This is a genomic window from Salinicola peritrichatus, assembly GCF_003206715.1.
GTDB classification, from domain to species: domain Bacteria; phylum Pseudomonadota; class Gammaproteobacteria; order Pseudomonadales; family Halomonadaceae; genus Salinicola; species Salinicola peritrichatus.
Window position 1 is genome coordinate 1 of the sequence record NZ_PZJU01000021.1, and the last position, 57,671, is coordinate 57,671.

General features: G+C 65.0%; 44 protein-coding genes and 4 tRNA genes (1 of these 48 running past the window's edge). 30 read left to right on the forward strand and 18 right to left on the reverse strand.

What is annotated here, in order from left to right; translation table 11 throughout:
- Nucleotides 1-168: 168 nt before the first annotated feature.
- The gene (locus tag DOM57_RS08995) at nt 169-1,011 is read right to left on the reverse strand and encodes an EamA family transporter (protein ID WP_110648879.1); all 843 of its coding nucleotides are present in this window, start codon (nt 1,009-1,011) and stop codon (nt 169-171) included.
- A gap of 174 nt (nt 1,012-1,185) precedes the next feature.
- On the opposite strand from DOM57_RS08995, the gene recC reads away from it, so the two are divergent.
- The 4 genes from recC to DOM57_RS09015 all read left to right on the forward strand — a co-directional run bounded on the left by recC (nt 1,186) and on the right by DOM57_RS09015 (nt 11,851).
- Entirely contained in the window at nt 1,186-4,968 is a 3,783-nt protein-coding gene (recC, locus tag DOM57_RS09000; RefSeq protein ID WP_110648880.1) for an exodeoxyribonuclease V subunit gamma, read from the forward strand.
- A complete protein-coding gene (recB, locus tag DOM57_RS09005; RefSeq protein ID WP_110648881.1) occupies nt 4,965-8,933 on the forward strand; it encodes an exodeoxyribonuclease V subunit beta in 3,969 nt (1,322 codons plus the stop codon). The genes recC and recB overlap by 4 nt, the downstream gene beginning before the upstream one ends.
- Nucleotides 8,930-10,954 carry an exodeoxyribonuclease V subunit alpha gene (recD, locus tag DOM57_RS09010; protein ID WP_110648882.1) on the forward strand — a complete coding sequence of 675 codons (2,025 nt, stop codon included), beginning with the start codon at nt 8,930-8,932 and terminating at the stop codon, nt 10,952-10,954. The genes recB and recD overlap by 4 nt, the downstream gene beginning before the upstream one ends.
- A gap of 90 nt (nt 10,955-11,044) precedes the next feature.
- Nucleotides 11,045-11,851, forward strand: coding sequence for a creatininase family protein (locus DOM57_RS09015; protein WP_110648883.1), 807 nt, complete (start codon nt 11,045-11,047; stop codon nt 11,849-11,851).
- A 508-nt stretch (nt 11,852-12,359) separates the two neighbouring features.
- On the opposite strand, the gene ribA is transcribed toward DOM57_RS09015, so the two are convergent.
- Nucleotides 12,360-13,502, reverse strand: a complete 1,143-nt coding sequence (gene ribA / locus DOM57_RS09020; protein ID WP_110648884.1) for a GTP cyclohydrolase II RibA — start codon at nt 13,500-13,502, stop codon at nt 12,360-12,362.
- Nucleotides 13,503-13,641: 139 nt separating this feature from the next.
- Here ribA and DOM57_RS09025 point away from each other — a divergent pair, with 139 nt between their 5' ends.
- A complete protein-coding gene (locus DOM57_RS09025) occupies nt 13,642-14,502 on the forward strand; it encodes a RibD family protein (RefSeq protein WP_110648885.1) in 861 nt (286 codons plus the stop codon).
- 64 nt (nt 14,503-14,566) lie between these two features.
- Here the strand turns inward: DOM57_RS09025 and DOM57_RS22260 are convergent, their stop codons facing one another.
- Genes DOM57_RS22260 through DOM57_RS09045 form a run of 4 tightly spaced genes read right to left on the reverse strand, consistent with a single transcriptional unit; the run spans nt 14,567 to nt 17,910 of the window.
- Entirely contained in the window at nt 14,567-15,457 is an 891-nt protein-coding gene (locus DOM57_RS22260) for a class I SAM-dependent methyltransferase (protein ID WP_110648886.1), read from the reverse strand.
- Nucleotides 15,454-16,500 (reverse strand): glycosyltransferase family 4 protein, encoded by a 1,047-nt coding sequence (locus tag DOM57_RS22265; RefSeq protein WP_110648887.1) that lies wholly within the window; start codon nt 16,498-16,500, stop codon nt 15,454-15,456. The genes DOM57_RS22260 and DOM57_RS22265 overlap by 4 nt, the downstream gene beginning before the upstream one ends.
- Nucleotides 16,497-16,895 carry a 6-pyruvoyl trahydropterin synthase family protein gene (locus DOM57_RS09040; protein ID WP_110648888.1) on the reverse strand — a complete coding sequence of 133 codons (399 nt, stop codon included), beginning with the start codon at nt 16,893-16,895 and terminating at the stop codon, nt 16,497-16,499. The genes DOM57_RS22265 and DOM57_RS09040 overlap by 4 nt, the downstream gene beginning before the upstream one ends.
- Nucleotides 16,896-16,938: 43 nt before the next feature.
- Nucleotides 16,939-17,910, reverse strand: coding sequence for a zinc-dependent alcohol dehydrogenase (locus tag DOM57_RS09045; protein ID WP_204352906.1), 972 nt, complete (start codon nt 17,908-17,910; stop codon nt 16,939-16,941).
- Between the two features lie 201 nt (nt 17,911-18,111).
- On the opposite strand from DOM57_RS09045, the gene DOM57_RS09050 reads away from it, so the two are divergent.
- Together DOM57_RS09050 and DOM57_RS09055 are read left to right on the forward strand one after the other, a co-directional pair.
- Nucleotides 18,112-18,873: a CDP-alcohol phosphatidyltransferase family protein gene (locus tag DOM57_RS09050; protein WP_204352907.1), complete on the forward strand. Its 762-nt coding sequence runs from the start codon at nt 18,112-18,114 to the stop codon at nt 18,871-18,873.
- A 21-nt stretch (nt 18,874-18,894) separates the two neighbouring features.
- Entirely contained in the window at nt 18,895-19,932 is a 1,038-nt protein-coding gene (locus tag DOM57_RS09055) for a succinylglutamate desuccinylase/aspartoacylase family protein (RefSeq protein ID WP_110648889.1), read from the forward strand.
- Here DOM57_RS09055 and dusA read toward each other — a convergent pair.
- Nucleotides 19,929-20,942, reverse strand: coding sequence for a tRNA dihydrouridine(20/20a) synthase DusA (gene dusA, locus DOM57_RS09060; RefSeq protein ID WP_110648890.1), 1,014 nt, complete (start codon nt 20,940-20,942; stop codon nt 19,929-19,931). The two genes, DOM57_RS09055 and dusA, sit on opposite strands and share 4 nt — an antisense overlap.
- A 410-nt stretch (nt 20,943-21,352) precedes the next feature.
- Between dusA and DOM57_RS09065 the strand changes: the two genes are divergently transcribed.
- Nucleotides 21,353-22,594, forward strand: coding sequence for an FAD-dependent oxidoreductase (locus tag DOM57_RS09065; RefSeq protein ID WP_110648891.1), 1,242 nt, complete (start codon nt 21,353-21,355; stop codon nt 22,592-22,594).
- A 71-nt stretch (nt 22,595-22,665) separates the two neighbouring features.
- Here the strand turns inward: DOM57_RS09065 and DOM57_RS09070 are convergent.
- The 6 genes from DOM57_RS09070 to DOM57_RS09095 form a co-directional block, all read right to left on the reverse strand.
- Nucleotides 22,666-22,753 (reverse strand) — tRNA-Leu (locus DOM57_RS09070).
- Nucleotides 22,754-22,811: 58 nt separating this feature from the next.
- Nucleotides 22,812-22,885: transfer RNA gene (locus DOM57_RS09075), tRNA-Cys, on the reverse strand.
- A gap of 161 nt (nt 22,886-23,046) precedes the next feature.
- Nucleotides 23,047-23,121, reverse strand: a tRNA-Gly gene (locus DOM57_RS09080).
- 74 nt (nt 23,122-23,195) lie between these two features.
- Nucleotides 23,196-23,744 (reverse strand): CDP-diacylglycerol--glycerol-3-phosphate 3-phosphatidyltransferase, encoded by a 549-nt coding sequence (pgsA, locus tag DOM57_RS09085; RefSeq protein ID WP_110648892.1) that lies wholly within the window; start codon nt 23,742-23,744, stop codon nt 23,196-23,198.
- Nucleotides 23,745-23,803: 59 nt separating this feature from the next.
- Nucleotides 23,804-25,645 (reverse strand): excinuclease ABC subunit UvrC, encoded by a 1,842-nt coding sequence (gene uvrC / locus DOM57_RS09090; RefSeq protein ID WP_110648893.1) that lies wholly within the window; start codon nt 25,643-25,645, stop codon nt 23,804-23,806.
- A 68-nt stretch (nt 25,646-25,713) separates the two neighbouring features.
- On the reverse strand, nt 25,714-26,361 hold the full coding sequence (locus tag DOM57_RS09095; protein ID WP_110648894.1) for a response regulator: 648 nt from the start codon (nt 26,359-26,361) through the stop codon (nt 25,714-25,716).
- Nucleotides 26,362-26,683: 322 nt separating this feature from the next.
- On the opposite strand from DOM57_RS09095, the gene DOM57_RS09100 reads away from it, so the two are divergent.
- The 6 genes from DOM57_RS09100 to trpC all read left to right on the forward strand — a co-directional run bounded on the left by DOM57_RS09100 (nt 26,684) and on the right by trpC (nt 31,165).
- Nucleotides 26,684-26,759, forward strand: a tRNA-Ala gene (locus tag DOM57_RS09100).
- A gap of 225 nt (nt 26,760-26,984) precedes the next feature.
- Nucleotides 26,985-27,515: a DNA starvation/stationary phase protection protein Dps gene (gene dps / locus DOM57_RS09105; RefSeq protein WP_110648895.1), complete on the forward strand. Its 531-nt coding sequence runs from the start codon at nt 26,985-26,987 to the stop codon at nt 27,513-27,515.
- 321 nt (nt 27,516-27,836) lie between these two features.
- Nucleotides 27,837-28,193 (forward strand): type II toxin-antitoxin system HicB family antitoxin, encoded by a 357-nt coding sequence (locus DOM57_RS09110; protein WP_110648896.1) that lies wholly within the window; start codon nt 27,837-27,839, stop codon nt 28,191-28,193.
- A 276-nt stretch (nt 28,194-28,469) separates the two neighbouring features.
- On the forward strand, nt 28,470-29,054 hold the full coding sequence (locus DOM57_RS09115) for an anthranilate synthase component II (RefSeq protein WP_110648897.1): 585 nt from the start codon (nt 28,470-28,472) through the stop codon (nt 29,052-29,054).
- A gap of 18 nt (nt 29,055-29,072) precedes the next feature.
- On the forward strand, nt 29,073-30,092 hold the full coding sequence (gene trpD, locus DOM57_RS09120; protein WP_110648898.1) for an anthranilate phosphoribosyltransferase: 1,020 nt from the start codon (nt 29,073-29,075) through the stop codon (nt 30,090-30,092).
- A gap of 260 nt (nt 30,093-30,352) precedes the next feature.
- On the forward strand, nt 30,353-31,165 hold the full coding sequence (gene trpC / locus DOM57_RS09125; protein ID WP_110648899.1) for an indole-3-glycerol phosphate synthase TrpC: 813 nt from the start codon (nt 30,353-30,355) through the stop codon (nt 31,163-31,165).
- Nucleotides 31,166-31,223: 58 nt separating this feature from the next.
- On the opposite strand, the gene DOM57_RS09130 is transcribed toward trpC, so the two are convergent.
- The 4 genes from DOM57_RS09130 to DOM57_RS09145 form a co-directional block, all read right to left on the reverse strand.
- Complete coding sequence (locus tag DOM57_RS09130) at nt 31,224-33,023, reverse strand: cation:proton antiporter (RefSeq protein ID WP_110648900.1); 1,800 nt, start codon at nt 33,021-33,023, stop codon at nt 31,224-31,226.
- 89 nt (nt 33,024-33,112) lie between these two features.
- On the reverse strand, nt 33,113-33,556 hold the full coding sequence (gene trxC / locus DOM57_RS09135) for a thioredoxin TrxC (protein ID WP_110648901.1): 444 nt from the start codon (nt 33,554-33,556) through the stop codon (nt 33,113-33,115).
- A gap of 60 nt (nt 33,557-33,616) precedes the next feature.
- Nucleotides 33,617-33,817 (reverse strand): DUF2905 domain-containing protein, encoded by a 201-nt coding sequence (locus tag DOM57_RS09140; protein WP_110648902.1) that lies wholly within the window; start codon nt 33,815-33,817, stop codon nt 33,617-33,619.
- A gap of 45 nt (nt 33,818-33,862) precedes the next feature.
- Nucleotides 33,863-37,066 carry an FAD-binding and (Fe-S)-binding domain-containing protein gene (locus tag DOM57_RS09145; protein ID WP_110648903.1) on the reverse strand — a complete coding sequence of 1,068 codons (3,204 nt, stop codon included), beginning with the start codon at nt 37,064-37,066 and terminating at the stop codon, nt 33,863-33,865.
- A gap of 181 nt (nt 37,067-37,247) precedes the next feature.
- Between DOM57_RS09145 and serS the strand changes: the two genes are divergently transcribed.
- From serS to DOM57_RS09165, 4 genes are all read left to right on the forward strand, one after another.
- Nucleotides 37,248-38,528 carry a serine--tRNA ligase gene (serS, locus tag DOM57_RS09150; protein WP_110648904.1) on the forward strand — a complete coding sequence of 427 codons (1,281 nt, stop codon included), beginning with the start codon at nt 37,248-37,250 and terminating at the stop codon, nt 38,526-38,528.
- A 612-nt stretch (nt 38,529-39,140) separates the two neighbouring features.
- Nucleotides 39,141-39,932, forward strand: coding sequence for a uroporphyrinogen-III C-methyltransferase (gene cobA, locus DOM57_RS09155; protein ID WP_420820222.1), 792 nt, complete (start codon nt 39,141-39,143; stop codon nt 39,930-39,932).
- 311 nt (nt 39,933-40,243) lie between these two features.
- On the forward strand, nt 40,244-42,172 hold the full coding sequence (locus DOM57_RS09160) for a putative nucleotidyltransferase substrate binding domain-containing protein (protein WP_110648905.1): 1,929 nt from the start codon (nt 40,244-40,246) through the stop codon (nt 42,170-42,172).
- A complete protein-coding gene (locus DOM57_RS09165; RefSeq protein WP_110648906.1) occupies nt 42,169-42,891 on the forward strand; it encodes a 3'-5' exonuclease in 723 nt (240 codons plus the stop codon). The genes DOM57_RS09160 and DOM57_RS09165 overlap by 4 nt, the downstream gene beginning before the upstream one ends.
- Nucleotides 42,892-43,180: 289 nt before the next feature.
- Here the strand turns inward: DOM57_RS09165 and DOM57_RS09170 are convergent, their stop codons facing one another.
- The gene (locus DOM57_RS09170) at nt 43,181-44,839 is read right to left on the reverse strand and encodes a BCCT family transporter (RefSeq protein WP_110648907.1); all 1,659 of its coding nucleotides are present in this window, start codon (nt 44,837-44,839) and stop codon (nt 43,181-43,183) included.
- A gap of 313 nt (nt 44,840-45,152) precedes the next feature.
- On the opposite strand from DOM57_RS09170, the gene DOM57_RS09175 reads away from it, so the two are divergent.
- From DOM57_RS09175 to DOM57_RS09230, 12 genes are all read left to right on the forward strand, one after another.
- Nucleotides 45,153-46,943 carry an acyl-CoA dehydrogenase C-terminal domain-containing protein gene (locus tag DOM57_RS09175; protein WP_110648908.1) on the forward strand — a complete coding sequence of 597 codons (1,791 nt, stop codon included), beginning with the start codon at nt 45,153-45,155 and terminating at the stop codon, nt 46,941-46,943.
- A 331-nt stretch (nt 46,944-47,274) separates the two neighbouring features.
- Nucleotides 47,275-48,582, forward strand: a complete 1,308-nt coding sequence (gene urtA / locus DOM57_RS09180) for an urea ABC transporter substrate-binding protein (protein ID WP_110648909.1) — start codon at nt 47,275-47,277, stop codon at nt 48,580-48,582.
- A gap of 96 nt (nt 48,583-48,678) precedes the next feature.
- Complete coding sequence (gene urtB, locus DOM57_RS09185) at nt 48,679-50,313, forward strand: urea ABC transporter permease subunit UrtB (protein WP_110648910.1); 1,635 nt, start codon at nt 48,679-48,681, stop codon at nt 50,311-50,313.
- 179 nt (nt 50,314-50,492) lie between these two features.
- Nucleotides 50,493-51,548, forward strand: a complete 1,056-nt coding sequence (urtC, locus tag DOM57_RS09190; protein WP_110648911.1) for an urea ABC transporter permease subunit UrtC — start codon at nt 50,493-50,495, stop codon at nt 51,546-51,548.
- Nucleotides 51,545-52,402 (forward strand): urea ABC transporter ATP-binding protein UrtD, encoded by an 858-nt coding sequence (urtD, locus tag DOM57_RS09195; protein WP_110648912.1) that lies wholly within the window; start codon nt 51,545-51,547, stop codon nt 52,400-52,402. The genes urtC and urtD overlap by 4 nt, the downstream gene beginning before the upstream one ends.
- On the forward strand, nt 52,402-53,097 hold the full coding sequence (urtE, locus tag DOM57_RS09200; RefSeq protein ID WP_110648913.1) for an urea ABC transporter ATP-binding subunit UrtE: 696 nt from the start codon (nt 52,402-52,404) through the stop codon (nt 53,095-53,097). The genes urtD and urtE overlap by 1 nt, the downstream gene beginning before the upstream one ends.
- Nucleotides 53,094-54,029 (forward strand): urease accessory protein UreD, encoded by a 936-nt coding sequence (locus DOM57_RS09205; protein ID WP_110648914.1) that lies wholly within the window; start codon nt 53,094-53,096, stop codon nt 54,027-54,029. The genes urtE and DOM57_RS09205 overlap by 4 nt, the downstream gene beginning before the upstream one ends.
- 240 nt (nt 54,030-54,269) lie before the next feature.
- Nucleotides 54,270-54,572 (forward strand): urease subunit gamma, encoded by a 303-nt coding sequence (locus DOM57_RS09210; protein ID WP_110648915.1) that lies wholly within the window; start codon nt 54,270-54,272, stop codon nt 54,570-54,572.
- A gap of 9 nt (nt 54,573-54,581) precedes the next feature.
- Nucleotides 54,582-54,920 carry an urease subunit beta gene (locus DOM57_RS09215; RefSeq protein ID WP_110648916.1) on the forward strand — a complete coding sequence of 113 codons (339 nt, stop codon included), beginning with the start codon at nt 54,582-54,584 and terminating at the stop codon, nt 54,918-54,920.
- On the forward strand, nt 54,920-56,626 hold the full coding sequence (gene ureC / locus DOM57_RS09220) for an urease subunit alpha (RefSeq protein ID WP_110648917.1): 1,707 nt from the start codon (nt 54,920-54,922) through the stop codon (nt 56,624-56,626). Before DOM57_RS09215 ends, ureC begins: the two co-directional genes overlap by 1 nt.
- Nucleotides 56,627-56,707: 81 nt before the next feature.
- Entirely contained in the window at nt 56,708-57,241 is a 534-nt protein-coding gene (gene ureE, locus DOM57_RS09225; RefSeq protein WP_110648918.1) for an urease accessory protein UreE, read from the forward strand.
- 3 nt (nt 57,242-57,244) lie between these two features.
- Nucleotides 57,245-57,671: the 5' portion of an urease accessory protein UreF gene (locus DOM57_RS09230; protein ID WP_110648919.1), read on the forward strand. Its footprint extends 260 nt past the window's final position; only the first 427 of its 687 coding nucleotides appear in the window; the start codon lies at nt 57,245-57,247; the stop codon falls past the right edge of the window.

A 57,671-nucleotide genomic window follows, 5' to 3' on the forward strand; every position in this document is an offset into this window, starting at 1 on the left:
CCTGAATAGTTACGTCGGCGATTGGTTTCCGGCCTTCGAATCGATAGTCAAACGACGATGACGGCACCACAATGCCTGTTCGAAGCCTAGGCGCTGTTGATGTCTCCTGCACGGCCGCATCGGGGGGCATGTTTTATGTGGGGCAAGGCGGTGGGGTGTGTCGTTGGGTCATCCCCAATGCGTCAGCATCACGCCGCCGAGAATCAGCCCGCCGGCCAGCAGACGCTCACGCCGCAGTGGCTCCTTGAGCCAGACCACGCCGATGGCGATGGCGAACAGCACACTGGTTTCGCGCAGGGCGGCGACCAGCGCGATCGGGGCCTGGGTCATGGCCCAGATGGTGATACCGTAGGCGCCGAGGGAGAGTGCGCCGCCCATCAGGCCGACCCGCCAGTATAGGCCGAGTTGCGGCAACACCCGCACGCCACGCAGGGCGATCAGCACCAGCAGCATGCCGAAGCCGTCGAGCAGGAACAGCCACACGACGTAACTGGCGACGTCGCCATTGACGCGCGCGCCGCTGCCATCGGCCAGGGTATAGCCGGCGATGAAGGCCGAGGTGGTCAGGGCGTTGATCAGGGACGCCCGTTCGAGGCGATGTCGATGCCCGCCCTGGAATGCCATGCACAAGATGCCGAGCACCAGCAACCCGATGCCCAGATAGCCGAGCCAGGAGGGATGCTCGCTGAGGGCGAAGACACTGATCAAGGTCACCAGCAACGGGGCGCAACCGCGAGCGATCGGGTAGATCTGGCCCAGATCGCCGACCCGATAGGCGCGGGCGAGGAAGACGTTGTAGCCGATGTGCAGCAGCGCCGACCCTGCCAGCCAGGGCCAGGCATCGGTCCGGGGCAGCGGAACGAACGCCACGCCTGCCAGCGCGATGAGCGCGCAGGCTGCCTGAATCAGCGAGATGCCCAGCAGCCGATCGAGGCCGATCTTGACCAGCGCATTCCAGCTTGCATGCATCAAGGCACCGGCCAGCACGGCGAGAAAGACGGGAGTGGTCAATGTATTTCCTTGGCTGCGCCATCGCGAATGCGCCGTTCGGGTCGCGCAACGACTGTCATCGAATTGTCATATCATGCCGAACCAATGATGAAGCGTCGATGGCAGATGATGGGACGTGTCAGGACAGGTAGGATGTGACGCTGATTCGATCATGCTTCGGTCAATGGAGAGACGATGTTCAGCGTCCTACATGCCAATCACCTCGAAGATCTGCGTGACCTGGCGCTGGCGCTGATTCACCGTCACCGACTGCCGCCACTGGTCCCCGAGACCTTCCTGGTGCAATCCAACGGCATGGCGCAGTGGCTCAGGCTGGCACTGGCCGAGGCCGACGGGGTGGCCGCCTCGGTCGATTTTCCGCTGCCTTCGAGCTTCGTCTGGCGTGCCTATCGCGCGGTGCTGGAGCATGCCGTGGTGGAGCGGGAGCGTCAGTCGATCCCGCTACACTCCCCGTTCGACAAGCGGCCGCTGGCATGGCGCATCCTGCGCCTGCTGGAAGGCGAGATCGCCGACGACCCGCGCACCTACGCTCCCCTGGCCCACTACCTCAAAGCCGACGCCGGAGACGCAGTGCAAAGCCGTGTCGCCGGCGCTTCCGGCGCCGATGTCGGTGACATGCCGGATCGGCTGGCGGCCGAGCAGGTCGAGCGCAAGCGCTGGCAGCTGGCGGTGCGCCTGGCCGATCTGTTCGACCAGTACCTCAACTACCGTCCCGACTGGCTGGCGGCATGGGAGGCGGGAGAACAAGCCCCCGCCGACCTGCCGCCGGATCAGCGTTGGCAGCCGGCGCTGTGGCGGGCGCTGATCCGGGACGCCGATCCCGCCGAGCGGGAATTGCACCGTGCCAGCGTGCATGGACGTTTTCTCGCTGCCGCGCGAGAGCTGCGCGAGTGCCCGGAAGGCCTGCCGCCGCGGTTGTTCGTGTTCGGTATCTCGGCGCTACCGGCGCAGACGCTGGAAGCGCTGCATGCGCTCTCCGGGGTGATCGATATCTTTCTGATGATCACCAATCCCTGCCGCCACTACTGGGGCGACATCGTCTCCGATCGCGAGGCGATCAAGCGTGCCGGGCGGCTCTCCAGCGAGGCAATGGCGCGGCAGCAGGCGCGTCACCCGGAGGCGCCCTGGCTGGCGGCGCTGGATGAAGAGGCGTTGCACCTGCAGGCCAATCCGCTACTGGCTGCGTGGGGCGCCCAGGGACGCGACTTCATCGTCGGCCTGTACGAGTTCGAGAGCCAGGATGGCGGTTTCGACGTCGAAACCGACCTGTTTCGCGATCTCGTCGGGGAAGATCCGCGGCAGGCGCCGCTGCTGCACCAGTTGCAGCAGGACATCCTCGATCTCCGCCATCCTCTACATCCCCCGGGTGAACGGGCGCGGGAGGAGGGCGGCCGGCGGATCATCGCCGAGGACGATGCCTCGCTGGCGCTTTACAGCGTGCACTCGCCGCTGCGTGAGGTGGAGGTGTTGCACGATCGCCTGCTGGCGGCATTCGAGGAGGCCAGCCACCGGGGCGAGCCGCTGCGCCCGCGCGACGTGCTGGTGATGGTGCCGGAGATCGATGTCTACGCACCTTATATCGAAGCGGTGTTCGGCCAACTGCCGCCGGACGATCCGCGCCGCATCCCGTACACCATCGCCGACCAGGTCGCCAGCGAGGCCCATCCGCTGATGGCGCTGGTATTGGCGCTGCTGGAGTTGCCCGAACGCCGGTTCGGCGTCAGCGAACTGTTCGATGCGCTCGACGTGCCGGCCTTCCGTGCGCGTTTCACCATCGACGAGTCGGAGCTGCCGAGGTTGCGCCAATGGCTTGCGGAGAGCGGCGTGCGCTGGGGGCTTTCCGGCGAGCATCGGCAATCCCTCGGCTTCCCGTGCTTGCACGAGAACAGCTGGGCGTTCGGGCTCGAGCGCATGTTGCTGGGCTATTCGACCGGCCCGCTGCCGCCGGATTCAACCGGCCCGTGGCCGCCGGACGATACCGGCGACCCGGGGTCGGCGGAGGTGGGCTGGCAATTCGACGGCATCGTGCCTTATGACGAGGTCGGCGGGCTGGAGGCGGATCTCGCCGGCCGCCTGGCCGAGCTGCTGCGGGTGATGAATGAACAGTGCGAGGCGTTGAACGCCTCGGCCACGCCCGGCGACTGGCTGGCGCGGCTGCGCGGGCTGTTGGAGGCGGTCTTCCTGCCCACCGCGCTGGACGAACACGACGTGCTGGCGCGGGTGGACCAGGCGCTGGATCGCTGGCAGCAGAGCTGCGAACTGGCGGCCTTCACGCAACCCGTCGGGCTGGCCGTGGTGCGCGACGCGCTCAAGGCCGAACTGGACGAGGGCGGCCTGGCCCAACGCTTTCTGGCCGGCAAGGTCAACTTCGCCACCCTGATGCCGATGCGTGCCATTCCGTTCCGCCAGGTCTATCTGCTGGGGATGAACGACGGCGCCTACCCGCGTAGCCGTCAGCCCCAGGATTTCGACCTGATGGCGCAACGGCCGCGGCCGGGGGATCGCTCGCGCCGCGACGACGACCGCTATCTGTTGCTGGAGGCGCTGCTCTCGGCCCGCGAACGCCTGACGCTCTCCTGGGTCGGTTTCGACCAGCGGGACAATACTCCGCGGCCGCCGTCGGTGCTGATCGGCGAGCTGCTCGATACGCTCGAACAGGGTTGGCGGCCGGCCAGCGCCGCCACCGACGACCCCGAAAAGGCCCTGGCCGAGCGGTTGATCGAGACGCACCCGCTGCAGCCATTCTCACGGCGCTACTTCCTGGCCGACGATCGACGTTTCACCTTCGATGGCAGTTGGGAGGCGCTGCATCTGTCTTCGACGTCGACGACGGACGAGCCGGCGTCGCCCGAGCGACGCCTGCCGGAACCGCCGGCGGAGCCGCTCGCTCTCGGCGACCTGCAGCGGCTGCTGCGCCGGTCGTGGGAGGTCTATCTCGGCCGCCTGGGGATACGTTTTCAGGACCCCGAAGCGCCCGACGAGGATAGCGAGCCCTTCACCTTCGACGCGCTGGAGGACCACAACCTCAAGCGCGAGCTGCTCGAGGCCGGATGCCGCGACGTGCCGCTGGCCCAGGTGGCGGAGCGTCTGCGACTGGCCGGACGGCTGCCGGCGGCGGGGTTCGGCCTGGCGGCGATCGAGCCATCCTTGAAACGTCTTCAGACCCAGCTCGAAAGCTGGCGCCAGCGCATCGGCGACGGCGAAGCGCTGGCGCCGGCGCTGCTGCGTTACGAAATCGACGGGCGCGGCGAGTGTCCGGCGCTGACACTGGAAGCCCGCGTCGACGGGCTTTACTTAGAGAGCAACAGCCGCGAAAAAAATAGCCGTGAAAAGGATGGCAGTCTGAGCCTGGTCATGCTGGAGACCAGTCACTTCGGGCATTTCCGTCCCGAGGTCGAGGGTCCATGGAAGAAACTGGGCAAGCCGCATCGGCTCTATCCCGGATACCTGCGCTGGCTGCTGGCCAATGCCTGCCTGGAGATGCCGTGCCGCTGGACCGCGATCTTCGAGGATCGCTGGCTCGAATTTCCGGCGCTGGAGCGGGCCGAGGCCCGGCGCCGTCTCGACGATTGGCTGGCGGCCTGGTGGCGGGCCTGGTGCGAGCCGCTGCCGGCCAGTGGCGAACTGGTCAAGACATTGTGGAACCACTGCGACGGCGAAACCCTGGCGGCATTGGCCGCGGGCGAGCCGCTCGATCCGGCGCTGCGTGAGCGGTTGGCCTCCCAGTTCGAGACGGGTGACTACCAGGTGGAGGGATTGATCCGGCGTGAAGGCGGCCTCGGCCAGTTGTGGTCCGGCTTCGACGCCTTCGAGGCGGCCGGCGGCGTGGGCGAAAGTGTCCGCCACTACCAGCCGGTGCTGGAGGCGCTGTTGCGCGCATCCCAGAGCGCGCATGCCGGTCGAGCGCGCGCCGGCGACGCGGATTCTGGTGAAAAGAACGGGAGCCCGGAATCATGAGCGATGCGGTCGTTCCCCTCGAGCTCGAAAGCCTGCCGCTGACCGGCCGCCACCTGATCGAGGCCAGCGCCGGCACCGGCAAGACCTTCACTCTGGCCGCGCTCTACGTGCGGCTGGTGCTGGGTCCGCTGCCGGGCCGCGAAACGGTCGATTTTCCGCGTCCGCTGACGCCGCCGGAGATCCTGGTCGTGACCTTCACCGAGGCCGCCACCGCCGAGCTGCGCGGGCGTATCCGGGCGCGCCTCAAGCAGGCCCGCGACTGGCTGCTGGCGGCCGGCGAGGAGCGCCACGACAAGGTGCTGGCCAAGCTGCTGTCGCCGCTGGCGTCGGCCGGCGAGGAGGCCTGCCGCGCGGGCGCGCGGCGTCTCGACCAGGCCGCGCGGCTGATGGACGAAGCGGCGATCTTCACCATTCACAGCTTCTGCCAGCGCATGTTGACTCGTCACGCCTTCGATGCCGGCGCGCGCTTCTCCGCCGAGCTGCTGCAGGATGGCCGGGCGCTGCTGACCCGGGCGGTGGAGGATTACTGGCGGCGCGAATTCTACCCTCTCGACGAGCGCTGGCAGCGCCAGATCCGCCGTCAGTGGAGCGGCCCCGAAGCGCTTGCCACCGCACTGCGCCCGCTGTTGCGGGACGGCAAGCCGCAACCGCTGTGGGTCGCGGGAAAGCGGGTGGAAGCGCCGGCATCGCTGGATGAACTGTTCGAGACGCTGGCGCGCGAGCTGAGCGAGCGCGAGGCCTGCGAGGCGGCACTGGTGGAAGCCTGGGATCGCGATGCCATCGAGCGCCTGATGCGCGAAGCGCTGGACGCCGGCACGCTGAACAAGCGCAGCTACAAGGCGGAAGAGCTAACGGCCCGATTGGCGGCGTTCGAGACCTGGATCGCCCAGGGGGAATTCGATGCCGCCGAGGAAGTCACCGATAGCAGTGGACGTTTCTGGCTCGGCCAGGAGAAGCTCGCGGGGGCGTTGGTGAAAGCGGCCGCCAACAAGGGCTGCGAGGCGCCGTCGCATCCGTTCTTCGCCTGCCTCGATCGCCTCGCGGCGGGCGGCCGGCCATTCGATGCCATCGCCAAGCAGGTGCTCGCCCATGCCCGGGACCGGGTGGCGGCGGCCTTCGCTGGGGAGAAGCGCCGCCGTGGACTGTGGGAATTCGCCGACCTGCTCAACGATCTCGATGCGGCGCTGTCCCCGGCCAAGGACGAGGATGGCGGCGATGCCGCGCTGCGGCTGGCCGCACGCATCCGCCACGAGCTGCCGGTGGCGCTGATCGACGAGTTCCAGGATACCGATCCGGTCCAGTACCGTATCTTCTCGCGCATCTATCGGGCGCCGCAGTGCGATCCGGCGACCACCGCGCTTCTGATGATCGGCGACCCCAAGCAGGCGATCTATGCCTTCCGTGGCGCCGATATTCACACCTATCTGCATGCCCGGCGGGGAACGCCGAGCCGCTTCACCCTGATGCGCAACTTCCGCTCGACCCCGGCGATGGTGACGGCGGCCAATGCGCTGTTCAAGCGCCACCCCCGGCCCTTCGGCAGCGACGAGATTCCCTTCGTGGCGGTCGAATCCAACCCCAAGACGACCCGGCTGGTGGACCGCCGGGGCCAACCGGTGCCGGCGCTGGGCGTGTGGTGGCCGGGCACGGATCGCCACAGCCAGGGCGACTACCAGGCGCGGATGGCGGCGGCAACGCGGGCCGAGGTGCAGCGGCTGCTGGAAGGCGAGTGGCGCTTCGCGTCGGATGCCTCCGGGGAAGAGCGCGAACGTGCGGTGCAGCCGGCCGATATCGCCATCCTGGTGCGCAATGGCCCCGAGGCGCTCAAGGTGCGCCGGGCGTTGTCCGAGGGCGGCATCCGCAGTGTCTATCTCAGCGAACGCTCCAGCGTGTTCGATACGCCGCTGGCGTTCGAGCTGCTGCAACTGTTCGAGGCGGTGGCACAACCGCGCCAGGACGCCCGGCTCAAGGCCGCGCTGGCGTCGAAACTGCTCAACGACACGCCGCAGGCGCTGGAGCCGCTGCTCGCCGATGAACTGGCCTGGGAGCGCGAGGTCGAACGCTTCGGCGACTATCACCGCCAGTGGCAGCGGCGTGGCGTGCTGCCGATGCTGCGTACGGTGATGCGCGACTTCCGTATCGCCGAGCGGCTGGCGGCCCGTACCGACGGCGAGCGAGCGCTTACCGATCTGCTGCATCTGGGCGAACTGGCGCAGAACGCCCAGCAACGGCTGGATGGCGAGCAGGCGCTGCTGCGCTGGTGGCACCGGGCGCTGCAGGGGGGCGACGAAAACCTGGACAGCCAGGCCCTGAGCCAGCGTCTGGAAAGCGACGAGGATCTGGTGCGGGTGATCACCGTGCACAAGTCCAAGGGGCTCGAATATCCCATCGTGCTGCTGCCGTTCGTCTGCTCGCATCGCCCGGCCGACCTCGACCGCCGTACCCAGTTGCTGGAGCTGCGTCCGGCCGATGGCGAAGGCAGCGTGATGGTCGCCTCGCCCGACGACGATCAGAAGCGCGAGGCCGATCGCGCGCGCCTGGACGAGGACGTTCGCCTGCTTTATGTGGCGTTGACCCGGGCGGCCTACGCCTGCCGGATGGGCGTCGCCCATCTCGGGCGAGGCAGGGGCAAGGCGGGTTGTCTGCACGAGACGGCACTCGGGCGGCTGTTGGGCTGCGACAAGGATGACGACGGCGAGACGCTGCTCGGCCGGCTGCGGGAGGGCGAACGCGAGGGCTGGCTGGCGCTCGAGACACCGCCGGAGACGCCGGAGCATCGCCTGCGACTCGCCAGTGCGACGCCGGCCACCAAACCGGCCCGGAGCTTTCGGGGACGGATCGACGACGATTGGTGGATCGCTTCCTATACCGCGCTGATCGCCGATGCCCGTCGCGTCTCCTGGGGCGAGCGCGGTGCTGTCGGCGATACGACTGGCGAAGATCTGCCGGCGACGCTGGACGTCGAGGTCAGCGGCGAGCGCGACCCGGTGCCGCGACCGCGGATTCGCACGCTGCTCGATTTTCCCCGCGGGCCGCGTCCCGGCACCTTCCTGCATGGCCTGCTCGAACGGCTCGATTTCGACTGCCTGGGCGATCCCGGCTATGCCGTCACGCTGCGTCGCGATATCGAGCGGGGCCTGGCGCTGGGCGGTTTCGAGGCGGACTGGGCGCCGCTGTTGCAGGATTGGCTCGGCGAGCGCCTGCGTCAGCCGCTATTGATCCGCGACGGCCAGCCGGTGCGGCTCGATCGGCTCGATGCCTGGCGGACCGAATTGGAGTTCTGGCTGCCGGCACGGGATGCCTGGAGCGAACCGCTCGATCGGCTCGTCGGCCGCTTCGAAGCGCTGCCGGGACAGCGCCCACGACTGGCGCCGCGCAAGCTGGACGGCATGCTCAAGGGCTATATTGATCTGGTGTTCGAAGCCCACGGCCGCTGGTACGTGCTCGACTGGAAATCGAATCATCTCGGCGACGACCCGGCCGACTACGAGGGCGAGGCGCTGGCGGCGGCGATGGTCGATCACCGCTACGACCTGCAGTACGTGCTCTACGTGCTGGCGTTGCATCGTCTGCTCAAGTCGCGCCTCGACGACTACGACTACGACCGTCATGTCGGTGGCGCCTGCTATGTCTTCCTGCGCGGCCTGCCGGAGCCTGATTCCATGGCACCGCCTTCTATGGCACCGCCTTCTATGGCGCCCGAAGCCGCGCCAAGCACGCCAAGCACGCCAAGCACGCCAAGCACGCCAAGCACGCCAAGCACGCCAAGCACGCCAAGCGCGCCTAGCACGTCAAGCACGTCAAGCACGCCAGCGCGCGGCGTGTTCCACCGGCGCCCGGCGCGGGCACTGATCGAGGCGCTGGATGCCTGGCTCGGCGGCGACAGCGAACCGGCCAAGGCGTTGCTGCGCGAGCAGCGGGCGGGTCGGGAATGGGGGAGTCGGGAGTGGGAGAGCAGCCCATGAGTCGTCGCAAGCCGTCCGCAAAGCTGTCGCAGCCGGATCAATTCTCGCTGGCGCTCGACGATGCGCGCCCCCCTGCGCTGAGCCGCGAGACGCTGTTGACGACCCTGGCGCTGTGGGTCGAGCTGGGCTGGCTGCGCCAGCTCGATCGCCACTTCGCGGCATTCCTGGCCAGTCGCGATCCCGAGGCCGATCCGCTGGTATGGCTGGCGGCGGCACTGGCCAGCCATCAGGTCGGGCGCGGCCATGTCTGCCTTTCCCTCGAGCGCGCGCTCGCGGCACCACATACTGCACTCTCGCTGCCGCCACTGGATGGCGGCGCCGAACCCGACACGCCGGTGACGCTGCCGCAAACGCTGCTCGACGGCGTGACGCTTGAGCACTGGGTCGAAGTGCTCGCGGCCTCGCGCCTGGTGGCCCGGGCCGAGCATGCCCGGGGCGGCGCCACGCCGCTGGTACTGGAGGGCGGACGGCTCTACCTGCGCCGCTACTGGCAGGCGGAAAACGCCGTCGCCATGCGTTTGCGCCAGCGTCTCGGGCGGCCCTTGGCGGTAGATGAGGCCATGGCCGAGCCGCTGCAGGCGCTGTTCGCCGGCAACCAGCGCGAGGGCGACGAGCCCGACTGGCAGCGGGTTGCCTGCGCGCTGGCGCTGCGCCAGCGGCTGACGATCATCTCCGGCGGCCCCGGTACCGGCAAGACCACCACCGTGACCCGGCTGCTGGCGCTGTTGCAGCAGCAGGCGCTCTCCAGCGATGGCGAGCCGCTGCGTATCCGCCTGGCGGCGCCTACCGGCAAGGCGGCGGCGAGGCTGTCCGAGTCGATCGCCGGCGCGGTCAGCCGGTTGGCGGTCGAGGAAAACGTGCGCGCGGCGATTCCGCAGGAAGCCCAGACCCTGCACCGACTGCTGGGTGCGCGGCCCGACACGCGCCATTTCCGCCACCATGCCGAGTCGCCATTGAGCCTCGACCTGCTGGTGGTGGACGAAGCCTCGATGGTCGATCTGGAGATGATGGCGGCGCTGCTGGAAGCGTTGCCGGCGCAGGCGCGGCTGATCCTGCTCGGCGACAAGGACCAGTTGGCCTCGGTGGAGGCCGGTTCGGTACTCGGCGATCTGTGCACCGGCGCGGAGGTCGACGGCGGCGCTGGCGGACAGCCCGGTTATTCGTCGGCGACCCGCGACTATCTCGCGGCCATGACCGGCGACCGCTTGCCGCCGGCGGCGACCGACAATCCGTTGGCCGACCATGTGGCGATGCTGCGCAAGAGCTTTCGTTTCCGCGCCGACAGCGGCATCGGCGAACTGGCGCGGAGTGCCAATGCCGGTGACGGCAGGGTGTTCGGCCGGGCGCTCGCGGCCGGTTTCCGGGACGTGGCGACGCTGGATATCGACGGGCCGGCCTTCGAGCGGGCCATCGTCGCCGGCTATCGCGAGCTGTTCGCGTCGCTGCGGGGCGGGGCGCCGGTCGCGGAAATCCTGGCGTTGCAGGGGCGCTTCCAGGTGCTGTGCGCGCTGCGTCGTGGCCCGTGGGGCGTCGAAGGGCTGAACGAGCGCATCGCCCGCGCGCTGTGGCGGGAAGGCTGGATCGCGCGTACCGACGGCTGGTTCGCCGGGCGCCCGGTGATGGTGACGCACAACGACCCGCAACTGGGACTCTACAACGGCGACCTGGGATTGACCCTGGCCGATGACGCCGGCCGCCTGCGGGTCTGCTTCATCCAGGGCGAGGGCATCCGACAGGTGCTGCCCTCGCGGCTCGATGCCGCCGCCACTGCCTTCGCCATGACCGTGCACAAGTCCCAGGGTTCGGAATTCGAGCACGTGCTGTTCGCGCTGCCGGCACGGTCCAATCCGATCGTCACGCGGGAGCTGATCTACACTGGCATCACCCGGGCGCGATCGCGCCTGACGCTCGCCCTGGCCCGGAATCAGGCCCGGGGCGACGGCGAAGGAGGCATGCTGAAAGAGGCGGTCGAGCGCCGCGTGGTGCGGGAAAGCGCGATCGCCGGGCGGCTGGGGGCATAGGCTGTGAGCGACGAGCGACGAGCGACGAGCGACGAGCTACGAGCTACGAGCTACGAGCTGCGGACGAAAGGGCATGATAAGGAGAGGGGCGTGAGGGAAGCGAATCCGGTGCTTCATTGGCAGGATCTGACCAGCCATGAACTCGCCGCCTTGGCCGGCGACGATAGCGTGGCGGTGCTGCCGCTGGCGGCGATCGAGCAGCATGGCGCCCATCTGCCGCTCTCCACCGATCTGGACATCGGCCTTGGCCTGCTGGCGGCGGCGACGGAGCGCCTCGATGGCGCGCGAACGGTGCTGATCCTGCCACCGCTGGCGATCGGTTCGAGCCTGGAGCATCGCGACTTCGCCGGCACCCTGAGCCTGATGCCGGAAGCCGCCATCGGCGTGATCGAAGCGTTGGGGGAAGCGGTCGCGCGCGCCGGTATCCGCCGCCTGGTGCTGTTCAACAGCCACGGCGGCAACAAGGCGGTGATCGACCTGGCCGCGCTCAAGTTGCGTGCCGCCCACGCCATGCTGGTGGTCAAGGCCAACTACTTCCGCTTCGCGCCGCCCGCCGACACACTGCCCGCCGCGGAACTGCGCCACGGTCTGCACGGCGGCGCGCTGGAAACCTCGATGATGCTGTATCTCGCACCGGAGAAAGTGCGCCGCGAGCATCTCGTCGATGCCGTCTCGGAAGGCCTGAACCAGGAGCTGGCAGGCTCGACATTGGGTCCCGAGGGCGACGCCGGCTATGCGTGGATGGCGCAGGATCTGCATCCTTCCGGGGGCACCGGCAACGCCACCCTGGCCGACGCCGACACCGGCCGTCGCCTGGTCGAGCACTTCGCCACGCGCCTGGCCCAGGTGATCGACGAGGCGGGACGGTTTGATTTGGAGACGCTCAGGCGTATCTGAACATGGAAGCCGGGCGTATATACCCAAGCATCGTTTCTGAAACTGCTGAAAGTCGGCATGGTCGAATTCTCCTCCCTATGACGCCTTCCAGAACGGCGCTGAACGACAATCGCCAAACCGGGTCTTGCGACAGGGGTGAGGCGAGCCCGGCATCTGAGTGATGCCCGGTTTGCCGAACGGGTTGGCCATGGATGGCCGGGGTTGGCCATGGATGGCCAACCCCGGCCCTGCAAGCGAGACAGGAAGTTTTAGTGTAGCAGGTCGCAAGAGGCGCGTTGGGCATGGATGCCCTTTCGCGCCGACCCGAGCGAAGGCGATTGGCGATCAGGTTTCGCCGTCTGGGGCGTCGAAGAAGGGGAGCGTGAGGGGCTTGCCCCTCACAATCAAAGCACAAGGCGGGTTGGGGCTTAGACAGTGGTAAGCCGGCCACGCTTGAATTCGTCTCTACGGCGATTAGAGGTCGTCGCCAACCGGCCGGCACTTACCAGACACTGGCCAAGCAAGACTATCAACGCGCCAGCGGGCGCTTGAACGGGGCGATGCGCCCGCCATCCTCTTCGCTGTCGAGGACCTCTTCCAGCCAGTGGCCGGCGCGCTTGGCCTTGGCGTCGAGATAGCGCCGGTTCTGCTGGGTCAACTTGCCGTAGACGCCGCGGCGGTTGATCACTTCGATGCTGCCCTGACTCATGGCGGCGAGCTTTTCCGGATTGTTGGTCAGCAGTTCGATGCGGCTGATCTCGAGCTGTTCGAGCATCTCCAGCGCGACCCCGTAGGTGCGTTCGTCGTTGCCGAAGCCGAGTACCTGGTCGGCATCCAGCGTATCCAGTCCGCCGTCCTGCAGGGTATAGGCGCGCAGCTTGTTGGCCAGGCCGATGCCGCGCCCTTCCTGAGCGAGATAGAGCAGCACGCCGCCACCGCGTTCATCGATGGTGCGCACGCTCGCGCGCAGCTGTTCGCCGCAGTCGCAGCGCAGACTGCCGAACAGATCGCCGGTGAGGCAGGCGGAGTGCAGGCGTACCGGCACGGCGTCGTTCCACTCGCTCGGCTCGCCGATCACGATGGCGATGTGTTCGCGCATGCCGTCCGCCTCGCGGAACATCACGAATCTGGCCCGTTCGGCGTGGGAGAGCGGGATTTCCGCTTCGCTGATGCGCTTGAGGAAATGGCCGCGCAGTTCGGCATAGGCCGCGATCTGTTCGGCGGCGAGGGCGAGGATCGTGCCGTCCGCCACCAGCGTCTCCACCCGGGCGCGCTGTGCGGCGGCGACATCGGCGACCACGGCGGCGGGAATCAGCAGACCGATGCGCATCAGATCGAGTCCTGAAACGGTGGCCTGGTCGGCCTCGGCCGAGCGGGTCGTCGGCGGCAGTTTGCAATACTCGGCGCTGGCCCGGGCGATCACGTCTGCGGCGGTATCGGCGGCGTCGATCGGCATCCGTGCCGCCGGGGCGCCGATCTCGATGCCCAGGCGCGCCAGGCGATGGCGGGTCAGCGCCAGGGCTGGCCGGGAACCGCTCAGCGTGCGTAGCGCCGCCAACGCCTCGTCGTCACAGCCCTCCAATGGGTGAACGAGGAGGTCGCCAGCGGCGGCCCGTACCAGCACGGGAAGGCCGCGTCTCAAATCGAAGATTGCGCGCTCTACCTGTCGCATTTGCGTCTCCTTGTCTGTCGTCCATGAGCGAAGGGTGTTCTCTCGGAGCCGTGGTGGCGTTGTCATGAGGCTTGCCGTGCGTGACCGCGGGTGCAGGATCTTTGTTACGCTCTGGGTTTCGTTTGGCAAGGGAGTGGCCATGACTCCGGATATCGATACTGCGCTCGCCTGGCGCTGGATTCGCCGCATCGCCGACGAAGTTGGCGAGAATCGCTTCACGGGCATCGTTGCCGACGGCGGCTACCGGCTCGAGATCGATGCCCGGGGCGGATGGCGAGCCAGTTATCCGGCCGCTGCCGATGCGGCGCAGTTGCTGACGATCTGGCTGCCGTGGTGCGTGGCCGACGTTAGCGCCGGTCCGCGCGTGATCGCCCAGCTCGGGCAGAGTCTCGATGGTCGGATCGCCACGGCCAGTGGCGCCTCGCACTACGTCACCGGGCGGGCCAGCCTGGTGCATCTTCATCGCCTGCGTGCGCTGGTCGATGCCGTGGTGGTGGGGGCGGGAACCGTGGACGCGGACGACCCGCAGCTGACCGTGCGCCACGTGGAGGGGCGTAACCCGCTGCGCGTGGTGCTCGATCCGCAGGCCCGCGTGCCGCCGTCGCGGCGGGTCTTCCGCGAGCCGGCGGCGCCGACCTGGCATCTGGTCGCCGAGGGCACCGCGCCGGCCGTCCCGGCCGAACACGTCAGCTGCCATCGGCTGCCTGTCGAAGACGCGGGCATTGCCCCGCAACAGGTGATCGCGCTGCTGGCGGCACAGGGTTGCCGGCGCATCCTGGTGGAGGGCGGCGGTGTCACCATTTCGCGGTTTCTGCAGGCCGAATGCCTGGACCGCTTGCACAGCGTGGTGGCGCCGATGATCATCGGCTCCGGTCGCCCCGCCGTGATCCTGCCGGAGATCGACACCCTGGATCGGGCGCTGCGTCCGGCCTGTCGCCAGTTCGCCCTGGGCGAGGATCGGCTGTTCGATCTCGATCTGCGCCGCAGCGCGGATGCTTGAAGGCATCGTCATCATCCGATGTCGCCTCCCGGCAGTTCCCTTTCGTGCCTCGCACGTCGGCGCGTCATGCCGATGCTCCGCCCGGGATGGCGAACAGGTCGCGGTGGCCGACGGTCAGGGTCAGCCGGCCGCGCATCACGGCGTCGAGTCTTGCGCCGTGCCAGCGGTCGACACGCTCCCGCTGCTCGGGAACCTGCTCGTGCAGCGCCCGGTGCCAGCCGGCGAGCAGCGCCTCGGCCAGCGGTAACGATTCCGGGCCCAGTCGCCACGGCGTGGTGGCCTCGCGAACGCGATAGCCATGGCGGTAAAAGCTTTGGCGGAGATGGTTCGGTGCCTGGCTGCCCAGCGCCGGGCCCTGGCCCTTGTCGCGACGTTGATGGGCCGCCAGCGCGGCAAAGGCGAAGCGGTCGTCGTCGTTCTCGACCGCGGTGCCGGTGGTGTCGTGGAAATGGATCTCGCCGTCGATACTGAGCGCAAACAGCGCGGCACAGCCCTGCGCCTGGCAGCGGCTCGCCAGGGCCTCGACCCAGCCCGGCGAAAGCAGATCGAACAGCGCCGAGGCGGTGACCAGATCGGTGCCCTCGAGGCCGCGCCTGATGGCGGTGTCGAGGTCCATTTCGCAGGTTTCGAGATGAACCGGCCGGGCATCGGCGCTCCGCAAGCCCTCGCAACGCAGGCGGGCCCGGGCCAGCAGCGAGGCGTCATGGTCGATCAGGCGCCAGTGCTGCGTGCCGTGAAGCCGCGGTGCCAGATAGCGCAGATTCGAGCCGCTGCCGCAACCGAGATCGACGATGGTTCGCTGCGTGACGAGCGGGCGTGTCGGCGTCGCACGCGCGCTCAGCCAGCGATCCGCCGCGTGGGTCAGTTGGCTGTCGCGGGCGAGATGATCCGCCGATTCGCGCAGCATCAGCCACTGATCGCTGAATCGTCTGTCGGCATCGGGTATTGCATTCATGTCGTCTCCAGCATCGCCTTGCCGAAGGCCTCGGCCGCTGCCGTCCAATCATTGAGGGCCCCACGCGCTGCCCGGGCGCCGTCGCGATAGCTTGCGTAGCGTTCGGGCTCCGTCAGCATCCGCTTCAACGCATCGCGCAGCGCCGGGACGTTGCCGGGCGGCACCTTGATTCCGGCCGTGTCGGGCAGGGTGTGGGCCAGCGCGCCGCCGGTGGTCGTCACCACCGGCAGGCCATGCGCCAGCGCTTCGGTGATCACCATGCCGTAGCCTTCGTAGTGGGAGGGCAGCACGAACAGGTCGGCCCGGCGATAGCGCTCGCTCAGGCTGTGGTTGGGTTGTGGGCCGAGTAGACGGATACGTTCGCCCAGCCGGTGACGCTCGATGGCCTCGCGCACTTCGTCGGCGTAGTCCGGAGCGCGATCGAGCGCGCCGATCAGGTCGCACTGCCACGGCAGTTCCGTCAGCTCGCTCAACGCCTGGACCAGCAGATCCTGGCCCTTGCGCGGCGCCAGGGTGGCGATGCACAGCAGGCGTGGGATGCCGCTGCCGTCGCCTTCGGCCAGCGGGCCGATTTGGACGCCGGGTTCGATCACCGAGATTCTGTCCGCCGGGACCGCAAAGTCGGCCAGCCGCCGGGCGGTATAGAGGCTGGTGACGATGACCTGCTCGACGGCTGCCAGGGCGCGGGTTTCGCTGATCCGGAAACGCTGCTGTTCGGGCACGCCGAGGCCGGTCTCGTCGGCCAGCGGGTGATGCACCAGCGCGGTGATCGCCAGCCGCGTGGCGTGGCGCTCGACGATCGCCGGCAACCCGCCCATGGCGAGTCCGTCGATCACCGCGCGGCTGCCGTCCGCTAGCGCGGTCAGGGCGGTGTCGAGGGCGTGGGAGGCGACGGCGTCGGGCTCCGGGAAACGGCCCTCGAGACCGACCACGTCGATTGTCCAGCCGGCCTCGCGTAGCGCTTCGACGATGCGTGCGTCGTAGATATAGCCACCGGTCAATTGGCCGGGATCGCCGGCGACGATCAGCGTGAAGTCACTCATAAGCCACCTTCGTAGCTCGCCCAGGCGATGTGGGATTCGTGCAGCGTGATCGTCATTGCCGTGAGGTGACGGCCGCCTTCGCCGAGCTCTCCCTCGCGGATGGCGTGAGAGAGCCGGTCGAATACGATCCTGGCCATGAATTCGGTCGTGGTGTTGCGTCCATGGAATTCCTCGAGCTCGTCGAGGTTGTCGAGCGTGAACTCGCTCAGTACGCGCTTGAGCGTCTCGCTGGCCAGGCCGATGTCGACCACCAGGTCGTCATGATCGAGTTCGGGGCGCTTGAAGGTGGCGTCGACCACGTAGGTGGCCCCGTGCAGGCGTTGGGCCGGCCCGAAGGCCTCGCCGTCGAAGCTGTGGGCGATCATCATGTGATCGCGAACGGTCAGGCTGAACATCCCTGGTCTCCTTCTCGCTTCCTTGTTGCACCGTTGTTCTATATCAATCGTAGCGGATGCGTTCGCACAAGGTGTCATTGTCGCCCTGACTCAGGCGCTTGAGCGTCTGCGGCAGATCGCGGAAATGACTTTCGCCACTGATCAGCACGTCCAGGCAGTCGTGGTCGAGCAGCGAAAGCGCCAGCGACAACCGCCGTTTGTGATCCCAGCGCGCGCGATGGCTGGGGGAGACGCTGCCTACCTGGCTCGAGCGCAGGGTCAGGCGGCGGGCATGGAAGGCCTGGCCGAGCGGGAGGTTGACGTCGCGACTGCCGTACCAGCTCATCTCGACCACGCTGGCCTCGAAACCGGCGATGAGCAGTGCCGTCTGCAGGCCGGCGTCCGAGGCGCTGGCGTGAATGACGAGGTCCTGCTCGTCGTCGGCATCGGCCGGGGTGCGAAAATCGACGCCGAGCGCGTCGCCGAGAAAGCGTTTGCGCTCATCGATATCGATCAACTGAACGTGGGCTCCCGGCAATCTGGCGCAGAGCCAGGCGACCAGGGAGCCGACGACGCCGGCGCCGATGACGCTGATGCGATCGCCGATCCCCGGCGCGGCGTCCCACAGGGCGTTGAGCGCGGTTTCCATGTTGGCACCGAGAATGGCACGGCGCGGGGGAACGTCGTCGGGCAGGGGCACCACGTCGTCGGCGGTGACCCGGTAATGGGTCTGATGGGGGTAGAGGCAGTAGACGTAACGGCCATGCCAGTCATGGGCACCCTGTTCCACCACGCCGACGTTGGAGTAGCCATACTTCACCGGCCCCGGAAAGTCGCCGCTCTGGAAAGGCGCGCGCATGCGCTGGTATTCGCTGACCGGTACCTGGCCGTTGAAGACCAGAGTCTCGCTGCCGCGGCTGATCGCGCTGTAGCAGGTGCGAACCATCAGGTCGCCACAAAGACTCAGCTCGGCCTGGCGTATCTCGCCGTTGCCATCGCCGAGCGACCAGAAAGCGTGTGCGTAGGGCATCGTCATGGCGTGTCTGCTTCCTCGTGCCGTCGCCGGTTGAAAAGGGGCATGTGCCCTTGCTTACGAGAAGTATGGCAGAGCGTGGTGATTTAGCGCTGTAGGCAACATCACGGAATTGCGTCCAGAATATATCGGTACGGAGACGCATCGTTCCCCACGTGAGCGGGACCGTGCGCCCCGGACATCGAGGCTGCGGGAGGAGCCGTCATGTCTCATTCATCGATGAGAGCGCCGACCGTTCGTCGCCAGCGTGCAGCCGGTCCATGGGGGTGGCTCGATCTGGCCGCCGGACTGGCGCTGGTCGCTCTCCTGGCGGAGTGGGTGCACTGGGCTTTTGCGGCTCCCGGCGGCTTGCGCTTCACGGCAGGGGGCGTCTACGTGGCGATCGCCACCGTACTGCTGTGGACCTGGCCGTCGGCACGCCTTGGTCTGGGCTGGGCCAACCGGGTCACGCTGTTGAGGGCGGTGTTGATCGCGATCTTCGCCGGACTGGTGGCCTACCCGGCATTCATGCAGCGTCATGTCGAAGGCATCGCCGCGCTGGCGTTATTGGCGTTGTCGCTGGATGGCGTCGACGGTTGGGTCGCACGGCGAACCGGCACGGCAACGGCTTTCGGCGCGCGCTTCGACATGGAACTGGATGCCTTTTTCATCGCCGTGCTATGTGTCGCGGTGGTGGCGCTGGAGAAAGTCGGGAGCTGGGTACTGCTCCTGGGGCTGGCGCGTTACCTGTTCGTGGGCGCGGGCATGTACTGGCCGTGGCTGCACCGCGAGTTGCGAGGCAGCGTCTTCCGCAAGGCGGTCTGTGTGTGGCAGGTCGCTACGCTGCTGCTATGTCTGTTGCCACAAGTCGATGCGATATTGGCACACGCATTGGCACTGCTGGCCGCGCTGTTGCTGTTCGTCTCGTTCGCGCGGGATGTCGTCTGGTTGTGGCGACGCCGGCCTCATGCCATTAGGATCGGGTGATCTTCATCAGTAAGGCTGATCATGGCGCAAGATCCTTTCTGGCTGGGCGATGAACGCATCGAACCCGGCACTCGACGCCAGCTCGAGGTCCCCGTCGCCAAGCTCTATACCCACACGCCGCTGCATATTCCCGTCGAAGTCGTTCACGGCCGTCAACCCGGCCCGGTGCTGCTGATCTGCGGCGCGATCCACGGCGATGAGCTCAATGGCGTCGAGATCGTGCGGCGTCTGCTCAAGCTCCCGGTGCTGTCGCGTCTACGCGGTACCTTGATCGCGGTACCCGTGGTCAATATCTTCGGCTTCGTTCAGCAATCCCGCTATCTGCCGGACCGGCGCGATCTGAACCGCTGCTTTCCCGGCAGCGAGGGCGGGTCGCTGGGCTCGCGCATCGCGGCGCTGCTACGCGAAGAAATGGTGGATCGGGCAACCCACATCATCGATCTGCATACCGGCGCCATCCACCGCACCAATCTGCCGCAGATCCGTTCGCAGTTGCGCAAGAATCCCGAGACCCAGGCGATGGCCGAGGCGTTCGGGGTGCCGGTGATCCTCAACGCCGAACTGCGCGAGGGCAGCCTGCGCGAATACGCCCAGAGTCGCGGCGTACCGGTGCTGACCTATGAGGCCGGGGAGGCGCTACGTTTCGACGAGTGGGCGATCGCGCCGGGCGTGCGTGGCATTCGTCGGGTCATGCGGCTGATCGGCATGCTGCCGGCCGAGGGGCGTCGACGCTCGCCTCCGGCGGCGGAAGTCGCCAACGGGTCGAGCTGGGCGAGGGCGCCGATCGACGGCATCCTGCGCCCGCGCGTGCGCCTTGGCGCACGAGTGGCCAAGAACGAAATACTGGGCGTGGTCGCCGATCCCTTTGGTAACGATGAAGCGCCGGTGGTGGCAAATGCCGACGGTATCGTCATCGGCATGAGCAATCTGCCGCTCGTCAACGAGGGCGAGGCGCTGTTTCATGTCGCGCGCTATCAGGAGATCGACGATGTCGAGAGCGCGCTGGAAAGCTTTCAGTCGCGCTATGAGACGCCGGGGAACTTTGCGGATAGAACTTAGGCGGTTGCGGCCAGGCGCCGCTCATCGACCATGGCGACGGCGTCGTCGTACACCGCAATGCCGGCACCGTCGCGGTGGGCGTTTTCCGACAGATGACGGCGGAAGCGCCGGCCGCCGGGGCAGCCCTGAAACAGACCGAGCAGATGCCGCGTCAGGTGATTGAGCCTGGCGCCCGCGGCGAGACGTTCGACCACGTAGGGGCGAAAAGCGCGAGCCACCTCATGTCGCGTCCGGGCGGGCCCGTCGACGCCATACAGTTCGCGGTCTACCGCGGCCAGCAGCCAGGGATTCTGATACGCCTCGCGGCCGACCATCACGCTGTCCGCGCCTTGATCCAGATGTTCCCGGCAGGCGGCCAGCGTCTTGATGCCGCCATTGATGCCGATATGCAGCTCGGGATGCTGCGCCTTCAGCCGATAGACGCGGGCATAGTTGAGCGGAGGAATGTCGCGATTTTCCTTGGGCGACAATCCCTGCAGCCAAGCCTTGCGTGCATGCACGATGAAGGTCTCGCATCCGGCCGCCGCGACCTGGCCGATGAAGCGTTCGAGGTCGGCGTCCTCGTCCTGGTCGTCGATGCCGATGCGGCACTTGACGGTGACCGGAATCGATACCGCACGCCGCATGGCGTCGACGGCGGCCGCGACCTTGTCGGGGTGTGCCATCAGGCAGGCACCGATCAGGTTGTTCTGCACTCGATCGCTGGGGCAGCCGACGTTGAGATTGACCTCGTCGTAACCCCACGCCTCGGCAATGGCGGCGCATTCGGCCAGCTCACCCGGATCGCTGCCGCCCAACTGCAGTGCCAGCGGATGCTCGGCCTGGTCGTAACCCAGAAAACGCTCCCGTGGCGAGCCGTGAAGGATCGCCCCGGTCGTCACCATCTCGGTATAGAGCAGCGCATGCCGTGTCAGGCAGCGGGCGAAGGCGCGGTAGTCGCGGGTCGTCCACTCCATCATCGGCGCGATGGAGAACGTTCTGGCTGCTGCAATTAGGGTCTTCTGGTTCATTTCGATAAAGTGTAATCCGTGATGGCGGATAGCCAGGGCCTGTTCATACTATGCGCCGCGAGCCGCGTTGCTGCGTCAAGTACGTTCAGGCAAGGCGCGGGACGCCGATAAAGGTTGGTTTCCTTATCCAGTCACGCAACGAAGCCTGGGCGTATTTGACGCGCAACCCGAAGGGACGGGCCGGTTTTTCCGCGAGGCGTCGTTACGAGCCAAGCGCTTGGAACCACCAAAACCCGAGGCTCGCGCCTAGCCTCACGAAAAAACCGGCTCCGTCGTGGCCGCGTGAATAGTGTGATCAGGCCCTAGCCCATGTCGATTTCATCCCAGGCTCTATATATCTTCCGCTGCGTAGCCAAAGGCGGGCATTGTACGTAAATGGGTGAGGTAGCTCCATCATGAGTCATAGAGACATGAGTCGAACAGACACCTATCGCGTAGATGAATGCATCGACACGGGCTGCGTGATCGCCGGTGCCGGCCCGGGAGGCTTGATGCTGGGGCTGCTGTTGGCGCGTGCCGGCATCGACGTGACCATTGTCGAGAAACACGCCGACTTCCTCCGCGACTTCCGGGGAGACACCATTCACCCGTCCACGCTCGAGGTGATGTCCGAACTGGGGCTGCTGGAAGGCCTGCTGGCGCTGCCGCATACCGAAGCCCCCAGACTGCACGCGGAGATTGGCGGGCGCGACGTCACCCTGGCCGATTTTTCGCGCCTGCCGACGAAATGCCGCTTCATCGCCTTCATGCCCCAGTGGGACTTTCTCGACTATGTCGCCCGCGAGGCCGAGAAGCTTCCGAACTTCCGGTTGGTCATGTCCGCGGCGGCGGTAGCGTTGATCGAGGAGCGGAACAGGGTGGTCGGGCTGCGCGCACGAACCCCAAATGGCGAGCTGGCGGTTCGCGCCAATCTGGTGGTCGGTGCCGATGGGCGCCAGTCCGTCATATGTCAGCAGGCCGGACTGGAGGTCGAGCGCTTCGGCGCTCCCCGTGACGTGCTGTGGATGAAGCTGTCGCACGCCCCGGACGATCCACCCTACACGATGGGACATGGCGGTCCGCGCCAGGGATTCGTCATGATTGATCGCGGAGATTACTGGCAGTGCGGATACGTCGTGCGCAAGGGCAGCTTCGCCGAGGTGAAGGCGCAGGGCATCGACGCGTTTCGTGCGGCGGTGTCCTCGGTCTCGCCGTTGCCCGCCGATCGCATGCAGGAAGTCCGATCCTGGAATGACGTGCACTTGCTCAGTATCCGGATCGATCGCTTGAAGCGCTGGTGGCGGCCGGGGCTGCTTTGTATCGGCGATGCCGCTCATGCGATGTCGCCGATCGGTGGCTTCGGCGTCAATCTGGCGATTCAGGATGCCGTCGCCGCAGCGAATCTGCTGGCCGAACCGCTTGCTCGCGGACGGGTCGAGGACAGGCATCTGGCTGCGGTCGAGGCTCGCCGTTCGTTTCCGACCAAAGTGACACAAAAGCTGCAATTGATGATGCAGCGGGATCGTCGCCGTCGCGATTCCGATGAACCCCGGCGTGAAGGACCTCCTGCATTCATGCGTCACATCGCGCGCTGGCCGACGTTGGCGCACCTTGCCGGTCGGCTGGTCGGGCTGGGAATTCGTCCGGAACACGTGCGGTGGGGGAAGAGCTGACTTAGATGGGGCCAGCATCTGCGACCAGGATAGACGTCGCCGAGGACTGAAATTGGTAAATCACTGAAAAATGGTGCCCGGAGCCGGGGTCGAACCGGCACGGTGTTAACCACCGAGGGATTTTAAGTCCCTTGCGTCTACCAATTTCGCCATCCGGGCCGACGACGTCGGGAAACTCGGGAGGTCACCGAACCAGGGGAGTTCGATGCTTGGGAAGTGGAGGCTGGAGTCGGAATCGAACCGGCGTACACGGAGTTGCAGTCCGCTGCATAACCACTCTGCCATCCAGCCATCTGAGTTTGGAGCTTAAAAGGAGATCGACCGGGCTGGCGTTCCAGATCCCGACCCTCACTAACCTTCCATCCTCATCGAGTTATGGAGCGGGAAAGGAGATCGACCGGGCTGGCGTTCCAGATCCCGACCCTCACTAACCTTCCATCCTCATCGAGTTATGGAGCGGGAAAGGAGATTCGAACTCCCGACCCTCGCCTTGGCAAGGCGATGCTCTACCACTGAGCTATTCCCGCTCAACTCGCCGACGCATTATAAGGATAAGTCCGTACCTGTCAAACGCTTATGTCACTTTTCGGTCGCTTTTCGCTTAGAGGGAGCGGGTGAGCTCGGGCCACGCGGCTTTCAGGTATTGAATCATCGACCACAAAGTCAGGACGGCGGCGGCGTAGAGCAGAACGATACCGAGACCGGCGATATGCGAGGCGGGGGGAAAACCCAGCAACAGCAGCAGGGCGACCATCTGGAGCGTGGTCTTCGACTTGCCGATCCAGGAGACGGCCACCCGCTTGCGCTGGCCGATTTCCGCCATCCATTCGCGCAGGGCCGAAATGACGATTTCGCGCCCGATGATGACCAGGGCCGGTAGCGTCAGCCAGAACACCTCGTAGCGCTCGATCAGCAGGGCAAGGGCGACAGCGACCATGACCTTGTCGGCGACCGGGTCCAGAAAGGCGCCGAAGGGAGTGCTCTGATTCCAGCGTCGGGCCAAGTAGCCATCCAGCCAATCGGTGACCGCGGCGGCCCCGAACAGGGCGGCGGTAACCGGCAGGCTCCAGCCGTAGGGAAGGTAGAACAGCACCACCAGCAGCGGTATGAACACGATTCTTGCCAGGGTGAGCATGTTGGGAATGTTCATCGAGCCGCTAGCGTCCTTGCTGAGTTTGGGTGGAGGCATTTTACGCCCGACGCGCGCGCTCATCCATGGAGCGCTTGATGAATGGTGGTCGCCATCTGCTCGTTGATGCCGGGTACGCGGGCCAGGTCTTCCCGAGTCGCCTTGCGGACCCCCTGAAGACCGCCGAAGAAGCGCAGCAGTTCGCGCCGCCGCTTGGGTCCGACACCGGGAATATCCTGCAGCGAGGAGGTCCGTCGCTGCTTGTCGCGACGCTGACGGTGTCCGGTGATGGCGAATCGGTGGGCCTCGTCGCGAATGTGCTGAATCAGGTGCAGCGCTGGTGAACTGGTGTCGAGATTGAGCGTCCTGTCGACCGTCTCGATGAATAGCGTCTCCAATCCCGCTTTACGGGTGACGCCCTTGGCGACGCCGATCAGCGTCATGCCGGTGACGTCCAGTTCGGCGATGACTTCACGCGCCATGTTGAGCTGGCCCTTGCCGCCATCGACGACGAGGATGTCCGGCAGTTTGCCTTCGCCTTTCTGCAGTCGCTTGAAGCGCCGCGTCAGTGCCTGACGCATGGCGGCGTAATCGTCGCCGGCCGCGACGCCTTCGATATTGAAGCGCCGGTAGTCGGACTTGATCGGGCCATCGGCATCGAACACCACGCAGGAGGCCACCGTGGCTTCCCCATGGCTGTGGCTGATATCGAAGCATTCGAGCCTTGCCGGCGGGGTTTCGAGCCCCAGTGCCTCGCGCAGCGAGTCGAAGCGCTTGCTCAACTGGCTGCGGTTGGCGAGCTGCGTCGCCAGGTGCTGCTCGGCGTTGGTTGTGGCCAGGCGCTGCCATTGGGCACGGTGTCCACGCACCTGGGTGGCGACACGCACACGCCGGCCGGCCTGCTCGCCGAGTGCCGACTGGAGCAGTTCGCCGTCCACCAGCGGGTGGGAGGTAATCACCTCCTGGGGAATTTCCTTGGACTGACCGAGATAGAACTGGCTGACGAATTCGCTCAGCAACTCGCCAGCGCCCAGGTCGAGTCCGTTTTCCGGCTGGTAGTGTCTGGCACCGAGCATGCGACCCTGGCGGATGGCCAGCACGCTGATACACAGTCCGCCTGGCTGCTCGGCCAGCGCGAAGATATCGGCGTCGCCAGCCGCGTTGTCGACGAACTGCTTCTCCTGCAGTCGTCGCAACTGCTGTATCTGGTCGCGCAGGCGGGCGGCTTCCTCGAAGTCGAGGGCCTGACTGGCGCGCTCCATATCCTGCGTCAGTTGCTGCGTGACCTGCTCGCTGCGTCCCTCCAGGCACATGACCGCGTGTTCGACGTCGCGCTGATAATCGGCCTGGCTGATGTTGTCGACGCAAGGCGCGCTGCAGCGTTTGATCTGGTACTGCAGGCATGGACGGTCGCGATGGGCGAAAACGCTATCCTCGCAGTTGCGGATACGAAATATCTTCTGCATCAGCGAGAGACTTTCGCGCACTGCCGTCGCGCTTGGATAAGGCCCCATGTAGCGCCCATCCCGACGTTTTTGCCGAGCGCGTTTGAATTCGAGCGCCGGGTAGGGGTGGCGATCGGTGACGAAAACGTACGGATAGGACTTGTCGTCACGCAGCAGGATATTGTAGGGCGGCCGCAGCTCCTTGATCAGCGTCTGCTCGAGCAGCAGGGCTTCGGTCTCGCTACGCGTGATGGTGACCTGGATATCCTGAATGCGCGCGACCAGCGCCTGTGTCTTGGTGTTCAGTGCACCGCGAAAATAGCTGGCGAGTCGCGCTTTGAGTCGCTTGGCCTTACCGACATACAGCACGTTGGCGTGCTCGTCGAGCATCCGGTAGACACCGGGGGACTCGGAGACGGATTTGAGAAAGTGCTTGGCGTCGAATCGCGCCGGGGTATCGATCGGACTGTCGCTCATGTGCGCAGTATACCAAAGTCCGTCCGGGAGCCTGAAAAAGCCTGCACTTTCGCAGTGCCGGGGATCGTTCACTGGAACGTGACGAACCCTTCCACCAGCCCATGGCGCAACCCCAGGTGGGTCAGCTCGACATCGGAGTGCACCTGCAACTTATCGAAGATGCGATAGCGGTAGGTGTTGACGGTCTTCGGGCTCAGACAGAGCTGCTCCGAAATCTGGCTGACCTTGTGGCAATGCATGATCATCATCGCGATCTGCAACTCCCGGTGCGACAGCTGATCGAAGGGGTTGTGCTGCCCCGAGCTGCGGGCGAGCACGACACGCTGGGCGATGTCGGGGCTGATGAAGCGCTCGCCGCCATACACGCGGCGAACGGCTTCGATCATCAGATCCAGTTGCGTTCCCTTGCTGATAAAACCCGCCACTCCGGCATCGATCAATCGTTGAGCCGTGCTTTCCTCGACCTGGCCGGTGAGAACCACTACACGGATCTGCGGCTGCGAACGCAACAGCTTGAGAATGACATCCAATCCGCCGATACCTGGCATGCGAATATCGACCAGGGCGATGTCGGGTGTGCTTTCGCGGCAGGCGTTGAGCGTGCTTTCGCCGCTGTCGGCTTCGGCAACGACATCGATGTCAGGTTCACTGGCCAGTACACGCGCGATACTGGTACGAACCAGGTGATGATCGTCGGCTATCAATACCCTAATCAAGACGACTCCTGCGGTATCCGCTCCCCATGAAAACTCGGTGATGCAAATCGTGCCAGCGTCTTGGCCGGTGGCGCGGTCGTTCCGGTTTTCACCATTTGTTTTACTTGCGTGGCTTCCTTGTTTGACAGAGGCCTTTCCCTTGAAACGTCAGTTTGACACGTTATTGGACCGAATACTCCACTTTCGTTAGACGAAAATTGCCAACGGCAAATGGTCTGCCAGCTGACGTCGTGAAGCGCACATCACATTAATTCCAAAATCCGGTTGACTCCTTTTGACGAGCTTTTTATAGTACGCCGCGTTCCTTCGGGAGCGCCGGTAAGGGGCCTTAGCTCAGCTGGGAGAGCGCAACACTGGCAGTGTTGAGGTCAGCGGTTCGATCCCGCTAGGCTCCACCAAAATTTAGTTTCGAATCAGCCGCTTGGTGAGCTAGACACCAGGCGGCTTTTTCGTTGTCGTAACGCCGTCATGGGCAATCATCGAAACCTATGGCTCTCATAGATAGAGATGATCGAGATCAATGCTTGATATCCGCGTTGAAAATACCAAGCTCAAGAAGTGGTGGCGCCGCTAGCCATTCGTGCGTGGCGCATTTCTATGACCAGTGACAAAGGACATGACACATGAGCGGTGCAAAAACGCGGAATATCAAAGAGGCTCAGGGCAAGGCCGAGGCCCTTTACCCCACTCGCAACGATATCCCGGAGAAACAGCGGGAGAAAGTCGTCGCGATCATGAACGCTCGACTGGCCGAGACGATCGACCTGGCGCTATCCATCAAGCAGGCCCACTGGAACCTCAAGGGCATCCAGTTCATCGGCGTACATGAGATGCTGGATGGGTTTCGGGGCGCGCTGGATGGCCATGTCGATGAGATCGCCGAGCGACTCGTGCAACTGGGCGGGACCGCTCACGGCACGGTCCAGGACGTCTCGAGCAACACCAGCCTGAAACCGTATCCGACCAACATCCACAAGGTGGAGGATCACCTGCGGGCCCTGGCCGATCACTACGCTGCTGTCGGGGCCGCTGTTCGAAAATCCATCGACGAGACGAGCGATCTCGGTGACGAGGACAGCTCCGATCTGTTGACCGGAGTGTCTAAAACCCTGGACAGCAACCTGTGGTTCATTGAAGCACACCTCCAGGAGTAGTACCGACTGGCGACAGCAAGGGCAGGCGGTGGCCTGCCCGCCGAATCCGGCCGTCATCATTCTTCCGCTGCTCGCCTTGGAATCGTTCGCGTTCAGCATCTTCCGGTATTTAGCTTAACCCCATCGCAAGTACCGCTGGGCTTCGGCTCGGTCGGAGCGATGCTGGGCATTCTGTCTGTTCCCGAAAAGGCCTATTCATTTATAGGTTTTTGCACATTCGTTGCCAGCCTCACCTGTCACAATGCTGCAATGAGTTCCTCGTCCGTCATGCGCCATGATTAGGCGATGAGACGAAGGATACGCCGCCGAGGTGAGACCAAGATGCGGGAATTCGTGTTCGATGTGGCAATACGGCCGGCCGCGCAAGCCGACGGTCGATGGGAAGCTTTCGCCCCGGCATTGCCGGGTTTTCTCGTGACGGGCGATGGTGATATCCAGGCATTCGATGCGTTCAAGGTCAGCATCATCGCACACTTGGCTACCCGGCTTGAGACAGGGAAGGGGATTCCGGAACAGGGCTTTGTCGGCCGCTACCTGTCCGACTACGGCTTGATCTTCTGGCAGTTTCTGCGTATCCGCCTCGGTCCCAGGAGAACCGGGCAGGCAGCGGTGGAACCGATCTTTCCCGATATCGACGAACTGCTGCTTCACTTCGGTGATGTTGCACTCGACGACTGACCGTTTCGAGCCAGGCGCAAGCGTGGGCCGCTTGACAGCTTTCGTCGCCAAACGCAGACTTGGGCGCATGAACATTTTAGACACGCTAAACAGCTTCCAGTGGTGGTGGCGCTCCTGAACCGGGCGGCATCGACTCGTGGAATTGTGTGCCGCCGTCAGGGCGGCATTTTTGTGTCTGGACTCCCTGCACGGCTGGTATAGGTACTGAATCGATCCCGATAATGCCGGGTACTCATCTTGGGACCGAAAATCCCGCTGAAACAGGATATTGAAACCATGTCCGTGCTGATGATCGACAATTACGACAGCTTCACCTACAACATCGTCCAGTATCTCGGTGAGTTGGGGGCCGAGGTCGTCACCGTGCGCAACGACGAGATCGACCTGGCCGACCTCGAGCGTCGCGGCCCGAGTCATTTGGTGGTCTCGCCGGGCCCTTGCACCCCGAACGAGGCCGGCATCTCGATGGCGGCCATTCGCCATTTTGCCGGCAAAGTGCCGATTCTCGGTGTGTGTTTGGGACATCAGGCGATCGGTCAGGTCTACGGCGGCAGCGTCGTTCGCGCCCCGCAGGTCATGCACGGCAAGACCTCGTCCATTCGCCACACCGGCCACGGTGTGTTCGAGGGGCTCGACGATCCGCTCGAGGTTACGCGCTATCATTCGCTGGTCGTGGATAAGGCGACCTTGCCGGATTGCCTCGAAGTGACGGCCTGGGTCGACGATGATGACGTCACGCCCGGGTTGATCATGGGGTTGCGACACAAGACGCTGGACATCGAAGGCGTTCAGTTTCACCCCGAATCGATCCTGTCGCGGCAGGGGCACGAACTCCTGGCCAACTTCCTGAAGCGGCGCTAACTACGGCGGAAAACCAACATGCAAATGCGGGATGCCATAGGCGCCTTGATGCGCCGAGAGGACTTGAGCTTCGACGACACCTATGCCGTCATGCAGGTAATCATGACCGGCGAGGCGACGGACGCACAGGTCGCCGGTTTTCTGATCGCGCTGGCGATGAAGGGCGAGACGGCCGACGAAATCACGGCGGCGGCACAGGTCATGCGTGAACTGATGCAGCCGGTGGCGATCGATTGCGATAACGTGGTCGACATCGTCGGTACCGGCGGCGACGGCGCCAATCTATTCAATATCTCCACCGCTTCCAGCTTCGTGGTTGCCGCCGCAGGCGGTCATGTCGCCAAGCACGGCAATCGGGGCGTGTCGTCTTCCTCCGGTAGCGCCGATCTGTTCGATGTCGCCGGCATCTACCTCGATCTGGATGCTGCCACCATCGCCCGCTGCATCGAGCAGGTCGGCGTCGGTTTCATGTTCGCGCCACGCCATCACCAGGCAATGCGTCATGCGATCGGTCCGCGTCGCGAAATGGGCGTGCGTACCGTATTCAACATTCTCGGTCCGCTGACCAATCCGGCCGGTGCCCCCAACCAACTGCTGGGCGTCTATGCTCCGCATCTGGTGCCGCTGGTGGCGGAGTCGCTGCGCAAGCTCGGCAGCCGACACGTGCTGGTGGTCCATGCTGAGGACGGCCTCGATGAAATTTCGCTCGCGGCGCCCACCCGGGTCGCGGAGTTGCGTGACGGCGAGATCCATGAGTACACCATCACTCCGGAATCCCTGGGGCTCGAACGCCAGTCGTTGGCACCGCTGAAGGTGGTGACCGCCGAGGATAGCCTCAAGCTGGTCAAGGAGGCGTTGATGGGCAAGAGCGCGGCCGGGGACATCGTTGCGCTCAATGCCGGTGCTGCGCTGTTTGCCGCCGATATCGCCGACTCGCTCAAGGAAGGCGTGTTGATGGCGCAGGATGCGCAGGCCTCCAAGCTGCCGCTGGAAAAACTCAAGGAATTGGCGGATTTCACCCGCGTTTTTAAAGAATGAGTTCGCCGGGTGAGCCAAAGGAAGCGCTGAATAAATAGGCGAGCGGGATGAAGCGCAAGGCGCACGGAGCGCAGAGGACGAGACATAACATGGGGTTAGGCGAGTCTTCGAGCACCGCGCACAAATTCGCCGGGAGCGAATTTGAACGGCCGTAGGCCGGCCTTTGGTGACCGCTAGGGATGGTGATCATAGCGCAGCGATTCGCCCGCGCAGACATTTATGCAGTGTTATCCAAACAACGATGACAGGAGCCCGCCTTTATGACTGCTTCGCGAGAAAGTGAACTGCCAACCATCCTGGCCAAGATCCTGACGCGCAAGCGCGAGGAGATCGCCGAACGCCGTATGGCTGCCAGCGAGCAGACCTGGCTGGCGCGGGCGAAGACGCAGAGCGCTCCGCGCGGCTTCATCAAAGCGCTCAACGACGGTATCGATGGCGGAGACCCGGCGGTGATCGCCGAAATCAAGAAGGCATCGCCATCCAAGGGCGTGATCCGCGAAGACTTTCGGCCCGCCGACATCGCTGCCGATTACGCCGCCGCGGGCGCCAGTTGCCTCTCCATACTCACGGATGCCGACTACTTCCAGGGCCACGAGGACTATCTGATCGCGGCGCGGGAAGCCTGCGGACTGCCGGTGATTCGCAAGGACTTCATCATCGACGGTTACCAGATCGCCGAAGCCCGGGGCATCGGCGCCGACTGCATTCTGCTGATCGTTGCCGCGCTCGACGACGCCCAGCTCAAGGATCTCTATCAGCAGGCCACCGATCTGGGCATGGACGTATTGGTGGAAGTGCACGATAACTTCGAACTCGAACGGGCGCTGCAGCTGGATCTGCCGCTGGTCGGCATCAACAACCGCGACCTGCGTACCTTCGAGACCTCGCTGGACACCACTTTCGAACTGCTCAAGCGTATCCCGCGCGGCGTCACCGTGGTGACCGAATCCGGCATCCATACCCGCGACGACGTCGAGCGCATGCGCGAACACGACGTCAACGCCTTCCTGGTCGGCGAAGCCTTCATGCGCGAGGAAGAACCGGGTAGTGCGCTGCGCCGGCTGTTTTTCTGATTCGTTTCTTCCGGCCACACAAACGATGACACCGCNNGCGGTGTCATCGTTTAGAGCCTCAGAACTCCGGCGAATCCGGGAATATCAGGCTGATCAAGGTATCGCCGGGCTTGGGGGTCAGTGGCTTGTCGGCGGTGGCGATGCGGGCGCGTCCACTGGCCGAGACCGTGAACAGCGTCAGCAGGCGATCCTGGTGGGTGCGGTGATAGTCCTCGATATCGAAGTTCTCGCTGATCCTGGCCTGGCGCAGCACCGCGCCCTGGCCGATCAGGCTCGATAGCCGGGTGGAGCTGGTATTGCCGTCGAACAGCAGCGGCAGATGGGCCAGCGCCTGCTGGTGATGGCGCCGTGCGCTGCGGGAGGACTCCACCGCCAGCCGGAATACCTTGCCGTGGCCGAGAATATGCTCGAAGTGCAGCGCGGCGAGATTGTTGAGTTCGCGGTAGGGTGACAGCGGCAATAGATGACCGATGCCGGTCAGCTCCAGGTGCTGGGCGGCATGCTCCGAAAGCGGGTTGCCGTAATAGGTCGGCAGGTTGGCCATGCGCGCTTCCTGCACCGCGTCCCAGTTGTGGTCGCACAGCCGCACGATGAACCCCGCATCCTGCAGAATCCTGCCGAAGGCACGCGCCACCGGGTTGGCGCCGGTGATCAGAAAGCCCGACGGAGTCGGTTCGCTGACCTTGAGCAGCCGGGCCAGGGGGCGTGAGAACAGGCTCTGAACCACCACCGTGCTGATGATCACGAGAAAGGTCACCGGCACCAATAACTCGGCACCCGGCACCTCCAGTTCCTCGAGGCGAATGGCGAACAGCGAGGCGACTGCCGCGGCGACGATACCCCTCGGCGACAGCCAGGCCAGCAGCGCCTTTTCGCGCCAGTTGAGCGAACTGCCCAGCGTACACAGCCACACCGTCAACGGACGTGCGACCCAGACCAGGATCGCCAGGAACACCCACGCCTGCCACGACAGCAAGCCCAACTGCGCGAGGCTCAGGCGGGCCGCGAGCAGAATGAACAGACCCGAAATCAACAGGATCGACAGCGTCTCCTTGAACTCCAGGATCGGCTGGGTCGGTACGCCGCGCATGTTGGCCATCCACACGCCCATGACCGTCACGGTCAGCAGTCCGGACTCATGGAACAGCTGGTTGGAGAGCGTGAACAGCGTCAGCATGATCATCAGCGTGCCGAAGCTGTGCAGGCGTTGCGGCAGCCAGTGATGGCGCAGCACGCTGCCCCACAGATAACCGCCGGCGATACCCAGCCCGAAACCGATCACCGCCGTCTGGGCGAAACTGATCAGCGTATGGGTGGCGGCGCCGTTGGAGAAGCCGAGGGCAACGAATTCGTACACCAATACCGCGCCGATCGCGCCGATCGGGTCGATCAGAATGCCTTCCCAGCGCAGGATCTGACTCACATGTACGCGGGCGCGAAGCGTCTGCAGCAGCGGCAGCACCACGGTGGGGCCGGTCACCACCAGCAAGGCTCCCAGCACGCTGGCCATCTCCCAGGAGAGGTCGAGCATCAGATGCGCGGCGGCGATGCCGATCAAGGCCGTGATCAGCGCGCCCCAGGTCACCAGCCGGCTCACCGTGCGACCGTGGCCGCGAAGCTCGCGGAAATCCAGCGTCAATGCGCCCTCGAACAGGATCACCGCCACCGCCAGGGAGACCAGCGGGAACAGCAGATCGCCCAGAATCGCGTCGGGCTCGAGCACACCGGTGACCGGGCCGACGGCGATGCCGGCGATCAGCAGGGGGAGAATCGCGGGGACCCGCAGTTGCCAGGCGAGCCATTGGCAGATCAGCGCCATCAGGCCGATGCCGGTCAGGGCAAGTGCGGCATTTTCCATCGCAGTCTCTCCGCAGGGTTCAAAAAAGCGCGCAGACTAGCGGCGGCATGCCGCCGATGCAATGCCGAACAGAGGATGAGGCGAGAAATTCAGACGGCGGCGAGATGCTGCCGGGCCCAGCGCACGATGTCGGCCTGCCCCAGGGCACCGGCCCGGCGGGCGATCTCGCGGCCGCCGCGGAACAGGATCAGCGTCGGAATGCTGCGGATACCGAAACGGGATGCCACATCGGTCGCCGCCTCGGTATCGAGTTTGGCGAGTCTCATATGGGGCTCGAGTTCGCGGGCGGCTTGCGCGAAGCCGGGCGCCATCGCCTTGCACGGGCCACACCAGTCGGCCCAGAAATCGACCAGCAGCGGCAGGTCGCTACGCGAAACGTGACGGTCGAAATTGACCGAATCCAGGGCGAGCGGCTCACCGGTGAACAGCACGTTGTGGCACTGGCCGCACCTGGGCGCATCCGCCAGCCTCGCGCTGGCGACGCGGTTGACCGCATGGCAATGCGGGCAGACGACATGTTGGGTATCGGACATGGGGATCGTCTCCTGCGTGGTGGAATGTCGAAGAGGATAGGTCAGTGGCGTCGGGAATGCTCAGCGATTCAACAGCCAGAGGAGCAGGGAAATCGCACCGCTGAGCAGGATCATGGTGGTGATCGGGAAGAAGAACGAAAAATTATCGCGCTTGATCACGATGTCGCCGGGAAGATGACCGAGCGGCAGCTTGCTCAGCCAGGGCCACAGCAGACCGGCAGCGATGGCGACAAGACCGATGACGATGAGTGTCTTGGACATGAGATTCAATGCTGGATGTTCAGGCCTCCGCCAAGCCGATGAACATCAGCCTGGTCCAGCAATCTTGACCCTCTTCAACAGCGCCTGCAACGGATGGGCGAGTGCCTGGCCGGAAAGCCGCTTGGCCTGGCTGCGGCAGGAGTAGCCGGTGGCCAGCAGGCGGCCGGCATTGGCCTCGTCCTCCACCGGCGCGCGCCAGGAGAGATCGTAGATCGCTTCCGAGGTCTCGCGATTGCGCGCCTCGTGGCCATAGGTGCCGGACATGCCGCAGCAGCCGCTGGCGACCAGGTCCAGCGACAAACCGAAGCGTTCGAACAGCTGCTGCCACGCCCTGGGGCTGCCCGGCGCATTGGTCTTCTCGGTACAGTGAGTCAGCAGCCGGTAGCCGGGATCGGCGTTCCTTGCCGCCTCGGCATCCCAGCCCCGCGGCAGCAGCGTCTGGCCGAGCGAGAGCAGCCACTCCTGCAGCAGCAGCACTTCCGGCACGGCGCGCGGCCCCAGCGTCTTGACGTACTCCTGGCGGTAGGTGAGCGTCATCGCCGGGTCGATGCCCACCAGCGGCACGCCGAACCCGGCCAGCGTTCTCAAGCGTTCGGCCTGTTGCTCGGCGACGCGCCGGAAACGACCGAGGAAGCCCTGCACGTGCAGCGGCTTGCCGTTGGGCTGAAAGGGGGCGACGAACACGCGGATGTCCAGCCGCGACAGCAACTCGACGACATCCATCACCAGCCGCGACTCGAAATGGCTGGTGAAGGCATCCTGAACCAGCACCACGCTGCGGCTCTTCTGGTTCTCGGTCAGTCGCCCCAGCGTCAGCGGCGTGGCCTCGGCCACGCCCCAGGCGTGCAACACTTTCTCCAAGCTGGCGCGGGAGAGTCGTGGACTGTCGACGATGCCGATGCCCTGGGCCAGCAGGCGGTCGACCAGACGGTTGTCGAGCAGCGCATTGTAGAGCGGTGCCACCGGCTGCAAGTGAGGAATGACGAACTCCAGCCCGCCGATCAGATAGTCACGCAGCGGCCGCGCATAGCGGCTGTGATAGCTCTCCAGGAAGCGCGAGCGGAAATCGGGCACGTCGACCTTGATCGGACACTGGCCGGCGCAGGACTTGCACGCCAGACAGCCGGCCATGGCGTCATAGACCTGATGCGAGAAATCCGCTTCGCCGCGCCGGCGGGCGGCGTGGCGGGAAAGCTTGCCCGGCTGCGAGCGCAGCCAATCGATGAGGCCGCTGCGCCGTTGCTCGCGGCTCACCTCGAGCACGTCGACACCGGCGTTGCCCTGACGGCGCAGCCATTCGCGCATCAGGCTCGCCCGTCCCTTGGGCGAGTGGATGCGTTGGCGCGTCGCCTTCCACGACGGGCACATCGCATCCTGGGGATCGTAGTTGTAGCAAGCGCCGTTGCCGTTGCAGTAGACCGCGCTGGCGTTCTCCTGCCACACCCGCTCGTCGATCTGGCGATCCAGTTCGCCGCGGGTGGGTAGGCCGTCCACCGTCAGCAAGCCGGGGTCGAAGCCACCGACGATGCCGGTTTCGCCGGTGTACTTGCCCGCGGTTGCGGGCGGGCTAGAGAGCCCTGTAGTTTCGGGCAGGCTAGAGAGCCCCGCGGTTTCGGGCGGGATAGAAAGCGGCGTGGCGATCTTGCCGGGGTTGAACTGGTTGCACGGGTCGAAGGCCGCCTTGACCCGCTGCAGCGCCGGATACAGCTCGCCGAAGAACCTGGGTGAATACTCCGAACGCACGCCCTTGCCGTGCTCGCCCCACAGCAGCCCGCCGTAACGCTGGGTCAGCGCCGCCACGGCGTCGGAAAGCTCGCGGATCAGCCGCGCCTGCTCCGGGTCCTTCATGTCGATCGCCGGGCGCACATGCAGCACGCCGGCATCGACATGACCGAACATGCCGTAATCCAGTCCGCGCTCGTCCAGCAGGCGGCGGAACTCGGCGATGTAGTCGGCCAATCGCTCCGGCGGCACCGCGGTGTCCTCGACGAACGGAATCGGACGCTTCTCGCCCTTGGCGTTGCCGAGCAGGCCCACGGCGCGCTTGCGCATGGCGTAGACCCGTTGGATGCACTCGCGCCCTTCGGCCAGGGTATAGCCGAAGCGCTCGACGCTGGCATCGGTGCCGAGATGCTCGGTGAACGCCCGCACTCGCGCGGCCAGCCGCTCGGGGTCGTCATCGTTGAACTCGACCAGATTGATGCCGCGAATCGGCTTGCCTTCGTCGGGGAAGAACTCCGCCACCGCGTCCCAGACGAAATCCTCCATCGCCAGCAGCAGTACCTTGTCGTCGACGGTCTCGATCGATGTCGGGCGCCCCTCCGACATCAGTGCCTTGGCGTCGCGCAGCGCATCCATGAAACTCGCGTAGCGCACGTTGACCAGGGCCGAATGTTTGGGCAGCGGCAGGACGTTGAGCGTCGCCTCGTTCAAAAAAGCCAGCGAGCCTTCCGAGCCGCACAGCAGACTGTTGAGGTCGAAACGCCCCTCGGCGTCGGTCAGGTGGGCGAGATCGTAGCCGGTCAGGCAGCGGTTGAGCGGCGGAAACCTGGCCGCGATCAGCTCGCGCTGGCTCTCCGCGATGTCCCGGGCGGTGCGGTGAATGTCGCCGACGATATCCGCGCGCCGGCAGATTTCCTCCAGCGCTTCCGTAGAGAGCGGGCGGCTGGTGAAGCGTTCGCCGCCGCGCAGCACCACGTCGAGTTCGAGCACGTGATCGCGGGTCTTGCCGTATTCGCAACTGCCCTGGCCGCTGGCGTCGGTGGAGATCATGCCGCCGAGAGTGGCGCGGTTGGAGGTCGAAAGCTCCGGGGCGAAGAACAGCCCAAAGGGTCTGAGCGCGGCGTTGAGCTGGTCCTTGACCACGCCCGCCTGAACCCGCACGCGGCGGTTCTCGACGTCGATGTCGAGAATCCGGTTCATGTACCGGGAGACATCGACGACCAGGCCATCGGTGAGCGACTGGCCGTTGGTGCCGGTGCCTCCGCCGCGCGGCGCAAGCACGACATCGCGGTAATCGTCGCGGGCGATCAGGCGTGCGATGCGCTGGAGATCCTCGCCATCGCGCGGGTAGAGCACCGCCTGCGGCAGGCGCTGATAGATCGAGTTGTCGGTGGCCAGCACGGTGCGGTTGGCGGCATCGGGGGCGATATCGCCGGCGAAACCTGCATTCTGGAGTTCATCGAGGAAGCGCCGGTAGCGCTCGTCGAGGGTCAGGTCGGCGCTGGCCGGGTCGAGGCGTGCAATCATGAGTTATCAGGCTGTCAGGGTCTGGGAATGAAGTCAGTGCAAGGCCGAGCGTGGTCGACAGAGTGTAACGCGCCGGCCGCAATCTGGCAGCCATGCCGCATGGTGCGGCGATGGGGTTTTCCTTACAATGATCGCCCGGCAAGCGCCGGCAAACGAATCACCTCAACCACGGAACACCGTCATGCTCGATCCCAAGCTGTTGCGAAGCGATCCGCAGTTCGTCGCCCAACGCCTGGCCCTGCGGGGCTTCACGCTCGATATCGCTCGTCTCGAGTCGCTCGAGTCCCGGCGTCGTGAGCTGCAGACCGCGACCGAGCAGCTGCAGAACGAGCGCAACGTGCGCTCCAAGGCGATCGGCAAGGCCAAGGCCGCCGGCGAGGATATCCAGCCGCTGCTCGCCGAGGTCGGCCAGTTGGGCGACGATCTCGACCGCGCCAAGCGCGAGCTGGCCGAAGTCCAGCGGGCCTGGGACGACATGGTCGCCGGCCTGCCCAACCTGCCGCATGACAGCGTGCCCGAGGGGGCGGACGAGAACGACAACGTCGAACTCCATCGTTGGGGCACGCCGCGCGAGTTCGACTTCGAGGTGCGCGATCACGTCGATCTCGGCGCCAGGTTCGGCTATCTCGATTTCGAACTGGCGACCAAGCTGACCGGCTCGCGTTTTGCCGTCATGCGCGGGCCGATCGCGCGCCTGCATCGGGCGCTGGCCCAGTTCATGCTCGACAAGCAGACCCAGGAGCATGGCTACGAAGAGTGCTACGTGCCCTACATGGTCAATGCCGACTCGCTCGTCGGCACCGGCCAGTTGCCGAAATTCGGCGAGGATCTGTTCCGGCTCACCGGCGACAACGGCTACTACCTGATTCCCACCGCCGAAGTGCCGCTGACCAACTTCGTGCGCGACGAGATCCTCGACCGGGCCGCGCTGCCGCTCAAGCTCACCGCCCATACCCCTTGCTTCCGCAGCGAGGCGGGTGCCTACGGTCGCGATACCCGCGGCATGATCCGCCAGCATCAGTTCGACAAGGTCGAAATGGTGCAGGTGGTCGAGCCGGCGACCAGCTACGCGGTATTGGAAGAGATGCGCGGCCATGCCGAAGCGATCCTGCGGGCGCTGGAGCTGCCGTACCGGGTGGTGACGCTGTGTGCCGGCGACATGGGTTTCGGTGCCGCCAAGACCTACGACCTGGAAGTGTGGCTGCCGAGCCAGCGGACCTATCGTGAAATCTCTTCCGTCTCCAACTGCGAGGATTTCCAGGCGCGGCGCATGCAGGCGCGTTTCCGTAGCCCCGAGCAGAAGAAGCCGCAACTGGTGCATACCCTCAACGGCTCCGGCCTGGCCGTGGGGCGCTGCCTGCTGGCGGTGCTGGAAAACTTCCAGAATGCCGATGGCAGCATCGATGTCCCCGCCATCCTGCAGCCCTACATGGGCGGCGTGACCCGTATCAACGCCGATTGACGCCGGGTTTCGCACCGCACCGAACGATCCCTCGCAAGCGATGGCGAGGGATCGTTTGGTTATAACCATGCAAGAAAGCGTTTCTTGGAGCGACGGCTTTGGCTCTTTACACTTTCGATCTAAGAGCCAGGATGAATCTGGTTGTTTCGTTCTAAAGACACCCCTTTCTTCGTGTTCTCAACCGGCGTTTTCACCGTGACCGAATCCCTGACCCTGCAGTACGATCCGGCCGCGCTCGATCTCCACCTGGTCGGTGGCGGCAGCGAGGCCCTGGCGCTGGCACGCCAGTTCGCCGGACTCGCGCCGCGACTGACGCTGCATGCCGATTCGGTGATGCCGGCATTGCGTGGATTGTGCGATGAGCAGGATTGGGCGATTCGAGCCGATGATCCTCCGCGCCCCGCTGCGGGTCAGTTGTGGCTGATCGCCAGTGGCGACGTGGCGCGTGACGCGTATTTGGCGCGGCACGCTCGCGAGGCCGGCGTGCCGGTCTTCGTGCCGACACAGCCGTCGCTGTGCAGCGTGCGTCTGCCACCGCGCGTCGATGCCGCGAATCCGGCCACCGGGCCGGTGGAGCCAGACACCGGAAAGTGGCGGCGCGGCCGTGTCGCGTTGGTTGGCGCCGGGCCGGGCGACCCGGAGCTGCTGACGCTCAAGGCGCTGAAGCAGTTGCAGCGGGCCACGATAGTCGTCCATGACCGCCTGGTCAGCCAGGAGATCCTTGCGCTGGCCAATCCCGACGCCAAGCGTTTCTATGTCGGCAAGGCACGATCCCGGCACAGTGTGCCGCAGGACGGCATCAATCAGGCATTGGTGTCGTGGGCGCGCGCCGGTCATCGGGTGGTGCGGCTGAAGGGCGGCGACCCTTTCATCTTCGGACGCGGCGGCGAGGAACTCGAAACCCTGGCCGCCGCCGGCATCGACTTCGAGGTGGTGCCCGGCATCACCGCTGCCTCCGGCTGCGCCGCCTACGCCGGGATTCCATTGACCCATCGCGATCATGCCCAGTCGGTGCGCTTCGTCACCGGGCATCTCAAGAATGGCAGCTGCGATCTCGACTGGCCCGCCCTGGCGCGCGACGGACAGACCTTGGTGTTCTACATGGGGCTGGGCGCGCTGGAAACGATTTGCGAACGTCTGATCGCGCATGGCATGGCCGGCGAGACGCCGCTGGCGTTGATCGAGCAGGGCACCACCGCCAGTCAGCGCATCCATCTCGGCAGTCTCGCTGCGCTGCCGCCAAGCCTGAAAACCGCTGCCCCCAAGCCGCCGACACTGATCGTGATCGGCAGCGTGGTGCGGCTGGCCGAGACGCTCGAGTGGTTCCGGCCCACGGACAGCGGCAGCCTCGGCTGGGTCGAGGGCAAGCATCCGACGCCGCTTTCCCGCTCCGAGAGCGCTTGAGCCGCTTGCCGTTGCCGTTGCCGTTGCCGTGACGCCAGACGGCGCATGCCATCGACTTCAACGAGTAGGCTATCGGTTTCAAAGAGTTAGTAGCGAGCGGCAAGATTGACGCCACCTGCGGGCACTCCGAGAATGAAATCTACGGTCTGTCTGAAAAGTGTCTGCGCTCGACCATGCAGCGTTAAAAATTGGCTCAAAATGCTCATTTACCCCGTGTAAACTCCGCTTCTTCGCCAATTTTTGCCTTGCTTGATCATCGCTCGCCGACTTTTCAGACAAGACCTCATCTCTGCGCAGTCCACGGGAGCGGCATGAACATCGAACAGCTGGACATTCGTGGCCACATGGCGCAGTTTGCGCCTTTCGACAATCTGCCGGATGCCTTGCTCGACCGCATCGCGGCGGCGGTGGAGATCCGTTATTTTCAGGCCGGCAGCGAGCTGCTGACCAAGGATCAGCCGATCGACGCGCTGTGGTACGTGCGCAGCGGTGCGGTCGAGATGTATCAGCGCAGTGGCCGGCTGTTCAACCGTCTCGGCGAGGGCGGCATCTTCGGCTATTCGGATCTGCTGCGCCACCGCCCCGTGCGCTATCCGGTCAATGCGATCGAAGACACCTTGATCTACTTCATCCCGGGGGCTGTCTTCGAGGCGGTGTGCGACGAGGATGACGACTTCGCCGAGTTCTTCGATACCGGCGGCCAACGTCTCAAGGTCACGGTGGAGCAGCAGCGCGACGATAGCGAGTTGATGACCACGCGGGTGCGCAAACTGGTTCATCGCCAGCCGCAGATGGTGGAGGCCTCGACTTCATTGCAAGAGGCTGCGCAGCACATGCGCGATGCCAACGCCACCTGCGTACTGGTGATCGACGTCACCGAAACGCACTCCGCCTACACCTTCAGCGATCGCGACGGCAAGCACTGGAAGCTCAGCGGAATCCTGACCGATCGCGATTTCTGTACCCGAGTGCTTGCCGAGGGACTTTCGCCGGAGACGCCGGTGGGCGAGGTGATGTCACGCCGCGTGATCGTGGTGCAGTCCGACGAGTCGGTCTACGAGGCGATGCTGTGCATGCTGCGCAACCAGGTCCATCACTTGCCGGTACTGCATCGCCGCCAGCCGATGGGGGTGCTGCATCTCTCCGACATCGTGCGCTACGAGACCCACAGCAGCCTGTTTCTGGTCAACAACATCTATCTCCAGAACACGCCCGACGAGTTGGCCAGGCTCTCCGGCGAAGTGCGCACGGCGTTCGTGCGCCTGGTCGCCGACGGCGCCAATTCCGAGATGGTCAGCCGCGCGCTGGCGACCATCGGGCGCAGTTTCATCCAGCGCCTGATCGAACTGGCCGAGGCCGAGCTGGGGCCGCCGCCGGTACCTTACTGTTTCATGGTGCTCGGCTCGATGGCGCGGGAGGAACCGACCATCACCGCGGATCAGGACAACGCGCTGATTCTCGACGATAGCTTCGATCCCGAGCGTCACGACGGTTATTTCGAAGCCCTGGCCCGGTTCGTCAGCAATGGGCTCGACGCCTGCGGCTACCCGCTGTGCAAGGGGGATATCATGGCCACCAATCCCCGCTGGCGGCAGCCGTTGGCGGTGTGGAAGCGCTATTTCATGGAGTGGATGGACGACCCCAATCCCGAACGCTTGCTGCACAGCTCGATTTTCTTCGATCTGGCGCCGGTGCACGGCGAGGCGCCGATGGTCGAGGCGCTGCAGGATCTGATCGCCGAGGTCGCGCCGCAGCGTCAGCGGTTCCTCGCGGCGCTGGCGCGCAATGCCAAGAATCGCACGCCGCCGCTGGGCTTCTTCCGCACTTTCGTGATGGAACGGGATGGCGAGCACCGCAAGTCGATCAATCTGAAGCGGCGCGGTACCGCGCCATTGACCGATCTGGTTCGCGTGCATGCGCTGGCGTGCGGTTCGAAAGCGCAAAACACCTTTGCCCGGCTAGACGATATCGAAGGCACCAAGCTGGTGGCGGACGGTGTCGTCGAGCGCCTGCGCTATGCCTTCGAGTTTCTGTCGATGGTACGCATCCGTCATCAGGCGGATGCCATCGAGCAGGGCAGGGAGCCGGACAACAGCGTCAATCCGGAAAATATCGACAGCCGCGAGCGCCACCACCTCAAGGACGCCTTCGAGGCCATCAGTCACGCCCAGCAATTCCTCTCCTTCCGCTATACCATGCCGTCGAAGAAGGACGCGCCGTCGAAGCAGGATGCGCGATGAGTATACGTAGGCGAGACCGGCAGCAGGCGGATGATTGGCCGACCTACCTGGCGGCACGGGCGCAGCAGGTCAAGGAACCCCGTCTGTCCCGATTTTTCGCCCAGACTACGCTGGACCCGGAAATGCCGATCGGCGAGGCGCCGTTGGTCGCCATGGATTTCGAGACCACCGGGTTGGATGCCTCGCGCCACGATATCGTCAGCGTCGGCGTGGTTCCGTTCACGCTGTCGCGCATTCGGCCCGCCGACGGCAACTACTGGGTATTGTCACCAAGGCGGGCGCTCAGCGACGAGTCGGTCGCCTTTCACCACATCACTCACTCCGAAGTGGAGAGCGCGCCGGACTTCACGACGATCATCGACGATCTGCTGACGATGTTGAGCGGACGGCTGGCGGTGGTGCACTACCGGCGCCTGGAGCGCGCCTTCCTTGATGCGGCGATGCGCGAGCGCCTGGGCGAAGGACTGCTGTTCCCGATGGTCGACACCATGTCGCTGGAGGCGCAGATTCACCGCCAGTCCTGGTGGGCGAGGCTGCGGCGCTGGGCAGGGCGGCCGGTCGCCTCCATCCGTTTGCACGAAAGCCGCCAGCGCTACCATCTGCCGGCCTATACCGGCCACCATGCGCTGGTCGATGCGCTGGCCACCGCCGAGCTCCTGCAGGCGCAGATTCAGTATCACTATCGTTGGGATACGCCGATCGGCGCACTCTGGCGCTAGGCTTTGTACAAAAACTGCCTGCGCTCGGTCATACGGCGTTAAAAATCAGCTCACTGAACTTCAGTTCAGAACGTCCGAAGGACGGCCCGAAGGGCGAGCGGAGCGAGTAACATACTCATTTACACCCGTAAACTCCGTCTTTTCGCTGATTTTTGCCTTGTCTGACCGTCGCTCGCCGACTTTTCGTACATAGCCTCATTACGCCCTGTTGATCGGAGTTTTCATTTCGTCGACGCAAACGGGCGGCCCCGAAGGGCTGCCCGTTGTCTCGTGTCGAGCCTTGTCGACGCTAGTTGCGCGGCTCCGAACGCAGCCCCTGGACGATGGCGTAACAGCCCGCCAGCAGCACCAGGGTAAACGGCAGGCCGGTGGCGATGACCGCTGCCTGCAGCGCGGTGAGACCGCCGCCCAGCAGCAGCGCGATGGCAATGGCACCCTCGATCAAAGCCCAGAAAACCCGCTGCGGTGTCGGGGCATCGACCTTGCCGCCGGCGGTGATCGAATCGATCACCAGCGAACCGGAGTCGGACGAGGTGATGAAGAACACCATGACCAGGATGATGCCGATGAAGGAGGTGATGCCGCTCAGCGGCAGTTGGCCGAGCATGGCGAACAGCTGCAATTCCAGCGCAGCATTCTTGACTCCTTCGAAACCCTCGGCGACGAACTGGTGGATGGCGGTGTCGCCGAAAGTGGTCATCCACAGCACGGATACCAGAGTCGGCACGACCAAAACGGCGATCAGGAATTCGCGCACCGTGCGGCCGCGGCTGACGCGGGCGATGAACATGCCGACGAACGGCGACCAGGAGATCCACCACGCCCAGTAGAACGCCGTCCAGCCATGGACGAAGTTGACGTCTTCACGCCCGAAGGGGTTCGATAGCGCCGGCAGATGCGTGAAATAGGAGCCCAGATTGGCGAAGAAATCCGTGGCAATGAGCATTGTCGGGCCGACGATGATCACGAACAGCAGCAGCAGGAAAGCCAGCACCATATTGATCTGCGACAGTCGCTGCACGCCTTTGTCGACGCCCAGAACCACCGAGAGCAGTGCCACCAGAGTGATGCCGATGATCAGCAGCACCATGGTGACGTTGGTATTGGGAGTGTCGAACAGATAGTGCAGGCCGGCGGAGGCCTGGGACGCGCCCAGCCCCAACGAGGTTGCCAGACCGAACAGGGTCGCGAACACCGCCAGGATATCGATGACATGGCCCGGCCAGCCCCAGATGCGCTCACCCAGAATCGGATAGAAGATCGAGCGCATGGTCAGCGGCAGGCCCTTGTTGAACGAGAATAGCGCCAGCGACAGCGCGACCACGGCATAGATGCCCCAGGGATGCAGTCCCCAGTGGAAGATCGTGGCCGCCATGGCCAGCGACTGAGCGCCGGCGTCGTTGCCCTGAGCCGCACCCAACGGTGCCCAGTCGGTACGCATGCCGTTCTCGACCACCGTACCGCCGAGGGAGGTGCCGAAATGCGTAATCGGTTCGGACACGCCGTAGAACATCAGCCCGATGCCCATGCCCGCGGCGAACAGCATCGCGAACCAGCCGGCATAGCTGAAGTCCGGCTTGGCGTGCATGCCGCCGATCCTTACCTTGCCCAGCGGTGTGAAGATCAGCACCACCGAGACGATCACGAAGATGTTGGCGGCAAACAGGAACAGCCAGCTCAGATGGTCGGTCAGAAAGCTTTTCGCGCCATTGAAAATCGGCCCCATCTGATCCGGCAGGGCCAGGGTGATGATGACGAAAAAGAGAATCAGCAGCGATGAGATCGTAAAGACCTTGCCGTGCAGATCGACATCGAAACCAAACTTGTTGGTCTGGATATTGTCCTGCCCAATCACATAATCGGTATCGATGAGATTGGCGGGACCTTCCGGTGCCGGTACGCCTTCTTGTGACGTGTCCGGCTGGTTATTAGCATCGTCTTGAGCCACTAGCCGTCTCCATTTTTTGATTACAACCGTCTTGATGTCGGACTCGTCTGGCGAGTCGCGACAATTCCCTTGCGCTTCTCTTTAGCGTCGTTCGAGTGAGCATCGTTCGAGGTCTCGCCAATACCCCTCCCAAGTCTGGCGGATCAGCGAAAACACGCAAGTTTCCAAATTATCCCGGAACGAATACCGTGTTCCAACCGGGGAGGAAGACCGGAAGACAGCTCGGCCGGCCCATACCAAGGTCAGAGAGCGCTTTGCCGCTATCCTGGCTTATATTGAAACGTACGTTTGAAAACGTCCCGGGGAGACCTTGATGGCCGATTATCGAGCACCACTGGATGAACTGCGCTTCGTGCGTGACGAAGTCTTCGAGGCCGAACGCGAATGGCGGGCGATGCCGGCAATGGCGGAACTCAATGCCGAACTTGCCGATGCGGTGCTGGAAGAAGCGGGGCGGATCGTCGAGTCGGAACTGTTCCCGCTCAATGCCAGCGGCGATGCCGAGGGTTGCCGCTTCGAGAGCGGGCGCGTGCGGACACCGAGCGGTTTCAAGTCCGCCTTCGATACCTTCGCCGAAGGTGGCTGGTGCGGCCTGGGCGGCAATCCAGAATATGGCGGCCAGGGGCTGCCCAAGCTGCTGACGCTGGCCTTCGACGAGATGCTCTACGCCGGCAATGCCAGCTTTGCGCTCTATCTGGCGCTCAACAATGGCGCCGCTCTGCTGCTCGACGAATGCGCCGACGAGGCGATCAAAGCGCGTTATCTGCCGCGCCTTTACCGCGGCGAATGGCTGGGCACCATGTGTCTGACCGAGCCCCACTGCGGCACCGACCTGGGGCTGATCAAGACCCGGGCAGTGCCCAATGCCGACGGCAGCTACGCGGTTACCGGCAGCAAGATCTGGATCACCGGCGGCGAGCACGACCTGAGCGACAACATCATTCATCTGGTGCTGGCCAGGCTTCCCGATGCGCCGCCGGGATCCAGGGGGATCTCGCTGTTCCTGGTGCCCAAGTTTCGAGTCGAGAAGGATGGTTCTCTCGGCGAGCCCAACGGCGTCGTCTGCGGCGGCCTGGAGCACAAGATGGGTATCAAGGGCAGTGCCACCTGCGTGATGCACTTCGAGCAGGCGACGGGGGAGCTGATCGGCGAGCCACACCAGGGCCTGGCGACGATGTTCACGATGATGAACTACGAGCGGCTTTCCATCGGCATCCAGGGCCTGGGCCTGGGCGAAGTGGCTTACCAGAGTGCTATCGCCTTCGCCCGCGACCGGCTGCAGAGCCGCGCACCGGGCGGAGCGGTGGCACCGGACAAGCCCGCCGATCCGATCCTGGTCCACCCCGACGTGCGGCGCATGGCGCTGGACGTGCGCTCGTGGAACGAGGGTGGCCGGCTGTTCGCCGCCTTCGTCGCGCGTGAACTCGATCGCGCCAGCTATCATCCGGATGCCGCCACTCGCGAGGTCGCCGCCGAACTGGTGACACTGTTGACCCCGGTGGCCAAGGCGTTTCTCACCGATCGCGGCTTCGAGGCCACGGTCGAGGCGCAGCAGATCTATGGCGGCAGCGGCTACTGCGTGGAGTGGGGCGCGGAGCAGTTCGTGCGCGACGCGCGTATCGCCATGATCTACGAAGGCACCAATGGCATTCAGGCGATGGACCTGGTCGGGCGCAAGTTGGCGCGCAACCGTGGCGCCTCCGTTGCCCGTTTCGCCGAGCAGGTGCGGAGCGATCTGGCCACAAGCGACGATGCCGAGCCGGCCCCGTTCCGGGAAGCCGTCGAACGCGAGTTGGCCCGCCTCGAGCGCGTCACCCGAGCCCTGCTCGAGCGTGCCGAAAACGATACGGCGGCGTTGGGCGCGGCGGCTCACGACTATCTACAGTTGCTCGGGTTTACCGCCTACACCTGGATGTGGTGGAAGGCGGCCCGCGCCGCCCGCGCCGGCTTGGCACGTGACGGCGGCGATAGCGCGTTCTACCGTGCCAAGTTGATCGTCGGCCGCCATTTTCTCGAGCGCTTGCTGCCACGTAGCGAAGCCCTGGAACGCCAGCTGGAGGCCGCAGCCGGGGGCTTGATGGCAATGGACGCAGACCTGTTCTGAGCGGAGCGCTCGCTCGGCCACCTTATATGCACCTCAATGAAGCACTTACGTTTAGTGAGCGCTTTTTTATGGCCGTATTGGTGCATACGCGATCCCGCCAATCGGATTCGTGCACCAGCACGGAGACTTTTCGCGACCAAGCCGGATTTTTAACGCACCAACAAGGCGCGTCTTGAGCGATCTTGGCGGCTATTTTGCGGATTTTGTATACAAAATCCGGTTGTGCCTGAAAATAGGGCACGAAAAATGCATATGACTTTTCGATCGATGACCGCGGCAATGCCATCAGTGATGCCGGTCATCGGCACGGGAACATCACCAGGAGAGTCACATGACAACAACATCCATTCGCAAATTGCTCGCCGCTTCGGGGCTGGCGCTCACTGTCTCGGTCGTCGGTCAGCCGGCCATGGCCCAGGACGAAGGGCCGATTCGCGTCGGCATCCTGCATTCGCTGTCGGGCACCATGGCGATCAGCGAATCGACGCTCAAGGACGAGATGCTGATGCTGATCGACAAGCAGAACGAAGCCGGCGGATTGCTTGGCCGCCAGCTCGAACCGGTGGTGATGGACCCGGCCTCCGACTGGTCGCTGTTCGCCGAGCAGGCGCGTGACATGCTCACCGGCGACGATCGTGTCGACGTGATCTTCGGCAACTGGACTTCTGCCTCGCGCAAGGCGGTGTTGCCGGTGGTCGAGGAACTCAACGGCCTGCTGTTCTACCCGGTGCAGTACGAAGGCGAAGAGTCTTCCGAAAACATCTTCTACACCGGCGCCGCGCCCAATCAGCAGGCGATTCCCGCCGTCGACTACCTGATGAGCCAGGGCGTCGAGCGCTGGGCGCTGCTGGGCACCGACTACGTCTACCCGCGCACCACCAACAAGATCCTCGAAGCCTATCTCAAGGATCACGGCGTGGCCGAAGACGACATCATGATCAACTACACGCCGTTTGGCTTCAGCGACTGGCAGTCGATCGTCTCCCAGGTCAAGGACTTCGGCAGCCAGGGCAAGAAGACCGCGGTGGTCTCGACCATCAATGGTGACGCCAACGTGCCGTTCTACAACGAACTCTCCAATCAGGGCGTCTCCGCCTCCGACATTCCGGTCGTCGCCTTCTCGGTGGGCGAGCAGGAACTCACCGGCATCGACACCGCGCCGCTGGTCGGTCACATGGCGGCATGGAACTACTTCATGAGCGTCGACAGCGACGCCAACTACGACTTCATCGATGACTGGGTCGCCTATACCGGTGACGACAACGCCGTCACCAACGACCCGATGGAGGCCCACTACATTGGTTTCAACATGTGGCTGCAGGCGGTCGAAAAGGCCGGCACCACCGATGTCGACGCGGTCAAGGACGCCATCATCGGCGTGACCGTGCCCAACCTTTCCGGCGGTTGGTCGGCGATGATGCCCAACCACCACATCACCAAGCCGGTGATGATCGGCGAGATCCAGGACGACGGTCAGTTCAGCGTGGTGTGGCAGACGCCGACCACGGTCGCCGGCGATGCCTGGTCCGACTACCTGCCGGAATCCAAGAACCTGATCAGCGATTGGCGGGCACCGCTGCACTGCGGAAAGCTCAACGTCGAGAGCATGCAGTGCGAGGACGGCCGCGGGGCCGAGTGAGCCTCCATGCAGCGACATCGGCGCCCGGTTCGGTCGCCGATGTCAGGTGATGGCGCGTGATGACGCGGCCGCGTGTCGCGTCGAAGGAACGACATCATGACATCGATGGTTATGGATAAAGGACCGCGGCTGTACCGGCGGTCGATCGCAATCCTGCTGGCGTGCCTGCTCACGGCATGCGGCGTATGTGTGGGGCAGAACGCCATGGCCGCCATCGACGAGCCCGAGGCGCGGGCGTTGCTGGAAGCGCTCGACACCAACGATTTCCAGGCCAAGGGCGAAGCCGCCCAGGCCATCGCCGAGAGCTCCGCCGAACAGAAGACCCGTTGGTTGCAGGCACTGCTCGACGGCCGTCTGGGCAAGCAGCGTCGGGGCGAGAATTTCTACATCGTGACCGATGACAGCGGCCGTGAATGGCCGATCATCGATGCGATTACTTTCGAGGATGCCGGCACCGGTTCCCGTCGCACGCTGGATATCTTCAGGATCAACAACAACCTGCGCGGCCAGCTCCAGGGATTGATCGCCTCGCTGACGCTGTCCGACGGCGACGAGGCGTCGCGCCTGGCCGCGGCGCAGCGTCTGGTCGGCGAGGTGGACGCCGCCAGTGTCGATAGCGTGCGTGCCAATCGCGACCAGGAAGAGAGCCCGACGGTACGCCATCAGCTCGACGTGGCGCTGGCACTCTATGCCGTGGAGCAGGGCGACGCCGAGGCGCTGGAGACGCTGCGCGGCAATCTCGATACCCGAGTGCGCAATACGCTGGCGGACATCGCTGCCGGCGACTCGGCGCTGGCCGCCAGGGCGCAGTCGGTGCTCGATGGCATCGAGAGCAAGCGCGCCTGGTACGATCGCGCGCAGACGCTGTTCTTCGGCCTCAGCGCCGGTTCGATCCTGGTGCTGGCGGCGATCGGGTTGGCGATCACCTTCGGTGTCATGGGGGTGATCAACATGGCGCATGGCGAATTGATCATGATCGGCGCCTACACCACCTGGTTGATCCAGCAGGCGTTGCCCGGTCAGCCGGGGCTGGCGCTGCTGCTGTCGATTCCCGGCGGTTTCCTGGTCGCGGCGGCGTTCGGCGTGGTGATCGAGCGCACGGTGATCCGCTTTCTCAAGGGCCGCCCGCTGGAAACGCTGCTGGCCACCTTCGGCCTCAGCCTGATCCTGCAGCAGCTGGTACGCACGCTGTTTTCGCCGCTCAACCGCCGGGTGACCTCGCCCGACTGGCTGCAGGGCGCTTGGCAGATCAACGAGGCGCTGTCGCTGACCCTCAATCGTCTGGGCGTGCTGATCTTCTGCCTGGCGGTGTTCGCCGCGCTGTGGGCACTGATGCGCTATACCCGGCTCGGCCTGGAAGTGCGCGCGGTGACCCAGAACCGGGCCATGGCGCGGGCCATGGGCGTGCGTGCGACCCGCGTCGACATGCTCACCTTCGGCCTCGGGGCCGGGGTCGCGGGGCTGGCCGGGGTCGCGCTGTCGCAGTTGACCAATGTCGGCCCCAACCTGGGCCAGGGCTATATCGTCGACTCCTTCCTGGTGGTGGTGTTCGGTGGCGTCGGCAACCTGTGGGGCACGCTGGTGGCGGGTATGTCGCTGGGCGTGATCAATCAGATCCTGCAACCCTGGGTCGGCGCGGTGCTGGCCAAGATCCTGGTCCTGATCGGCGTGATCCTGTTCATCCAGAAGCGCCCGCAGGGCATCTTCGCACCCAAGGGGAGGGTCTCATGAAAGCGGACAGTCCCACTAAGGAAGCGCTGAATAAATCGGCGAGCGGGATGAGGCGCAAGGCGCACGGAGCACAGAAGACGAGACATAACATGGGGTTAGGCGAGTCTTCGAGCACCGCGCAACGCAGCGATTCACCCGCGCAGCCATTTAAGCAGTGTTTCCCTAAAGCGAAGAGTCTCATGAGTATCCCCACGGGCGCCGACCGCTCGCGTCAGGCTTTTCTGTCCCGTTCCACCCTGATCACCAGCGTGGTGCTGGTCATCGGCATGGCGGCGGTGGTGATTCTCAACGCGCTGCCGGCTTCCAGCCCGCTGCATGTCAGCGCTGCCACCGTGGCGCTGCTGGGCAAGTATTTCACCTACATGCTGCTGGCCCTGGCGGTGGATCTGATCTGGGGCTATCTCGGCATATTGAGCCTGGGCCACGGCGCCTTCTTCGCCCTCGGCGGCTACGCCATGGGGCTCTATCTCACGGCGCAGAACGCGCCGCTTCAGGGCTGGCAGGCGCCGCTGGAATTCTTCCCCGTGGCGGCGCTGGCGATCGTGCTGACACCGGGGTTGCTGGCGCTGGTGTTCGGCTGGCTGGCGTTTCGCTCGCGGGTGACCGGCGTCTACTTCTCGATCATCACCCAGGCGCTGACCTTCGCCCTGATGCTGGCCTTCAACCGCAACGAGATGGGCATGGGCGGCAGTACCGGCCTGACCCGCTTCTATGAACTGCTGGGATTCTCGCTGGCGAGCGATGGCATGACCGTGGCGCTGTTCATCGCTTCCGGCGTGGCGGTGCTGTTGGCGTTCTGGCTGTGCCGAATGATCACGGTGTCGCGGCTCGGCCGGGTCTGCGTGGCGACCCGGGACGCCGAGGCGCGGGTGCGCTTCCTCGGCTACCGGGTCGACCACGTCAAGCTGGCGCTGTTCGTAGTCTCGGCGATGATCGCCGGAATCGCCGGGGCGCTCTACGTGCCCCAGGTCGGCATCATCAATCCCAGCACCTTCGCGCCGCTGTTCTCCATCGAGGTGGTGGTATGGGTCGCTCTCGGCGGACGCGCCACGCTCTATGGTGCGTTGCTCGGCGCGCTGGTGGTCAACTATCTGAAGACGCTGCTCACCGGCGCGGTGCCGGATGCCTGGCTGTTCATCCTCGGCGGCCTGTTCGTGCTGGTGACCATGGCGCTGCCCCAGGGAATCGCCGGATTGCTGGCGCAGCGGCGTCGGCGGCGGGAGGTGAGCGCATGAGCGTCAAGACCAATGACCGCCTGGAGCGGTTGCGCGAGTTCACGCGGCCCGACCGGGTGTTCGACTTCCTGGTGCCGGTGCAGTCGCCGGTGGACGTGCGCCACGGGCCGATACTGTATCTTGAGGACGTCAGCGTCAGCTTCGACGGTTTCCAGGCGATCGATCGTCTCAACCTGACCATCGACGATGGCGAACTGCGCTGTATCATCGGCCCCAACGGTGCCGGCAAGACCACCATGATGGATATCATCACCGGCAAGACGCGGCCGGACAGCGGTCAGGTGTGGTTCGGCAGTCGCCATGACCTGCTCACGCTCGACGAGCCGCAGATCGCCAACCTGGGGATCGGCCGCAAGTTCCAGAAGCCCACGGTGTTCGAGGCGCTCGACGTGACCGAGAACCTGGAGCTGGCGATGGCCGGAGATCGCCGGGTATGGAGGACATTACTGGCAAGGCTCGATCACGAAGGTAGGTCACGCATCGACGAGGTGCTCGAGACCATCGGCCTGGGCGATGAACGCCATCGGCTCGCCGGCGTGCTCTCTCACGGTCAGAAGCAGTGGCTGGAGATCGGCATGCTGTTGATGCAGCGTCCGCGCCTGCTGCTGGTGGACGAGCCGGTGGCGGGCATGACCGAGCCGGAAATGCAGCGCACCGCGGAGCTGCTGACGCGACTGGCCGGGCAGCAGTCGGTGGTGGTGGTCGAGCACGACATGGGCTTCGTGCGCTCGATCGCGCGCACCGTCACCGTGCTGCACCAGGGCAGCGTGCTGGCCGAAGGTTCGATGGACGAGGTCGCCAGCGACCCGCAGGTGGTCGAGGTCTATCTCGGCGGCGAAGAGGAGGCGGCCTGATGCTGAGCGTCGACAAGCTCAACCAGTATTATGGCGAAAGCCATATCCTGCGCGATCTGTCGCTGGAAGTGCCCGCCGGACGCTGCACCTGCGTGATGGGCCGCAACGGGGTCGGCAAGACCACGCTGCTGAAGACGGTGATGGGCGAGATCGCCGCGCGCAGCGGCGAGATCCGCTTCGATGGCGACAACCTGCTCAAGTGCCGGCCCGAGGCGCGCGCCGGGCTCGGCATCGGCTACGTGCCGCAGGGACGCCAGATATTCGCCACCCTGACGGTGGAGGAGAACCTGCGTATCGGATTGCCGGCACGGCGGGATCGGCTGCGCAGGATCCCGCCGCGCGTCTACGAGCTGTTTCCGGTACTCCGGGAAATGCGTTATCGGCGTGGCGGCGACCTCTCCGGCGGCCAGCAGCAACAATTGGCGATCGGCCGGGCGCTGGTGCTCGATCCACGGCTGCTGATCCTCGACGAGCCGGGAGAAGGCATCCAGCCCAATATCGTCGCCCAGATCGGCGAGGTGATTCGACGACTCAATCGCGAGGACGGGCTGACCGTGCTATTGGTGGAGCAGAAATTGCCGTTCGCACGCAAGTACGCCGACGACTTCATGATCATGGACCGCGGCCAGGCCGTGGCGAGTGGAGAGATCGCCGCATTGAGCGACGACCTGATACAGCGGCACCTGACGGTATGACGGCGGAGATTTTTCGTCACGGGCATACCCGTGACCGGCCTGCGCTGCCGGCGGATTCCGGCCACCGCTTCGATGCCGACAGACGCTGGTCGGCTGCGCTGTCGCTGGCGTTCGATTGCCGCGACGCCGGTCCCGGCACGCCGCGCACGCGTCTGCGCCATGTACGCCATGTCGGTCCGCTGCGGGTTCAGCGACCGTTCTATCCCGAACCGTCGAAAGCGCAGCGGGCCGCCCCCTGTCACGTCTATTTGCTGCACCCGCCGGGCGGGCTGGTCAGTGGCGATACGCTGGGCATCGATGTCCGGGTCGGCGCCGGTGCTCACGCCGTGTTGACCACGCCGGCGGCCACCAAACTCTATCGTGCCGACACCCATGGCGTCGCCTGGACTCAGATCAACCGCCTGAGCGTGGCCGCGGATGGCGCGCTCGAGTGGCTGCCGCAGGAGACCATCGCCTTCGACGGCTCGCGTGGCGTGCAGACCACCGAGATCGCGCTGGAAGGCGGGGCGCGTTGCCTGGGCTGGGAGATCATGGCACTGGGGCGGCCCGCCAGCCGTCTGCCTTTCGCCAGCGGACGCATCGAGCAGCGCTTTCGGATGACGCTGGATGGTCGGCCGCTGTGGCTGGAACGCCAGCCGCTCGACCCGGCGCATCCCCGCTTCAACGGGTACTGGGGACAGGGCGGCGCCACGGTGCAGGCGACGCTGTGGGCGGTGGGACTGGCGGATCCGCAACGAGCGGCGGAAACGCTGCGCGAAGCGATGCCGGCCGCCAGGAACTGGGCGGTCACCCAGCGTCACGATGTATTGCTGTTGCGCTACCTGGGCAACTCGCGCAACGAAGCCTGGGCGCTCTGCCGGCAGGCCTGGGCCGGTCTGCGCCCCATGCTGCTGGAGCGCGAGGCGTGCGCACCGCGAATCTGGTACACGTAGCCATCATGCCGATGGCGACGGATATGAGTTGATCGCGCCCGAAGCGGCTTTTATCGCGCCCCGAAGCCGGCGCAATGTTTTACGGCGCCCCGAAGCCGGCGCAATGTTTTACGGCGCCCCAGAACCGGCGCAACATTGCAAAGCTCGTAGCTCGTAGCTCGTAGCTCGTAGCTCGAAGCTCGAAGCTCGTAGCTCGAAGCTCGAAGCTCGAAGCTCGTAGCTCACAGACAGGATATCGATATGGAATTGACGCCGAGAGACAAAGACAAGCTATTGCTGTTCAGTGCCGCGCAACTGGCCAAGCGTCGCCGGGCCCGTGGTCTCAAGCTCAACTACCCCGAGGCGATGGCGTTGATCAGCTTCGAGATCCTCGAGGGGGCGCGTGATGGCAAGAGCGTTGCCGACTTGATGAGCTATGGCCGCGAAATCCTCACGCGTGACGACGTCATGGAAGGGGTGGCCGAGATGATCCACGAGGTCCAGGTCGAGGCCACCTTTCCGGACGGAACCAAGTTGGTGACCGTGCATAGCCCTATTGTTTGAGGTTCGCTCATGATTCCCGGTGAAATGCAGATTCAGGATGGCGAGATCGAGCTCAATGCCGGTCGCGAGCCGATCCGGCTTTCGGTCGCCAATACCGGTGACCGGCCGATCCAGGTCGGCTCCCACTACCACTTTGCCGAGACCAATCCCGCGCTGACTTTCGATCGCGCCAAGGCCCGCGGTTATCGCCTCGACGTGCCGGCGGGCTCGGCGATCCGCTTCGAGCCGGGTCAGACTCGCGAGGTGACGCTGGTGCCCTATGTCGGCGAGCGCCGTGTCTACGGCTTCCGTGGCGAGGTCATGGGTGCGCTGGATGGCGCGGCCGATAACAACGGGGAGGCCGACTGATGGTCAAGATTACCCGACAAGCCTATGCCGACATGTATGGCCCCACCGTGGGCGACCGCGTGCGCCTGGGCGATACCGAGCTGTGGATCGAGGTCGAGCGCGACGCCACCGTCTACGGTGACGAGGTCAAGTTCGGCGGTGGCAAGGTGATCCGCGATGGCATGGGCCAGAGCCAGCGTCACGACGACTCGGTCATGGATACCGTCATCACCAACGCCCTGATCCTCGACTGGTGGGGCGTGGTCAAGGCCGATGTCGGCCTCAAGGCCGGGCGCATCGCGGCCATCGGCAAGGCCGGCAATCCGGACGTGCAACCCGGCGTGGAAATCGTCATCGGCCCGGGCACCGAGGTGATCGCCGGCGAGGGCAAGATCCTCACCGCCGGCGGCATCGATGCGCATATCCACTTCATCTGCCCACAGCAGGTGGAAGAGGCGCTGATGAGCGGCATCACCACCATGCTCGGTGGTGGCACCGGGCCGGCGACCGGCACCAACGCCACCACCTGCACGCCCGGCGAGTGGCATCTCGGCAAGATGCTGCAGGCGGTCGATACCCTGCCGATGAACATCGGCCTGCTCGGCAAGGGCAACGCCAGCCTGCCGGCAGCGCTGGAGGCGCAGATCGTCGCCGGGGCGATCGGGCTCAAGCTGCACGAGGACTGGGGCACCACCCCGGCGTCGATCGACAACTGCCTGAGCGTGGCCGAAAAGTACGATGTCCAGGTGGCGATCCATACCGATACGCTCAACGAATCCGGCTTCGTCGAGGATACGATCGCGGCGTTCAAGGAACGCGGCATCCACACCTACCACACCGAAGGGGCGGGCGGCGGCCATGCGCCGGACATCATCACGGCGTGTGCGAAGGAGTACGTGCTGCCGTCCTCGACCAACCCGACGCGGCCCTACACGGTCAATACCATCGACGAGCATCTCGACATGCTGATGGTGTGCCACCATCTCGACCCGAACATTCCGGAAGACGTGGCCTTCGCCGATTCGCGCATTCGCCGGGAAACCATTGCCGCCGAGGATATCCTTCACGACATGGGCGTGATTTCGATGATCTCGTCCGACTCTCAGGCCATGGGGCGGGTCGGCGAGGTGGTCTGCCGCACCTGGCAGACGGCGCACAAGATGAAGGTGCAGCGGGGCCTGCTGCCGCAGGACGAGGCGCTCGGCGCCGACAACTTCCGTGCCCGCCGTTACATCGCCAAGTACACTATCAATCCGGCGCTGACCCATGGCATCGCTCACAAGGTGGGCTCGGTCGAAGTCGGCAAGCTGGCCGACCTGGTGCTGTGGAGTCCAGCGTTCTTCGGCGTCAAACCGGCTCTGATACTCAAGGGCGGCATGATCGCGGCGGCGCCGATGGGCGATGCCAATGCCTCGATTCCGACGCCGCAGCCGGTGCACTACCGGCCGATGTTCGGCGCCTTCGGCAAGGCGGCCAGCGCCACCCGGTTCAGCTTCGTCAGCCAGGCGGCGCTGGATGCCGGCGTGGGCGAGCGATTGAGACTCGCAAGCGAATTGTCGGCGGTCAAGAACGTACGCGGCGTGCGCAAGCGCGACATGAAGCTCAACGACGCCTGCCCGCATCTCGAGGTCGATCCGCAGACCTACGAGGTCCGCGCCGACGGCGAATTGCTGAGCTGCGAGCCGGCCGACGTACTGCCGCTGGCGCAGCGTTATCATCTCTTTTAAACGATCCATCGGTCGGGATCGGATGCCTTTCCGGTCATCTACGGCACCCGGCTCGACGTGGCAATACATGGGGATTCTGGAATGTGGAAGTTGATCGAGCGTCTGGAGGCGACCTCCGATGCGATAGCCGAGGATAGCGTGACGCTGCCGTTCGAGCTGCGCATGCGCGGGCGGTTGAAGGCGACCAGCGACGCCGGCCGCGAACTGGGGCTATTCCTGGACCGTGGGCCGGTACTGCGCCATGGCGCGTTGCTGCGTGCCGAGAGCGGTGAGGTGGTCGAGGTGCGCGCGGCCAGCGAGCCGGTGGTGACCGCCCGGGTCCAGGGTGGGCTCGCACTGGCGCGACTCTGCTATCACCTCGGCAATCGTCATGTCCAGTTGGCGATCGGCGGCGACAATCACGAAGGCTGGGTGCGCTTCCCGCCGGATCACGTGCTCGAGGCGCTGGCCATCCGCCTGGGAGCGGCCATCGAGCGGCATCTGGCGCCGTTCGATCCCGAGCCGGGCGCCTATGCCGAAGGCCACGGTCATCACCATGGCTATCAACAGCATGCCGAGATCTACGATTTCCAGCACCATCATTCGTATCGCCAGGGCCACAAGCACGAGCACTGAGACATGGGCTTCGAACGGACGAGCGACCCATTGGCGTTGGTCGGGCTGCTGCAACTGGTCAGCCCGGCGCTGCCGATCGGCGCCTTCGCCTGGTCCCAGGGCCTGGAGAGCGCCTTCGAACTGGGCTGGGTCGATGACGAGGAGAGCCTCGGCGAGTGGCTCGCCGGAGTGCTCGACGACGGACTGATGCACTGCGAGCTGCCGTTGCTGGCGAGACTGCAGAGCGCCTGGGCGCGAGGCGACCGCCATGCGCTGCAGTATTGGAACGACTGGTTGCTGGCCAATCGCGAAACCCGCGAGCTGGCGGAGGAGGACATGCGCCTGGGCCAGGCGCTGAAACGCTTGCTCGGCGATCTCGAGCTGCTGCCCGATGCCGGCTGGCTGCCGCAGCGCCCGGTCTACGTCACCTTGTTCGCCTGGGTCGCCGAGC

Bases quoted from the DNA above. Each gene is read 5' to 3' on its own strand.
- recC (WP_110648880.1), top strand. From the start codon at position 1,186: ATGTTCAGCGTCCTACATGCCAATCACCTCGAAGATCTGCGTGACCTG.
- recB (WP_110648881.1), top strand. From the start codon at position 4,965: ATGAGCGATGCGGTCGTTCCCCTCGAGCTCGAAAGCCTGCCGCTGACC.
- recD (WP_110648882.1), top strand. From the start codon at position 8,930: ATGAGTCGTCGCAAGCCGTCCGCAAAGCTGTCGCAGCCGGATCAATTC.
- ribA (WP_110648884.1), bottom strand. From the start codon at position 13,502: ATGCGACAGGTAGAGCGCGCAATCTTCGATTTGAGACGCGGCCTTCCC.
- DOM57_RS09025 (WP_110648885.1), top strand. From the start codon at position 13,642: ATGACTCCGGATATCGATACTGCGCTCGCCTGGCGCTGGATTCGCCGC.
- DOM57_RS22260 (WP_110648886.1), bottom strand. From the start codon at position 15,457: ATGAATGCAATACCCGATGCCGACAGACGATTCAGCGATCAGTGGCTG.
- DOM57_RS22265 (WP_110648887.1), bottom strand. From the start codon at position 16,500: ATGAGTGACTTCACGCTGATCGTCGCCGGCGATCCCGGCCAATTGACC.
- DOM57_RS09040 (WP_110648888.1), bottom strand. From the start codon at position 16,895: ATGTTCAGCCTGACCGTTCGCGATCACATGATGATCGCCCACAGCTTC.
- DOM57_RS09045 (WP_204352906.1), bottom strand. From the start codon at position 17,910: ATGACGATGCCCTACGCACACGCTTTCTGGTCGCTCGGCGATGGCAAC.
- DOM57_RS09050 (WP_204352907.1), top strand. From the start codon at position 18,112: ATGTCTCATTCATCGATGAGAGCGCCGACCGTTCGTCGCCAGCGTGCA.
- DOM57_RS09055 (WP_110648889.1), top strand. From the start codon at position 18,895: ATGGCGCAAGATCCTTTCTGGCTGGGCGATGAACGCATCGAACCCGGC.
- dusA (WP_110648890.1), bottom strand. From the start codon at position 20,942: ATGAACCAGAAGACCCTAATTGCAGCAGCCAGAACGTTCTCCATCGCG.
- DOM57_RS09065 (WP_110648891.1), top strand. From the start codon at position 21,353: ATGAGTCGAACAGACACCTATCGCGTAGATGAATGCATCGACACGGGC.
- pgsA (WP_110648892.1), bottom strand. From the start codon at position 23,744: ATGAACATTCCCAACATGCTCACCCTGGCAAGAATCGTGTTCATACCG.
- uvrC (WP_110648893.1), bottom strand. From the start codon at position 25,645: ATGAGCGACAGTCCGATCGATACCCCGGCGCGATTCGACGCCAAGCAC.
- dps (WP_110648895.1), top strand. From the start codon at position 26,985: ATGAGCGGTGCAAAAACGCGGAATATCAAAGAGGCTCAGGGCAAGGCC.
- DOM57_RS09110 (WP_110648896.1), top strand. From the start codon at position 27,837: ATGCGGGAATTCGTGTTCGATGTGGCAATACGGCCGGCCGCGCAAGCC.
- DOM57_RS09115 (WP_110648897.1), top strand. From the start codon at position 28,470: ATGTCCGTGCTGATGATCGACAATTACGACAGCTTCACCTACAACATC.
- trpD (WP_110648898.1), top strand. From the start codon at position 29,073: ATGCAAATGCGGGATGCCATAGGCGCCTTGATGCGCCGAGAGGACTTG.
- trpC (WP_110648899.1), top strand. From the start codon at position 30,353: ATGACTGCTTCGCGAGAAAGTGAACTGCCAACCATCCTGGCCAAGATC.
- DOM57_RS09130 (WP_110648900.1), bottom strand. From the start codon at position 33,023: ATGGAAAATGCCGCACTTGCCCTGACCGGCATCGGCCTGATGGCGCTG.
- trxC (WP_110648901.1), bottom strand. From the start codon at position 33,556: ATGTCCGATACCCAACATGTCGTCTGCCCGCATTGCCATGCGGTCAAC.
- DOM57_RS09140 (WP_110648902.1), bottom strand. From the start codon at position 33,817: ATGTCCAAGACACTCATCGTCATCGGTCTTGTCGCCATCGCTGCCGGT.
- DOM57_RS09145 (WP_110648903.1), bottom strand. From the start codon at position 37,066: ATGATTGCACGCCTCGACCCGGCCAGCGCCGACCTGACCCTCGACGAG.
- serS (WP_110648904.1), top strand. From the start codon at position 37,248: ATGCTCGATCCCAAGCTGTTGCGAAGCGATCCGCAGTTCGTCGCCCAA.
- DOM57_RS09160 (WP_110648905.1), top strand. From the start codon at position 40,244: ATGAACATCGAACAGCTGGACATTCGTGGCCACATGGCGCAGTTTGCG.
- DOM57_RS09165 (WP_110648906.1), top strand. From the start codon at position 42,169: ATGAGTATACGTAGGCGAGACCGGCAGCAGGCGGATGATTGGCCGACC.
- DOM57_RS09175 (WP_110648908.1), top strand. From the start codon at position 45,153: ATGGCCGATTATCGAGCACCACTGGATGAACTGCGCTTCGTGCGTGAC.
- urtA (WP_110648909.1), top strand. From the start codon at position 47,275: ATGACAACAACATCCATTCGCAAATTGCTCGCCGCTTCGGGGCTGGCG.
- urtB (WP_110648910.1), top strand. From the start codon at position 48,679: ATGACATCGATGGTTATGGATAAAGGACCGCGGCTGTACCGGCGGTCG.
- urtC (WP_110648911.1), top strand. From the start codon at position 50,493: ATGAGTATCCCCACGGGCGCCGACCGCTCGCGTCAGGCTTTTCTGTCC.
- urtD (WP_110648912.1), top strand. From the start codon at position 51,545: ATGAGCGTCAAGACCAATGACCGCCTGGAGCGGTTGCGCGAGTTCACG.
- urtE (WP_110648913.1), top strand. From the start codon at position 52,402: ATGCTGAGCGTCGACAAGCTCAACCAGTATTATGGCGAAAGCCATATC.
- DOM57_RS09205 (WP_110648914.1), top strand. From the start codon at position 53,094: ATGACGGCGGAGATTTTTCGTCACGGGCATACCCGTGACCGGCCTGCG.
- DOM57_RS09210 (WP_110648915.1), top strand. From the start codon at position 54,270: ATGGAATTGACGCCGAGAGACAAAGACAAGCTATTGCTGTTCAGTGCC.
- DOM57_RS09215 (WP_110648916.1), top strand. From the start codon at position 54,582: ATGATTCCCGGTGAAATGCAGATTCAGGATGGCGAGATCGAGCTCAAT.
- ureC (WP_110648917.1), top strand. From the start codon at position 54,920: ATGGTCAAGATTACCCGACAAGCCTATGCCGACATGTATGGCCCCACC.
- ureE (WP_110648918.1), top strand. From the start codon at position 56,708: ATGTGGAAGTTGATCGAGCGTCTGGAGGCGACCTCCGATGCGATAGCC.